This window comes from Flavobacterium sp., assembly GCF_040382755.1.
Classification (GTDB): Bacteria; Bacteroidota; Bacteroidia; order Flavobacteriales; family Flavobacteriaceae; genus Flavobacterium.
In genome coordinates this window covers 1-41,107 of record NZ_JBEIET010000005.1, presented here as the reverse complement: position 1 = coordinate 41,107, position 41,107 = coordinate 1, and the positions used below count along the sequence as shown (strand labels likewise).

31 protein-coding genes and 1 tRNA gene are annotated in these 41,107 nt (G+C 28.8%); 25 read left to right on the top strand and 7 right to left on the bottom strand.

Going from position 1 to position 41,107, the window contains the following annotated elements:
- Window positions 1-621, bottom strand: a 621-nt coding sequence (locus ABWO04_RS01290) for a TatD family hydrolase (RefSeq protein ID WP_353076650.1), incomplete at its 3' end; no start/stop codon positions are given.
- Window positions 622-671: 50 nt separating this feature from the next.
- Between ABWO04_RS01290 and ABWO04_RS01285 the strand changes: the two genes are divergently transcribed.
- The 4 genes from ABWO04_RS01285 (at window position 672) to ABWO04_RS01270 (ending at window position 5,283) form a co-directional block, all read left to right on the top strand.
- Complete coding sequence (locus tag ABWO04_RS01285) at window positions 672-1,904, top strand: MDR family MFS transporter (protein WP_353076647.1); 1,233 nt, start codon at window positions 672-674, stop codon at window positions 1,902-1,904.
- 66 nt (window positions 1,905-1,970) lie between these two features.
- On the top strand, window positions 1,971-2,330 hold the full coding sequence (locus ABWO04_RS01280; protein ID WP_353076646.1) for a BlaI/MecI/CopY family transcriptional regulator: 360 nt from the start codon (window positions 1,971-1,973) through the stop codon (window positions 2,328-2,330).
- Window positions 2,331-2,332: 2 nt separating this feature from the next.
- Complete coding sequence (locus ABWO04_RS01275; RefSeq protein WP_353076645.1) at window positions 2,333-4,153, top strand: M56 family metallopeptidase; 1,821 nt, start codon at window positions 2,333-2,335, stop codon at window positions 4,151-4,153.
- A 209-nt stretch (window positions 4,154-4,362) separates the two neighbouring features.
- The gene (locus ABWO04_RS01270) at window positions 4,363-5,283 is read left to right on the top strand and encodes a hypothetical protein (RefSeq protein WP_353076644.1); all 921 of its coding nucleotides are present in this window, start codon (window positions 4,363-4,365) and stop codon (window positions 5,281-5,283) included.
- Window positions 5,284-5,400: 117 nt separating this feature from the next.
- Here the strand turns inward: ABWO04_RS01270 and smpB are convergent, their stop codons facing one another.
- The gene (gene smpB, locus ABWO04_RS01265) at window positions 5,401-5,859 is read right to left on the bottom strand and encodes an SsrA-binding protein SmpB (RefSeq protein WP_166126420.1); all 459 of its coding nucleotides are present in this window, start codon (window positions 5,857-5,859) and stop codon (window positions 5,401-5,403) included.
- A gap of 147 nt (window positions 5,860-6,006) precedes the next feature.
- On the opposite strand from smpB, the gene ABWO04_RS01260 reads away from it, so the two are divergent.
- From ABWO04_RS01260 to ABWO04_RS01185, 15 genes are all read left to right on the top strand, one after another.
- Window positions 6,007-6,159 (top strand): SsrA-binding protein, encoded by a 153-nt coding sequence (locus ABWO04_RS01260; RefSeq protein WP_353076643.1) that lies wholly within the window; start codon window positions 6,007-6,009, stop codon window positions 6,157-6,159.
- A gap of 46 nt (window positions 6,160-6,205) precedes the next feature.
- Window positions 6,206-6,279, top strand: a tRNA-Arg gene (locus ABWO04_RS01255).
- A 171-nt stretch (window positions 6,280-6,450) separates the two neighbouring features.
- The gene (locus ABWO04_RS01250) at window positions 6,451-7,314 is read left to right on the top strand and encodes a hypothetical protein (protein WP_353076642.1); all 864 of its coding nucleotides are present in this window, start codon (window positions 6,451-6,453) and stop codon (window positions 7,312-7,314) included.
- A 150-nt stretch (window positions 7,315-7,464) separates the two neighbouring features.
- Window positions 7,465-7,662, top strand: coding sequence for an excisionase family DNA-binding protein (locus tag ABWO04_RS01245; RefSeq protein WP_353076641.1), 198 nt, complete (start codon window positions 7,465-7,467; stop codon window positions 7,660-7,662).
- Window positions 7,663-7,962: 300 nt separating this feature from the next.
- Complete coding sequence (locus tag ABWO04_RS01240) at window positions 7,963-8,328, top strand: hypothetical protein (protein ID WP_353076640.1); 366 nt, start codon at window positions 7,963-7,965, stop codon at window positions 8,326-8,328.
- Window positions 8,329-8,690: 362 nt separating this feature from the next.
- On the top strand, window positions 8,691-8,873 hold the full coding sequence (locus ABWO04_RS01235) for a hypothetical protein (RefSeq protein ID WP_353076639.1): 183 nt from the start codon (window positions 8,691-8,693) through the stop codon (window positions 8,871-8,873).
- Between the two features lie 329 nt (window positions 8,874-9,202).
- Window positions 9,203-11,938, top strand: coding sequence for a class I SAM-dependent DNA methyltransferase (locus tag ABWO04_RS01230; RefSeq protein WP_353076638.1), 2,736 nt, complete (start codon window positions 9,203-9,205; stop codon window positions 11,936-11,938).
- A 122-nt stretch (window positions 11,939-12,060) separates the two neighbouring features.
- The gene (locus ABWO04_RS01225) at window positions 12,061-15,759 is read left to right on the top strand and encodes a YobI family P-loop NTPase (protein WP_353076637.1); all 3,699 of its coding nucleotides are present in this window, start codon (window positions 12,061-12,063) and stop codon (window positions 15,757-15,759) included.
- 142 nt (window positions 15,760-15,901) lie between these two features.
- Complete coding sequence (locus ABWO04_RS01220) at window positions 15,902-16,099, top strand: hypothetical protein (protein ID WP_353076636.1); 198 nt, start codon at window positions 15,902-15,904, stop codon at window positions 16,097-16,099.
- A 38-nt stretch (window positions 16,100-16,137) separates the two neighbouring features.
- Window positions 16,138-16,338, top strand: coding sequence for a hypothetical protein (locus tag ABWO04_RS01215; RefSeq protein ID WP_353076635.1), 201 nt, complete (start codon window positions 16,138-16,140; stop codon window positions 16,336-16,338).
- Between the two features lie 778 nt (window positions 16,339-17,116).
- Window positions 17,117-18,739, top strand: a complete 1,623-nt coding sequence (locus ABWO04_RS01210; RefSeq protein WP_353076634.1) for a T9SS type A sorting domain-containing protein — start codon at window positions 17,117-17,119, stop codon at window positions 18,737-18,739.
- 71 nt (window positions 18,740-18,810) lie between these two features.
- The gene (locus tag ABWO04_RS01205; protein ID WP_353076633.1) at window positions 18,811-21,888 is read left to right on the top strand and encodes an RHS repeat domain-containing protein; all 3,078 of its coding nucleotides are present in this window, start codon (window positions 18,811-18,813) and stop codon (window positions 21,886-21,888) included.
- 6 nt (window positions 21,889-21,894) lie between these two features.
- Complete coding sequence (locus ABWO04_RS01200) at window positions 21,895-25,899, top strand: DUF6443 domain-containing protein (protein WP_353076632.1); 4,005 nt, start codon at window positions 21,895-21,897, stop codon at window positions 25,897-25,899.
- Between the two features lie 86 nt (window positions 25,900-25,985).
- Complete coding sequence (locus ABWO04_RS01195) at window positions 25,986-26,339, top strand: hypothetical protein (RefSeq protein ID WP_353076631.1); 354 nt, start codon at window positions 25,986-25,988, stop codon at window positions 26,337-26,339.
- Between the two features lie 354 nt (window positions 26,340-26,693).
- A protein-coding gene (locus ABWO04_RS01185) for an IS1 family transposase (RefSeq protein ID WP_502903957.1) occupies window positions 26,694-27,367 on the top strand; the annotation gives its coding sequence in 2 pieces (ribosomal slippage) (window positions 26,694-26,799 and window positions 26,799-27,367; 675 coding nt in all).
- A gap of 399 nt (window positions 27,368-27,766) precedes the next feature.
- Here ABWO04_RS01185 and ABWO04_RS01180 read toward each other — a convergent pair.
- The 4 genes from ABWO04_RS01180 to ABWO04_RS01165 are packed head-to-tail and all read right to left on the bottom strand — an operon-like array spanning window position 27,767 to window position 30,106.
- The gene (locus ABWO04_RS01180; protein WP_353076630.1) at window positions 27,767-28,423 is read right to left on the bottom strand and encodes a response regulator; all 657 of its coding nucleotides are present in this window, start codon (window positions 28,421-28,423) and stop codon (window positions 27,767-27,769) included.
- Window positions 28,420-29,181 carry a sensor histidine kinase gene (locus ABWO04_RS01175; protein ID WP_353076629.1) on the bottom strand — a complete coding sequence of 254 codons (762 nt, stop codon included), beginning with the start codon at window positions 29,179-29,181 and terminating at the stop codon, window positions 28,420-28,422. Before ABWO04_RS01175 ends, ABWO04_RS01180 begins: the two co-directional genes overlap by 4 nt.
- Window positions 29,160-29,792, bottom strand: a complete 633-nt coding sequence (locus ABWO04_RS01170) for a hypothetical protein (RefSeq protein ID WP_353076628.1) — start codon at window positions 29,790-29,792, stop codon at window positions 29,160-29,162. Before ABWO04_RS01170 ends, ABWO04_RS01175 begins: the two co-directional genes overlap by 22 nt.
- Before the next feature lie 2 nt (window positions 29,793-29,794).
- Window positions 29,795-30,106 (bottom strand): hypothetical protein, encoded by a 312-nt coding sequence (locus ABWO04_RS01165; protein ID WP_353076627.1) that lies wholly within the window; start codon window positions 30,104-30,106, stop codon window positions 29,795-29,797.
- Between the two features lie 117 nt (window positions 30,107-30,223).
- Here ABWO04_RS01165 and ABWO04_RS01160 point away from each other — a divergent pair, with 117 nt between their 5' ends.
- The 4 genes from ABWO04_RS01160 (at window position 30,224) to ABWO04_RS01145 (ending at window position 35,467) form a co-directional block, all read left to right on the top strand.
- A complete protein-coding gene (locus ABWO04_RS01160) occupies window positions 30,224-31,138 on the top strand; it encodes a patatin-like phospholipase domain-containing protein (protein ID WP_353076626.1) in 915 nt (304 codons plus the stop codon).
- Between the two features lie 300 nt (window positions 31,139-31,438).
- Window positions 31,439-32,362: a HamA C-terminal domain-containing protein gene (locus ABWO04_RS01155; RefSeq protein ID WP_353076625.1), complete on the top strand. Its 924-nt coding sequence runs from the start codon at window positions 31,439-31,441 to the stop codon at window positions 32,360-32,362.
- 2 nt (window positions 32,363-32,364) lie between these two features.
- Window positions 32,365-34,476, top strand: coding sequence for a DEAD/DEAH box helicase (locus ABWO04_RS01150; protein WP_353076624.1), 2,112 nt, complete (start codon window positions 32,365-32,367; stop codon window positions 34,474-34,476).
- A gap of 154 nt (window positions 34,477-34,630) precedes the next feature.
- A complete protein-coding gene (locus ABWO04_RS01145) occupies window positions 34,631-35,467 on the top strand; it encodes an abortive infection family protein (RefSeq protein WP_353076623.1) in 837 nt (278 codons plus the stop codon).
- Between the two features lie 408 nt (window positions 35,468-35,875).
- On the opposite strand, the gene ABWO04_RS01140 is transcribed toward ABWO04_RS01145, so the two are convergent.
- Window positions 35,876-37,183 carry a tyrosine-type recombinase/integrase gene (locus ABWO04_RS01140; protein ID WP_353076622.1) on the bottom strand — a complete coding sequence of 436 codons (1,308 nt, stop codon included), beginning with the start codon at window positions 37,181-37,183 and terminating at the stop codon, window positions 35,876-35,878.
- 514 nt (window positions 37,184-37,697) lie between these two features.
- Here ABWO04_RS01140 and ABWO04_RS01135 point away from each other — a divergent pair.
- Both ABWO04_RS01135 and ABWO04_RS01130 read left to right on the top strand, forming a co-directional pair.
- Complete coding sequence (locus tag ABWO04_RS01135) at window positions 37,698-38,249, top strand: hypothetical protein (RefSeq protein WP_353076621.1); 552 nt, start codon at window positions 37,698-37,700, stop codon at window positions 38,247-38,249.
- Window positions 38,246-41,107: beta strand repeat-containing protein (locus ABWO04_RS01130; RefSeq protein WP_353076620.1), on the top strand; the 2,862-nt coding region annotated here is incomplete at its 3' end. The genes ABWO04_RS01135 and ABWO04_RS01130, both read left to right, overlap by 4 nt.

Genomic DNA, 41,107 nt, shown 5'->3' with positions numbered 1-41,107 from the left:
TTCTTCTACAGAAATATTTTTACATTTTGCTGCAAAAGTATAAACTTCTTCTAAACTTTCCGAAATTGTATCGGTTTCTAAGAAAATTTTATCGTTTGGAACATATTTAAAAACCAATTCCATTTCTGGATTTCGAAGTAAGTATTTTCCAAATGACAAATAAAAATCTTGATTTAAAAGTTGTTTTGCCAAAGGAATATTTTTTGAAAATCCGTGAATAATAAATGGCGATTGAATACTACTGTTTTTTTTACAAGATATCACTTCATCAAATGCCGCAACACAATGTAAAATTACAGTTTTCGAAATTTCATTTAAAAGGGATAATTGCGATTCAAAAACGTCTATTTGCAAGTCCATTTTCTTTTCGATTCGTTTGTCTAAACCGCATTCTCCTAATGCAATACATTCGTTTAATTGAAGTTTATTTTTTATAAAATTTAAATCTTCACTTAAGCTTTCATCAGAAATATACCAAGGGTGAATCCCGATAGAATAGTGCGGAATATTTTCTATAAATTCATTTGGATATTGATTTACTATTTCCAATATCGAATCGGAATTGGTATAAAAATGAGTATGTAAATTTACAAATTTCATTAAATTTCTTTTTGCAAAAATACTACATTTTGGTAACTATTTTTGATTAATTTTGTCCCAGATACTTTATTATGATTCAAAAAGCGTTTCGCAATTACATTTCTAACTTTCAAGGTTTTTCACGAGAAGTATGGATTCTTACCCTCGTTACATTTATTAATAGGGCAGGAACAATGGTTTTGCCATTTTTATCTAAATATTTACACGAAGATTTACATTTTTCTTTAACGCAAGTTGGTACCATTATGGTCTTTTTTGGCTTCGGTTCTATGTTGGGTTCTTGGTTGGGCGGAAAATTATCAGACATTATAGGTTTTTATAAAATAATGATATTCAGCTTATTAGTAAGTGGGTTGATGTTTTTTGGACTGCAATATGTTACTTCTTTTTACGGATTGTGTTTGAGTGTGTTTTTAATTATGTCGGTTTCAGATATGTTCCGACCGGCTATGTTTGTTTCGTTAGGAGCCTATGCAAAACCAGAAAACAGAACAAGAGCTTTAACTTTAGTGCGATTAGCCATTAATCTTGGATTTGCTGCCGGACCTGCGTTAGGCGGATTAATCATTATGAGTATTGGCTACAAAGGATTGTTTTGGGTAGACGGATTAACTTGTATTATTGCTATTTTAATTTTCTGGATTAAAGTAAAAGAAAAGAAAAAATCGACCTATTTAGACAAAAATCAACCTGGCGAAGTATTGGTAGAATCTGTTTTTAAAGATAAAATTTATTGGTTGTTTTTAACGACTTCTTTAATTGTAGGAATTATGTTTTTTCAATTATTTACAACTATTCCAATTTATCACAGAGAACAATTCGGGTTAACCGAACTACAAACAGGTTTGCTATTAACATTTAATGGCGTTTTGGTCTTTTTCCTCGAAATGCCAATAGTAAATTATATTGAAAAGCATAAAAAAGACAAACTAAAGGTGATTATTTTAGGTTGTTTTTTAATGAGTATCAGTTTGTTTTTAATGTTAGTAAACAGTTGGGCAGGCATTTTATTAATTATGATGTTGTTTATGACGTTTGCAGAAATGTTTAATTTTCCTTTTTCAAATGCGTTTGCTTTAAGTCGCGCACCGAAACATCATCAAGGTCGTTATATGGCTATTTTTGCTATGAGTTATAGTTTGGCACATATTTTAAGTGCAAAAATAGGAATGGTTTTAATTGATACTTATGGATATCAAGCCAATTGGTTATTTATGGGATCACTTGGTATTATTGGTACTTTAATAGGTATTTATGTGTTTCGTTTGGTGGAAAAAGAAAAGCTAAACGTTAAAAATAGTTAAATAACTATAAAAATAGTTGCGTAACTAAAAATATAGTTATACATTTGCTTAACTAAAATATATGTTATGCAAAAATTAACCAACAAAGAAGAAGAAGTGATGCACATTTTATGGAAGCTAAAACGCGCTTTTGTAAAAGATGTTTTGGCTGAATTTAAAGAAGACAAGCCACACTACAACACACTTTCTACTATCATTAGAAATTTAGAAGAAAAAGGATACGTTTCTTATAATGCGTATGGAAACACGCATCAATATCATCCCATTGTAGATATTGAAGAATACAGAAAAACCTTTATGAAGACGGCTATTCAGAATTACTTTGGTAATTCATACAAAAATTTGGTTTCGTTTTTTGCCGAAGAAGAAAAAATTTCAGCAGACGAACTTCGTGAGATTTTAAATATCATCGAAAAAAAGAAGTAGTTATGGAAGCTGTTTTTACCTATATATTAAAAGTCAATGCTTTATTAATATTGTTTTATTTGGTGTATCGATTAGCACTCTCAAAAGAAACATTTTATAAGCAATCGAGATGGTTTCTGCTTTCAGGATTATTTGTTTCCCTCATCTTGCCATTTGTAACATTTACTAAAATAGAATACATTGAAGTAAAGCAAGTAATAGAAGAATCTTTAGGTGTAGTTAAAATTTCAAAAGAAGTAATACAAGAACCACTATTGACCAATCAAGAAATAGTATTTCTGATTTATGGAATCATTTGTTTTGGCTTTTTAATAAAAACCGTTTTTGATTTTATAAAATTGTTTAAAATCATTAACGTTTCCAACTCGGAGAAAAGAAATAAATTAGTTTATGTGAATACAAATTTAGTTCACACGCCATTTTCGTTTTTTAATTATATTATTTTTAATTCAGATGTCATTCATCCAACAGAGTTAGAAAATATAATCAAACACGAAGAAGTTCATTCTAATCAAAAACACAGCTTAGATACTTTAGCAGCTCAGTTTTTCATCATACTATTCTGGTTTAATCCAATAGTTTGGTTGTACCGAAAAAGTATGGTGCAAAATTTAGAATTTTTAGCTGATAATCTTGCTATTCAACACGTTTCAGATAAAGTATATTACCAAAGAACGATGTTGAAAGTATCTACTCAAGCTTCAAATATTTCAATAGTGAATACATTTAATCAATCATCAATCAAAAAAAGAATCATTATGTTAAACTCAAATCAATCAAACAGAAAAAACATTTGGAAATTTGGTATTATTCTTCCATTTGTAACCGCATTTATGTTATTGTTTCAAATTGAAACTATTGCACAAGAGAAATTTGTTGAAGAAGATACAAATAAATACAGTTTTTCTTCAGGTTTTTCATCAATCGTCAACAAAGACAAAACGGATAAAGACTTAGAAGTTTTAGAAAAAATGTTCTCAAATGAAGACCAAACATTAACTATTTCAAATGTACAACGAAATGAAAGTAATGAAATCATAGCTATAAAATTAGTTTTTGATAGTGGTAAAACGTATAATCAAGTTTTTGAAAGAAAATCAACTACACCAATTGATGACATAAAGATTTTTGCAAATACAGATAAAAATAAAGAAAAAACGTGTGGTTTTTTGGAAATAAGTACAACTTCCGAAAAGGGAAATAAAGATGAAGTTATTGAAGTTGATGGTTTTGAAACCAATGAAAATCCAAAGTATTTTAGCATCGATAATATGACAAAAAACGGAAAAGAAGTTGTGTTAATAGTAAATGGTAAAATAAAAGTACCTACCGAGAAAATGAAAATCCCTTACGATGAAGAATTGGGCGAAATGAAAGAAATCACACCAGCTGAATTTGAGAAGAAATATAATAAAAATTCGTATGATGATAAATACTATTATGAAGTAGAAACGGTAAAGATTAAATTAAATGAAAAAAATACAACCCTTGAAGTTCAACCAATAATTTCCGAGTCAGAAACACAGCCAGAACCACAAAATGGTATGCAAGAATTTCGTAAGCAAATTGCTATGAAATTTAGACTTCCAGAAGTAGAAAATGATGTTAATGTAACAATTGTCGCAAAATTTTTAGTTTCAAAAACGGGTCAAATTTTAAATATAACTATACCAAAAGAAGAACCTAAAAATTTAGGATTAGGTGAAGAGTTAAAAAGAATTTTAAAAGAGTCTCCAAATTGGAAACCAGGAACAATCAATGGAAAGCCAGTAGATGTGAATTTTGCACTACCAGTTTCAATAAAAATTACAGCAAATAAGTAGTTTAAATATTAATTAACTCAAAAATAGTTTGTCATTCTGAATTCATTTCAGAATCTCAAGCTATTTTTTTGTACTATTAAGAATCTGAAACAAGTTCAGATTGACAAATTACTTTGTTTTTTGTTAAAACGCGTTAATTAACAAAATTTTAAAATTTCATTTTTATAAAAATCCTATTTTTGACTTTTTAAAAATTAAAATCTAAAATTATGAATGTTAAAATGGTATTTCAAAGAATCGTATTGGCTACTGCAATCACTATTTTGCCAATCACAACTTTTGCTCAAAACAATCGTTTCAATCAAATGTCACAAACCAAAAACAATAGTTTCGAATTGCGAATTGACAACGCTATGACCGATGCGCAATTGAAACAAGATGAAACAGATGCTAAGAAATTTGATTTTGAAGTTTCGTTTTCAGGTGTAAAGCGTAACGATAAAAAGCAAATTACGGCGATTAAAATCGCTTATAAAGACCAAGATGGGAATTCAGGAAATTATAATTTAAGCGGGGAGACGCCGATTAAACCAATCTCAATTAAAAAGCAATTTGATGGCACAGGAAATGGTCTAATTAATATAGAATCTGGCGTTGCACAAAATGATATGTTTGCGAATGGTTTCGATATGAAAGGGTTTAACGGGATGTTTAATAACGATATGTTTATGAATTTAGACAATAACGTTTTTAGAGGTTTAGTAGATGGAAACACCATTGATTTAGATAAATTTAAAGAATTGCAAGGCGGATTTCAAACCGATTCTTTAGGTGGAAATTTTAAATCATTTACTTTTAAAGATGGTGAAATTATTGGCGACAATCCGGATATGCAATTAGAAGAAGAAAAAATAGACGAAAACGGTACGGTAACGAAAAAGTATTCAGATGGAAAAGGAAGTACTATGATTTTTTCAGAAAGAAATTTTTCTTCAAATGGCGAAAATATTGATGATTTAGAAAAGTTAAAAAAAGAAAACAAAATTCAAATTCAAAAAAACTTTCAATTAAAAGACGATTCTACTAAATCTGATTTAGAAAAACTAAAACAAGAATTGGAAAAAACCAAAACCGATTTAGAAAAGCTAAAAACGGACTTGCAAAAGGATAAATTAAAAAGTAAAAAGTAAAAAGGGAAAAGTGACAAAGTCTCATAGTTTCAAAGTTGCAAAGTAAAAAAAACCAGAATTTTCATATGAAAATTCTGGTTTTTTTAAATTCGTAAATCCAAAATCGTAATTCATAAATTATCTGAATTCTTTTTTAATTCGAGCAATATCTCGTTTGGTATCATTTTCTTTCATCGTTTCACGTTTATCGTAATTTTTCTTTCCACGGCACAACGCAATTTCAACTTTTGCAAATCCTTTTTCATTTGTATACAATTTCAACGGCACAATCGTTAACCCTTTATTATCCGAATCTTTATCGAGTTTTTTAAGTTCTTTTTTATTTAATAATAGTTTGCGCTCGCTTTTGGCTTTATGGTTGTAATGTGTTCCAAAAGCATATTCTTCTATTGTGGCGTTAATTAAAAACAATTCGGTTTGCTCGTTAAATTCGCAAAAACTTTCCGCAATAGAGGCTTTTCCTAATCGTATCGATTTAATTTCTGTTCCAGTAAGTACAATACCAGCGTCGTATTTGTCTATAATTTCATAGTCAAATCGAGCTCGTTTGTTTAATATGTTTATAATTTTTTGCATAGTTGCACAAAATTAAGATTTATTTTGAAAGAAATCAGTTTATTTTTTATGATTTTGAATGAATAGGAGAGTTAAATTAAAATTATGATTTTGAATGTCGAATGAAATCGCATATTTTTTTAGTAGTTTTGCACAAAATAAAAAATAATGTTTAAAATTTTAGCCAAAATTAATAAAGCGATTTTGCCAAGTTATTCCAAGCAACGTCTTGATTTAGCGAAAGCTACAAAATTTCAAAAGGCAATTATTGCTTGGCGATATTATGTTACAATTCACGCTTTAGAAAAAAAACAAAAATAATATTTTAAAATAACGAATATAGTTTTATATTTGCACCCACAAAAAAGGCCTCGTGGCGCAACTGAATAGCGCACTTGATTACGGCTCAAGAGGTTTCTGGTTTGAATCCAGACGAGGTCACTACTTACATCCCAAAACTATTGATTTTCAATGTTTTGGGATTTTTTATTATCTTTGTGTGGCCATTTTGTGGCTACATTTATAACTTACTGCAATGTAACAAAAGAATTTAATAAAATAAATAAACCTAAAAATAATTTTATTAATCTCTAAAAAGGAATATAAAACGATATGATTGACCTTCCAGAAGAAACTTTAAAAACATATCAAGATGGTAAAAACAACTTTGAAGAACAATTAGTTTCTATTCGTCAAAAGTGTGAATTAATTAAGAAAGATTTTCTGGCAAAAGATTTTAATATATATAATTCAAAAGCAGAAATTAGTGATTGTTATAGTTTCTTCTTGCAATTTGTTCCTTATTTAAATCATCTTATTTATTTTTCAAAAGATGAAGAAGTAATTACTAAATTAAAATCATGTGGTTTTACTTATGCTACATTAAAGTGGATGATTGACATAAATGAAATTGAATCTGAAATTAGAAGATTAGAAAAAATAGAGGGCTTACTTATTTTTCCAGATGCATACCTTTATTCTTGTATATTTTATGTTAGTTCAAAATTTCATTTAAATGCATTAGAATATTTTATAGGTAATGTTAGTTATAACGGTATAGTTACTAATAAAATTCATGTTGATTTTACTAAAAGAATTAGAAGAAGGAATTACAATTATAATAACAAATCGAAACTTTCCAAAGATGATTTTGAGAATGTAATGAATGAAAAAATAGATTTGTTAGAGAAAAAATCAATCGAAAATGGAGAAGATAAATCAAAATCAATAAAATCTCTTTTAAAATTATTACATGGTGATTGTGGAAGTATTTACGAATTATTCCAATTTTCAACAAAAGGTATTAGTAAAAGTAGCTTCTACTTCGAACTTTTTCCTTTACTAAAGATTATAGTTAAAGATAAAAAACTTAAAAGCGAAACAGAATTTTTTGATAACACCTCTGAACAAGTTTACAATAACGACTACCGATTATACAGAATATCAAAGGTAAAAGACATACTTAACCTAAAGTGATTTTAATATATAAATAATACTAGATATTTTTTAAAATGTTTAGTATCCTATAGAATAAGTTAGTATTTTTTTTTCGTAAAAACTCCGCTCATTTTCTAATTTTTACAATTTGTTCCTTTACGACGTTGAAAAATTTAAAAAAAGCACGTTATGGAAATACAAAATACACCTCCAGTTTATTGGAATAAAAATCAAGCTTCTAAGCATCTTTGCTGTTCTGTTAAAACAATTGACAGATTAATTAAAAACGGTAGAATAAAATCGTTTAAAATGGGTAGAAAAGTACTTATTTATGCAAATACCTGTATTGAGGAAAATATTAACTCAATTAAACCAAAGTTTATTTAATACTATAATAAAAAAATCATTTTCAAAGCATTTGAAAACATTTTGTATTTAATAAAGTATATAATGATTTTGCAAGAAATATTAATAAGATAATTATCAAAATTAATTAAATAGGTAACTTTTTAATAATTAATTGAAATATAGCATTTTCTCTTTTAAAAAATAGAAAAATAATAAATGTTATAATAAGAAAAATACATTTTTGATAATTATAATACTGATGATAATTAAACACAATAATTAAAGATAATTAATAAAGTTAATAACAACACGTTTTAACACGTATTAAAATGAATTACAATGCGAAAAAAACCAGAAATAAAAACATGTCCGTTTTCAAATGTAATATTTACACCAAAACGAAACAATCAAGTTTTTGCAACTTCAAAAGATAGAATAGCATATCATAATGAAAAGAATAATATTATTAGAAATAAAATAAGTGAAGTAAATAAGCAATTACTAAAATATTATAAAATTTTAGATTCATTATTAGAAGATTATCAATATGCATATGTTCACAAACAATATTTAAAGAAAGTTGGTTTCTCTTTTAAATTATTTACATATTACTCAGAATATAAAGGCAATGTTATTTATGGTATTTATGACATTAAATTGATGAAACATCATGATGAAAATTACTATTACATTAAACGAATTTAAATGAACAAACTAATTTGCTATTTAAAAAATAGTAATTGAATATTTTAAATTTCTTCCCTAATTTAATTGTTTAATTCGTTTTTCAATTAAACACCAGTTTTATACTTCTGTAGAAATCATTCTACATAAATAAATGTATCTCTTTATTATAAAAGCTTTACATTTGAGATTATCAATAAAGTCAATTGTTGATCTAGAAAATACATGGTTTTTTTAGAAATATAAAAATAATGCGAATTTTCGATAGGTAATGTTCATTTTCGTATACTAATTGTATAATAAAGTTGTTAATATTGTAGAATATTGAGTAATAATGCTCATTTTTTTTTAAATTTATCCAGCTAATTTTATAAAAAAATATCATGGAATTTAAATCATACAAACAAGCGGCTAATAAAACAATTCAAGACTATATTAAAGGAAAAGAATCAAATAAAATTTTTCCATTTCTTGGAATAATTGGTGAAGTAGATTCAGTAATAATAACCGAGTTAAAGAAGAATTTCCAGGATGGACCGCTTACACTAATTATAAAACCAATTTAAGAAGATATTGATGATATTCTTAGATATATAGCAACAATAGCCTCTTAAATTGATTTTAACTTAGATATAATTACATTAGACAATATGCCAAAAATAAAAGACAGGTTCGATTTAGAGCATTCAGACAAATTTATTATTTATAATGCCTCAATTTCAAACTTCAGTGTTCGAAAAATTCTCGAACCAACAAAATACCACTAAAATCATACCTGCTTATGCTGAATATTATGCTTGTTATAATAACAGCAGAATCCAGTATAAGATTTGCAATCATAAATATTTAAAATTTAATATCAATAAAAACCTTTACAGGTAAAATATATAGTACAATGGCATTAAGCTGGAACGAAATAAAAGACAGAGCAGTTAAATTTTCTAAAGAATGGAAAGATACTACCAATGAAGAAGCGGATGCTAAACCCTTTTTAGACGCTTTTTTTGAGGTTTTTGGAATTACCCGTAAAAAGATTGGAACGTTTGAACACCGTGTAAAGAAACTATCCGACGCCGATGGCTACATCGACCTACTTTGGAAAGGAACTATTTTAGTGGAAATGAAAAGTCGGGGTAAAAACCTGGACAAAGCCTTTCAACAAGCCATTGATTACACACACGGTTTAAAACAAAACGAATTACCAAAATATGTTTTGGTATGTGATTTTCATATTTTCAGGTTATACGATACCGAAGAACAAACCACGTTACAATTTACTTTAGAAGAATTAATTCATAACGTTCAAAGCTTCGGCTATCTTTTAGGGTATCAAAAGAAAACGTATAAAGAGCAAGACCCTGCTAACATCAAAGCAGCAGAATTAATGGGAAAACTCCACGACCGATTAGAAGAAATTGGTTATGAAGGACATCCATTAGAAGTCTATTTGGTTCGCATTTTATTCTGTTTGTTTGCAGAAGACACGACGATTTTTGAAAAGCAACAACTTCAAGACTATATTGAAAATAGAACTGCTGAAGATGGAAGTGATTTAGCTTCCAAACTACAAGAATTGTTTCAAGTATTAAATACGGCAAAAGACAAACGATTTAAGAATTTAGACGAGCAATTGAATGATTTCCCTTATGTAAATGGAAAATTATTTGAAGAAATTTTACCAATGGCTAGTTTTGACAGCAAAATGCGCCAAGCCTTGTTAGATTGTTGTTACATCGATTGGAGTAAAATTTCACCGGCTATATTTGGTTCCATGTTTCAAAGTGTCATGAATCCCAAAGAGCGTAGAAATTTAGGAGCGCATTACACCAGTGAAAGCAATATCTTAAAACTGATTAAACCCTTGTTTTTAGATGAATTATGGGTGGAATTTGAATCTATTAAAAGCAATAAAAATAAATTGCCCGAATTCCATAAAAAGATTAGCCAACTCAAATTCTTAGACCCCGCTTGTGGTTGTGGAAATTTCTTAGTGATTACCTACCGTGAATTACGTTTGTTAGAATTAGAAATTTTACGAGCAACATACAAATCTGGACAAGGAATTTTAGATGTTGGAGAAATAATGCTCCTGGATGTAGATATGATGTGCGGCATCGAATACGAAGAATTTCCAGCACGTATTGCTGAAGTAGCTATGTGGTTAATTGACCACCAAATGAACATGCAAATTAGCAATGAATTTGGGCAATACTTTGCCCGATTGCCGTTGAAAAAATCAGCTAAAATTGTACATGGAAATGCATTAAGAGTGGATTGGGAAGAAGTTGTTTCAAAAGACAAACTTTCATTTATCATTGGTAACCCACCATTTATTGGAAAAAAAGAACAAAATAGTAGTCAGAAAAGTGATGTGGAAATTATTTTTAAAGGAATTAAAGGCTTTGGAGTAATGGATTATGTAGCTTGTTGGTATGTTAAAGCGGCTCAAATAATTCAAAATACTAAAACCAAAGTTGCTTTCGTTTCAACAAATTCAATTTCACAGGGTGAGCAGGTAAATATTTTGTGGAGTTTATTATTTAATATTTATAAGATCAAAATACATTTTGCACATCAAACGTTTTCATGGAGTAATGAAGCCAAAGGAAATGCAGCAGTACATTGTGTTATTGTTGGTTTTGCAAACTTTGATTTAAATGATAAAAGAATTTTTGAATATGAAAATATAAAAGGTGAACCACATGAATTAAAAGTGAAAAATATTAATCCTTTTTTGGTTGAAAGCAAAGATATTACTGTTGAGAATAGAAAATCTCCAATTTGTAATGTGCCTGAAATTATTTATGGAAGTTTTGCCTTAGACGATGGTAATTATACTTTATCAGAATTAGACCGAAATGAAATTATTTTAGCTAATAAAAATTCAGAAAAATTAATTAAACCTTTTATCGGTGGTAGAGAATTACTTCATTCAGAAAAGCGTTTTTGTTTATGGTTAGCTGATGCCGAACCATCTGAAATTTTAAATAATTCACTAATTAGGGAAAGAGTAGAATTAGTAAGAAAGTGGCGTTCAAATAGTGAAAGAGGTAATACAAAAAAATTAGCTGAAACTCCAACTCTTTTTGCTGAAGTAAGACAACCAAAAACAAATTATTTAGCCTTTCCAACGGTATCTTCAGTGAACAGAAAATATATTCCAATAGCATTTCTTTCACCTGATATTGTGGCATCAAATCAATTATATGTTCTACCAAATGTTGAACTTTATCATTTTGGTGTTCTAACATCTATAATGCATATGGCATGGGTAAAATACATTTGTGGTAGATTAAAAAGTGATTATAGATATTCAGCAAGTATAGTTTACAACAACTATCCATGGCCAGAAAATCCGACCGAAAAGCAAATTAAAACTATTGAAGAAAAAGCAAAACAGGTTTTAGACTTTAGAGCTTCTTTTCCTACTAGTTCATTAGCCGATTTATACAATCCCTTAACCATGCCACCCGCTTTGGTAAAAGCCCATAACGAATTAGACAAAGCCGTTGATGCCGCCTACAGCAAACAAGCCTTCACAAGCGAAGCCAAACGTATGGAGTTTTTATTTGAGTTGTATGAGAAATATACAGCTGGGTTGTTTGTGAAGGAGAAGAAAGGGAAGAAATGATTAAAAACCATGTTATATACTAAGTGTAAAGAAAAATTAAAAAAATATTAGAAAGTTGTCATATCAATTTTCTAATTGGTTTATGTCATCCATTGAATATATTAATAATAAAAAAAAAGGAAATGATAATAAGTTTAACTAATAGAATGATTATAATAAAATTAATAATACAAAAAAAAATACTTCTTTTATTAAAATATACTATTAGCATTCTAAACAAATGGTGGGCTAAATTTAATATTCCAATAATTCAAAATGAAGATTATCAATCACTAACTCCAATTGATAATGCCGATGAAGATAGCACATACGAAAATGCTATACTTTGGGCATTAGAAAACAGAAATACAAAAAACATTAGGAACATAGCTTTAACTGGCTCTTATGGTTCAGGAAAAAGCAGTATAATTAAAACTTTCCAAAAAAAGTATGAAGAATCTGAGTATAAGTTTTTAAATATATCATTAGCAACATTTAAAGATGAAAATAATGATAATAACACCACTGATGATGGCTTACTAAGATTAATAGAGCTAAGTATTTTACAACAGATTTTTTATCATGTTGAAAACCACAAAATTCCAGATAGCAGATTTAAAAAAATTAACAGTATTGGAAATAAAAAATTAGAAGGCTATTCAGCAGCATTAATAATTTGGCTTATATCAATTTTTATTGTATTTGTTCCAATCTTATTTTATAATCTATTTAGACTTAAAATATGTGAAGTTGATGTAACAGTGTTAACCTGTACACATTACACGGCTTTAATTATTATGTTGATTGGAGTATATCAAATTATAAAAAAAAGTATTAGAATTTTTAATAATTCTAAAATAAACAAACTAAATATTCAAAGTGGAGAAATTGAAATTAACAAAGAAATTGATAAATCTATACTCAACAATCATCTAGATGAAATCCTTTATTTTTTTGAAGTAAACCCTTTTAATGTATTGGTAATTGAAGACTTAGACCGCTTTGGGCAAACTGAAATATTTACCAAACTTAGAGAATTAAATAACCTAATAAATAATTCAAAACAAGTCAATAAAGAAGTTGTTTTTATTTATGCTGTTAGAGATGATATGTTTAAAGATAAAGACAGAACAAAATTCTTTGATTTTATCATACCAATAATCCCAGTGATTAATTCATCAAATTCAAATGATATACTATTTAATAAACTTCAAGTCTCAAATACAAATTTGTCAACTGATTTAATTGATGACATATCACTTTTTATTGATGATATGAGATTATTGAACAATGTAATCAATGAATATATAATATACCAAAAAAAGCTAAGCAATAAACTAAGTGAAAATAAATTACTAGGTATGATTGTTTATAAAAATATTCATCCTGAAGACTTTGTAAACTTGCATAATAATGCCGGAAAAATTTATGAAGTCATAAATAAAAAACAAGAGTTTATTAAAAATGAAGTTTCTAAAGTAGAAAATGAAATAAGCGATTTAGAAGATAAAATAGATGATATAAATAATGAGCATTTTGATGATGTAAATGAATTGAGAAAATTATATATTCTTGAGTATATTAATGGTCTAACAGGCATAAAATCTTTCAGTATTAATGGAAACATAGTAGATTTTAGAGCAGCTTGTTCTGATGTCAACTTTGATTATTTCGTAAAAAACAATGTTAGTTATAATTATTTATCTCTTAATTATTCGAATTATTACAATGACCTTACAAACAAAGTTCAATTAAAGTTTTCTGATGTTGAATACATAGTAAATTCGGAATTTACTTATTTGGATAGATTAGAGTTTTTAGGCGATAAAAGAGAAGAAAACATTGTAAGATTTTCCAAAAAAATAAAAGAATTAAAGGACAAAATAAGTTCTATCAAATCTGCATCATTAAAGGATGTCTTAAATAATTCACAAACAACAATCATCGAAAGTGAAAAAGATAACCGATTAATAAATATATTATTACGAGGTGGTTATATTGATGAAGATTACTACGATTATATTTCACATTTCTATGAAGGAAGTTTGACTAGAGAAGACCGTGATTTTTTAATTAATGTGAAAAGCCAGTATGAAACCAATTACGATTTTAAATTAAACAAGATTGGAAACGTAGTAAAAAAATTAAAAGATGGTTTTTTTGAGAAGCCACAAATATTGAATTATGATTTGTTGGATTATCTATTGGAAAATTCAAATAATACGATTAAATTAGATATAATAATAAAACAATTGTCAAATGAAAGTAAAATTTCTTTAACTTTTATTGATGGCTTTATAGATATTTCCAAAAACAAAGCAATATTTATAAAAATACTTTGTAAGAATTGGAAAAATATTTGGGAATTTATAGAGTCTAAATCAAACTATCTCACTGAAAGAAAAGATTTATATTTCAAAAGCATTCTCGAATTTTCAGAACAAAATTGCTTAAAATCAATTGTGTTGAATTCAAAAATAACAGAATATACATCTAATAGAAGTGATATTTTAAGTTTTGATATTGAAGAAAAACAATTAAAAGAATGTATCAAAACAATTAATCCAAAGTTTAAAAACTTAGAAAACATTAATACAAATTTAAATTTATTTGATTTTATCTATAATGGAAATTTTTATGATATTAATGAAGTTATGATTAAGTTGATTTTAGCTTCAAAGTCTAAAGATTTAGAATTAAATATTGATGAATCAAATTATTCTTCAATTCAGAAATCTGGATGCACTGATTTAATAATTTACGTAGATAAAAATATTGAAAGTTATATCCAAAATGTATTCTTAAAATTGAGTGACAATAGCAAAGAGGAGGAAGCTTATCTACTAAATCTTTTGAATAATGAAAAATTATCAATCGAATTAAAAGAAAAAATAATTAGTTTTCAAGAATTAAAAATTTCAAATATCTATGACTTAAATGAAAATGAAGTTGCAGAGATGCTATTAGTAAATTCAAAATTGACTCCAACTTGGAAAAATGTTATTGATTACTATGAAAACATTGAGGAAAAAGTAGATGAAAGTATATTAGTATTTTTAAATAATATTGAAAATGTCACTGCATTAAAAAAGTCGAAAATACCATATATTAAAGAGAATCGAAAACTAATAGAAAATCTATCCTCTGGCATAATATTATCAGAAGAAATAGAAAACAAGAATTATAATCAATTAATAGATAGTATTCCTTTTATCTTCCCACAAACGCTCAATTTCATCAAACTTAGTCATGAAAAAGTTGAGATTTTAATTACAAACAAAAAGTTAATTTTTAAACAAGAAAATTACGATTTAATAAGAGATAATTTTGACAAATTACATATTAAATTTCTTGAAAATTATATTGAAGATTATTTAGAAAGCTTTGATGAATACACTATAGATGGAGTCGATTTAAGTGAATTGATTGTATCATCTGAATTTTCAGTAGATCAAAAAATTGAGTTATTAGAAAAATGTGACGAATCTTTAATTTCTACAATACAGAATAATATCAATTTAGTAAGTGATTTTGTTATTACTAATACTTTTTCAGTTATCAGCAATAGTTTATTAGAGTGTCTTGTAACTAAATCTACCAATAAGATTAATAGAATAAAGATTTTCAATAAATACAATAGCAAAATTAGTAATAATATTTTATCCGAATTTTTACAATCATTGGGGTATCCATATACAGATATTCTAATGTTAAAGAAAAGACCTGTCCTTACTTCAAATCAACATAATATTGAATTAGCAACTATTCTCAAAAGTAAAGGATTAATTTCAAAACATAAAGAAGAGAAAGATGGTATAAGAATTATTGCGGTTTACAAATGATGTAATTAATTCAATCAATCAAAATTAAAAAGACAATGAATCTTTGAAAAAGAAACTACAGCTGAATATTTAAAACAAAGAAAAACAATTCTTGTGCGCGAACACTTTCTCGTTCGGCATAAAATATTTGTAGAAAATAATTATGACCCAATCACAAAAAGAAACCATTGCCAACCTAAATAAAATAGGAATTCAGTTTGAATTCCCAAAAGAAAATCTAGTTATTGTACGGCAAAAAGAAGTGGTATATAATCAACTGTTTTCTAACAAACAATTGCACACTTTAGGAAGAGAACTATTTGAAGCTCCAATTATAATTAAACCTTTGTTTATTCTTTAGATTTAAGCACTATTACTTTAGAATGGGTAATTAGTCAAATGGAATTGTATCGCATTAATGCAAAAGACTTGCAACGCCAATTAGGTTTTAAGAGAGAAACTATATCTGATTTTTTAAAATTAGGAACTCAGCTTAAACCTGCAGAAAAATCGAGTTTGTTTTATTATTTCTTATCATTTAAAAACAATGTGGACTACTTGGACTATTTAAAATCAAAAAAAAATAATTTTATAGAATAGATTAAGAATCAATAAAGGGATTTATATCCATATCAAACTCTTTTGCTAATTCCATTTCCCGCGCTCGTGCGTGAAGCCTTTTCGCGTTCGGCATTAAAACTATTTGTAGTAAATATTAAATTCCTAATGCCAAATCACAAAAAGACACCATATTTATTAATGTCAAGCCAACCTTTTGCACTATTAATATAGGGTAAAAGTCTAAATTCAATTAATAATTTTAATTTTCAACTTCTAATTTTTTGTAGAAATCATTCTACATAAATAAATTTCATCCTTAATATTATTAGTTTTAAATTTGAGAGTATCAATAAATCAAATCATTAACCTTAAAAATTCAAGGTTTTTTCAACATATATGAAAATAATGTCAATATTCGATAGGTGATATCAATTTTCGTATAGTAGTTGTAAAACAAAGTATTTAATTTTATTGTCAATGCATAAAAATACGCAATGATGATAAAACAAACCAAATATATTGCCCTAATTTTTAATAGTAACCTATGGCTTGTTTCAAGATTCTATCGATGTGTGAAGTTGAATATTAATTCAAATTAGAAATAAAAGTAAAAAACAGACTAATAAACCAATAATTAACCTTAAAAATCAAAGTTTTCAAAAAATATGAAAATAATGTTGATTTTCAATACCTAATCACGTTTTTCGATATTTACTTTAGAAATTATATTTCTAATTTTATTTGCGTATTGCGTAAAATTACGCAACAATACTAAAATCAAACCCAATAAATTGCCTTAATTTTTTAATTGTAACCTATGAAACATCCCTCAAAAATCTTAATTTTTGGTTGTCTACTGACCACTTATTTTTCAAACGCCCAAGACATACTTTGGGAAAAATCCTATGGCGGTAAACATGCCGAATATTTATTTGATGCACAGCCCACAGCTGATTATGGTTTTATTTTAGCTGGAAGTTCCATTTCTGGAAAAACAGGTAATAAGGAAGATGCTAATAAAGGCGATTTAGATTATTGGCTTTGGAAAATGGATGAAAAAGGCGATTTGGATTGGCAAAAAAGCTTTGGTGGTTCAGGCGTTGATTTATTATATAGTATAAAACTGACTTCCGATGCCGGTTTTATACTAGCAGGTATATCAAATTCAAATAAAGGCTTGGATAAAAAAGAAGACGCTAAAGGACAAGATGATTTTTGGATAATAAAATTAGACGCCAAAGGAAATGAACTATGGCAACAAACCATTGGCGGAAGTGGACAAGAAAAACTACAAACCATTTGCCAAACTAAAGACGGAGGTTATGTAATTGGAGGTACTTCTGCTTCTTATAAAACTAGAAAAGATGACAAAGGCGTGATGGATGTTTTTGGCAAGTCGGAAGATACACGAGGCAATTTAGATTACTGGATTGTCAAATTAAAAAAAGACGGTAAAATAGAATGGCAAAAAACATTAGGCGGCAGCTATGTTGATGAATTAAAAGACCTAGTGGTTTTACCCAATGGAAACATCCTGGCAGGCGGCAATTCGAATTCGCCAGAATCTGGAGATAAATCGCAAGACAATTATGGTTTGGGCGATTTTTGGTTGGTGGAGCTTTCTACTGAAGGACAACTGTTATGGCAACAAACTATTGGAGCGGAAGCTGATGATAATTTATTTGCTATTGAGCTAACATCTGATGGTGGTTTTATGGTAGGGGGTAATTCTAATTCTGCTAGTTCTAATATGAAATCAAAAGCAAGCAAAAATGGGAGTGATTTTTGGATTTTGAAATTTGATACAGATAAAGTGCTGCAATGGCAAGAGACCTATGATTATGGCACTAAAGATGTACTAACCTCAATTGTAGAGAATAAAGACGGTTCGTTTTTAATAGGCGGGTATGCACAATCCGAACAAACAAAGGAAACGACTTCTAAATTTAAAAAAGGGGATAAGGAAGGCATAAACGATTATATCGCATTAAAAATCAAAGCCAACGGAGAAGAAATTTGGACACAAACGGCTGGAAGTAAAGGCGAAGAAGTATTAAAAAAACTATTTGAAACGCGCGATGGCGGTTATTTACTAACAGGAACATCCAATGGAACCGCGTCCAAAGATAAAAACAGCACGAAAGGTGGCGCAGATTTTTGGGTGGTAAAATTAAAGGACAACACCAAACTTGAAAATGAAAAAGCGCCTATTGAAGCCATCCCTAATCCAGCGGTAACCTTTACCAATGTGATTATAGGATTCGAGTATGAAAACGGCACCGCCAACTTGTACGACATCAGCGGAAGACTTTTGCAAACTTTCAAACTTGATGGCAGCAGAACCCTACCCGTTGAAATGAGCAGTTACCCAACAGGAATGTATATTGTAGAGCTGGTAACTGATAAAGAAAAAAATAGTGTTAAAATTTTAAAGAAGTAATAAAAGACTAAGTGTTTTTTTATTAATAAACATAAAATTAGTATTAATTATTTAACAAATAATCTAGACAAATGAAACATTCAATAAACATATATATTACATTTTTTTTATTGTGTAGTAGTAACTTATTTTCTCAAACCGCTAGTAGTATTAAATATCCAACAGCTGGTAATATTTATGAATTCTCTAAATATATTGAAACACCAGTGAATGAGTATAGAGGATTAATTAACATTGAAGTACCATTGCATAATATAGAAATTGATGGCATTAATTTTCCTTTAACTGCCAGAAATTATACTGGTGGAATAAAAGTTAATGAAGAAGCTGGATTAATTGGTTTAGGCTGGAGTATAGATATGCCAAAAATTGTACAAGAAATTAATGATATTAATGATTATGGCGCATCGACTATACATTCTAAGCTTCCACCCTTTCAAGGAAATCCTGCTGTACCAAGTATTGGTCCTTACAAGGTGGGATATTATGTACAATGGAATCAAAATATGTATGGTGTTTATCCATTATCAGGAATACAAAAGGAACCATTTTTTTATGATGTCATTGGAGATGTTTTATTAGACCATAATGGGATGTATAGTTTAAATAACAAATACTATTATCAAATTTATGAACAAGGTAGTAGTTTTGATACTGAGTCAGATATTTTTACTGTAAATTTATTTGGTGAAACTATCAAGTTTACCACTAAAAATAGCGAAAGAAACCCAGTAGGGATGAGTGGAACAACACCATTTGAATATAAAGAAATTGTAATAATAAATGGAAAGAAAGAGTATAAAATTGAGACTATTAACGAAAGCACAGCCTTACTAAAGATAAAAGGATTTTTGATAACAGACAATAAAGGAAATAAATTTTATTTTGATAAAGTAAATAAGCAGCTAATTTATCCAAGTCTATCAGATAGTAGAAATGTTATTTTTAGTTTAACAAAAATAATTACTTCAAAAGGAAATGAAGTAATATTAAGTTATTCAAAAATTGAAAACTATTTTGAAATGCCCTCGTATGTAAAGAAATACATAACATGTATTGGTGGCTCTGCTATACAATCTGACACGTCTAATCTAAACGCTACTAATTTTTATACTTTATTTGGTCAAGGGGATTCAAATTTGGCCGAATGTCAAACCAATCAACAAATTACTGACCCGTATGACCAACATTTAATTCATAATAACTCAGAAGATATTGTTACACAAATTAAAACTAGTAATGAAACCGTGAACTTTAATTATGACTCTAGAGTGGATGTTTTAAATTATAAAAAAATAGGTTCCATAACAGTAAGCAATAATACGAGCATAATAAAAAATATTGATTTCAATTATGATTATTTTGTTACAAATAATACCTCAAATTGTTTTCCCATAACAGCAAATAATTATATTTCAAATTATGTTCAAACATTAGAGGAAAGGAGGAATAAAAGATTGAAATTAATGGACATACAAATCAATGATGAAAAATATAGTTTTGAATATTTTGACAATGTAATTCCTGCAAAAAACTCTTTTTCTACTGATTTTTGGGGATATTTTAATGGTGTTAATAATGTCAGTTTTAATCCACCATTAAATTTAGTTCTGGCTGGCAATACCTATTTGAACAATAATTCGACAAATAATTTTAATTCAAATTTAGAATTTACCAAAACATTTACCCTTAAAAAAATTATTTATCCCACAAAAGGATATAGTGAGTTTGTTTACGAAAATAACGTGTTTGATCGGTTGTTTCTTCAAGATAATTTGCCAATTATTAATTCTGGCGCAGGTTTAAGAATTAAAGAAATTAATAAATATAATTTTGATGGTCAATTGTTAAAATCTACAAAATACAATTATGTAGGAGGTAAAACTATTTCTAAAAGAGTTTTATCAAAAAACCAACATACAAAAGTTGCAATATTGCAAGGAGGTTGTAGTGTATTGTTAAAAGAAGGGGAAGTACTAAAAGTTAGTTTAAATAATAATATAAATATTTCATCTATTAGTGAGCAAGATTATGTTGGATATGATAAAGTGGAGATTTCAGAATTAAATAATGGAAAAATTGTGAAAACATTTTCGAATAATGAAAATAAATATATTTCAGAAATGTTTTATTTTAATAATGATTTTTATAAAAACGGAACTTTGCTAAGTGAACAACTACACAACTCTTCCAATGAAAAACAATTTGAGAAGCTGTATTCTTATGAAAACATACATTCAACAGATATTATTTATAATATGAATGTAATGAGTAGTGGTGTTTGGGCTGCCCATAGATGTTCTAATGTCGTGATTGGAGAACCTAATTCAGGATTTTATCTTGATTATTATACTACCAATAAGTCGTTACTCACCTTTTACTCTATATATGATTTTCATACTAGGCTAAAAGAAACTAGAACAACTGAGTTTTTTAATAATTCATCTAAAACGATTTTGGAAAGATATAGTTATGATAGTTATAATAATCTCGCTAATAAAAGACAGGTTTTAGCACCGAACACCTTACTGAGTGAAGAGAGTGTAGAATTTACTTACTTAACTAATTCAATACATTTACAAAAAAATTATTTGTCATATCCAAAAAGTATTAAAGATTTCGAAAATAGTACTTTTAAAAGCAGAATGGATTTTGATTATAATTTAATTAATAATTCAATAAATAAAAGTAAAGAAACTATTCTATTTGAAGATAATGCCAACTCTGTACATAAAAAAACTATTTATTATGACTTGTATGATGATAAGAACAACGTAGTACAATATCACAACGAGCATGATATTTCCACAGCTATCATTTGGGGTTATAATAAATCAAATATTATCGCAAAAATTGAAAATATTCAATATACTTCCATTCCTGCTTCTATTATAACAAACCTACAAAATTTATCAAATACTGGAACAGAGGTAGATTTAATAACTGCTTTGAATATTCTAAGAGGTTCTATTTTGCCCAATGCTTTAGTTACTACCTATACGCACATTCCACTAATAGGGGTTAGCACCATTACCGACCCTAAAGGCGATACCCAAACCTATCATTATGATAGTTTTAACCGACTTGAATTTGTAAAAGACAGAAACGGAAACATTTTAAGTGAGAACAAATACCATTATAAAAACTAATTTGACATGAGAAAAATACTATATATACTATTGCTATTCCCTATACTAGCAATAGCCCAAAGCCCCGACCAAAACTGGGTGAAAACGAAAACGTATAAAGAACCTACCACAACTGCATTGGTATCACCCACCCCTACACAGGCGGTTATTCAGGTAAATTATTTTGATGGATTAGGACGTCCGATACAACAAGTGGCACATGCTCAATCCAACACGGGTAAAGACATTGTAACCCATATAGAATATGACGCTTTTGGCCGAGTGGAAAAGGAATTTTTACCTTATGCCAATCAAACGGCTAGTTTAAACTATAACGCTAGTGCTGGCTCTAATGTTTTTGGATTTTATAACACGAACGGCTATGAAAACACATCCAATCCTTTTAGTCAAAAACAATTTGAGGCGTCTCCGCTTAACAGGGTACTTAAACAAGCTGCCCCTGGCAATGCTTGGGCAATGGGGAGCGGTAAAGAAATTAAATTCGACTACAAACTTAATGAACAAAGTGATTTAGTATATAAATTTGTAGCAGATAGACAGTTTGATACCGCCAATATGGTTTTTAACTATACTTTAGTTTGCCAAGGCTATCATCCAAATAGCACACTCTATAAATCAATTGTTAAAGATGAAAATTGGTCCTCTAGTTCTGGAAAGAACAATACCATAGAAGAATATAAAGACAACTTTGATAGAGTAGTATTAAAAAGAACGTTTAATAATAATATTAAACATGATACTTATTATGTATATGATGCTATTGGGAACTTAATATATGTTTTACCTCCTACTTTGTCAGATGAAATAGTATCAATTTCTTCAAATCAGGTACCTTATGTTTTTAATAAAATGATTGGCTATAACGAGTTTTTATTATCGTGTGATGGTTCTAATGTTGTTGGAGGAGGAGGATTATATATAAATATTCAAAACAGCGTTTTTGAATGTCATTTTAATTCAAGTTTTACAACTGCAAAAATTGATTTAACTAAAACATTTTATTTAGAATTGCCAAGTTTAGTTCCAAATCAGGATTTAATTAATTTTTACGGATATACATTGTATATTGAAAGTAACACACTAAAATTTAGATTAAATACAGCTCAACAAAATTGTTTTATTGCTTTACCAAATAATTTAGCATTTGCATTTTCACTTAATCCATCTCAATTTGCCTATACCACAAATTATACTGCAACAGCTAATCAAGCATTATTACCGCATGCCGCTTACCAATACAAATATGATGCTCGCAACCGATTGGTAGAAAAGAAACTGCCAGGCAAACAGTGGGAATACATTGTGTATGACAAATTAGATAGAGTAGTGGCTACTGGTCCTGCGTATAATCCTTATGGCGGAAGTGATACCAATAAGGGTTGGCTACTTACCAAATACGATGTTTTTAACCGTCCTGTGTATACCGCTTGGTACAATGCCGCAGTGGCAAGCTCGGTTAACCGAAAAACACTACAGGACACCTATAACAATGCAACTATTTTTTCAGAAAGTAAAACCACTAGTGCTACTACCATAAACGGCATCGCTACCAAATACACTAACCAAGTAAGCCCAAGTGTGTTTGTTGTACTAACCGTAAATTATTACGACAGTTATGATTATCCTAATGCGCCAACTATTCCAGCACAAATAGAAGAACAAAACACACAAAGTACCAACCTTAAAGGTATGCCAACAGGTAGCTGGGTACGTGTTTTAGACGCTGTTGGCTCTACTTCAAATGAGTTAAGTTATACCGTATATGACACCAGATACAGACCTATAAGAAGTTACACCAAAAACTATTTGGGGGGTTTTACACAAGTAGATACCAAGCTCGATTGGCCAGGTAAAACACTATATACCGTAACCTCACATAAAAGAACTGCTTCAGGACAATTGTTTACTGTAAAAGAACGTTTTACCTATACCCAGCAAGACCGATTACTAAAACATACCCATGAAATTGTAGGGGCTTTACCCGAACAATTACTTACTTTAAATACTTATGATGAATTAGGGCAATTACTTGCTAAAAATGTAGGTGGTACAGATGTAACTGGAACACAAGCTATACAAAAAGTGAATTACAAGTATAATATTAGAGGCTGGCTTACGGCGATTAATGACGTAAATAATTTAATACCATCGGCAACGGATAGGGATTTATTTGCTTTTAAAATAAATTACAACAAAAAAGAAGATGACAATGAAGGACTGTATAATGGTAATATAACAGAAACCCTTTGGCGTACAAGTGCTGATAACACAAAACGAAAATACGCCTATAATTATGACGGTTTAAATCGGTTATTAGAAGCCAATTATAGCAAACCTGAAGACCCTAATACTTTAGATAATTACCTTGAAAAACTTAGTTATGACAAAGCTGGTAACATTTTAACTTTAGAGAGAAATGGAAATTTAGACCCAAGCGGTGGTGCTCCTGTAAATCAAATAGATAATTTAGAGTATAGCTATCACCCACAAAGCAAAAACCAATTACTAAAAGTAAACGATTTAAGCAACAGCCCACAAGGGTTTAAAGACAACTATACCTCTACTGCAAATGACTTTAGTTATGATAACAACGGTAACATGACAGCAGATATTAACAAAGATATCGAAAGTATAACCTACAACCATTTAAATTTACCTACAATTATTTATTTTGATGGCACTAACAATGGAAAAATTTCTTATATTTACAATGCGATAGGAGGAAAAATAAAAAAAGTAGTTATAGATAACGTAGCACATAGTACTACCGCTACGGATTATTTAACAGGTTTTCAATATAAAAATGCAGAACTCCAGTTTTTTCCACATGCCGAAGGGTACGTTCATTACACCAAACCATTGGCCGCACAAGGCGGAGCAAACAGTGCTTTAGGAAGTTTTAATTATGTATTTAATTACACCGACCATTTAGGAAACGTTAGGTTGTCTTACGCTAGAGACCCACTTGTAAGAAACAGGGTTAAAATATTAGAGGAAAACCATTATTATGCTTTTGGATTAAAACACAAAAACTATAATGTAGAACATTTAGATTTTGACCAATTTCCTGATACAGGTGTAGAGTTAGTGCCTATGCCAGCTGTAGCGAATGCAAGTTATAACTATAAATACAATGGCAAGGAGCTGCAAGAGGAGTTGGGGCTTAACATGTACGACTATGGAGCAAGGAATTATGACCCAGCGATTGGGCGTTGGATGAATATTGACCCGCTGGCGGAGAAAGCAACCGACTGGACGCCTTATCGTTATGCTTTCAATAATCCTTTATCATATACAGACCCTACAGGAATGTCTGAAGATTGGTATTTAAATAATGAATCTGGAGATATTGAATGGTTTGCAGGTTCTGAAGAAAAAGATGGATATATGAATATTGGAGATACTAGGACTGGTACAATAACAAGTGGTAATGATGTTTCTTTATTTGAATTAAAGAACGATGGTTCATTTGTTTTAAATAATGTTTCATACGAATTAGGTGAATCTGTTTCTTCAGGTTCTATTAATATAAATTCTCATTCTAATACAGAACTATTTTTCAATGGGTTAGCAAACACTTGTTTTGGCTTAATAGGAGCAATTGCTTCTGGGTCTTATGTTATAGGTACTGATGGAGCAGGTGCTGCTTTAGGTGGTGGCACGGCTTTTACTTTAAGTATAGGAGAAATGTCTTTAGGACTTACTCAAATGGCGGATTCATTTAACAAACAGCCGACACCTGTATTACATGAATATAGTACTATGCCTGGATTTCTTGCAGGACGAAATAATAACTCATATGCCCCATATATCGAAGGGGTGTCAGGGTTTATTCCTGGTGTAATGTCAGGAAGCTCTACTTTAAAAAGTTTTCAAGAATTAGCAAATCCAGATAACTATAAAACTATTTCTAAGGGAGCTTCAACACTATTAGGTACTTATGATGCATCAAGTGATGCAAAAGGTTTATATGATGGTACTGTAACAACAATTAAAAAAAATAAGAAATGATAAAATTATATACTATAAATTATTTTAGACTTTTTTTCAAATTTTTTATGTTTTATACTTTTTCTACTATCATTATCTGTGTTTTAATGAAAAAAATTTCTTATGTTAATTTTATAATTCCATTTATAATTTTAATTTTTTATTCTATTGTTAATAAAATATTGTTAAATATTGAAGTGATTATAGAAAATGAGAATAACTTATTAAAAGTTACGTATTTTAATTTTTTTTTAAAAAAAGTATCAAGAAGTTTTTTAATTAGTGAATTAAAATATTCATATAATAATGAGAAAACAGGTAGATTAGTATGGAATAATGTATTACGTGTTTTTCATGAAAATGAAGAAATTATTAATACATATAACAATCTAACAGAAGTAGAAAATTTATTTTTAATAATTGAATTTGAGAAATTGAAAATAAAAAAGATAGATGAATAAAAGAATAAAAATATTATTAATAGCATCAGTTTCAGGAATTTTATTTTCTTTTTATCTGCTTTTAAGGAGAAGAGGATTTTTGACGGCTAGTGATATTTTTTCATTAACTGTAATAACTATTGTGCTTTTTGTCTTTAATATAGTTATGTACAATAAAAAAAATAGATAAAATATGACTAATGGTAATGGGGGTAATGTATCAGATTTAGTGATGATACTATTTTTGATAATTAAAGCTTTGAAAATCAATAAAAAATTATAAATAAATAGTAAAAAGGAGTGCAATATTGCGCTCCTTTTTGTGTTATATAATTCTTTAAATCGAATAAAATGATGAAAAATGAAACCTAAAGTATCAAACTTAGTGATAGCAAAATTTGTCCAAGTTGTAATTCAAATAATGTTGTAAAAAATGGTTTTACAGCAAATAAAAAGCAACAGTTTATTTGTAAATCTTGTGAAATAGATTCATAGATTATTATACGTATAAGGCTTATAATCAATGGGTAAATAAGCGAATCATTCAATTTACTAAAGAAGGTTTAGGAATACGAAGTACAGCAAGAATATTAAAAATATCAACAACAACACTTTTAAGAAGAATAATTGCAATAGCTAAGAAAATTCCCAATCAGCCCATTTATAAATACAAATCCTATGAAGTAGATGAAATTAGAACGTTTATACGAAATAAAGAAAAACCAATTTGGATAGTTTATGCATTAGAAAGAGAAACTAAACAAGTTGTAAATTTTAGCATAGGCAGAAGAACCAAAAGTACCTTGCAATATGTTACTAATTCATTATTGTTATCTAACCCCAAAAAAGTATATACAGATAATTTAGTTCACTATAAGTCATTGTTGAATACAACGATTCACAACACAAAACCATTTATCACCAATCACATAGAAAGAAAAAACCTTTCGTTAAGAACGCATCTAAAACGATTAAACAGGAAAACAATTTGCTTTTCAAGAAGCTTTATACTACTAAATTGTGTTTTGAGAATTTATTTTTGGGGATGATTTTTTGGTTTCGATAGAATTATAAGGAAATATGATATTACGACGGTTTTATAGTATTCTAATTAGCGTAAAAATACGCAACGATTTTATATGATGGTCATTTACTTTTACATAATAAATATTTTAAAAATTAAGATTATGAAAAAGAGAATAGTTGTGTTGCTTATGTTAGTTGCTGTTGCAATCCTTAGTTTTACCATAAATACATATACCGCTGGTCGTAAATGCACAGGTTCTAATAAATGTACTGCTTGTAAAAATTGCAAGTATTGTAAATACTGTGCTAAAGAGGTTGGCAGCTGTGGGGTTTGTAAGTAATATATTATTAATTAAAGAGTTAAATAGGATTATTAAATATATTGATTTAACTTCAAATCGCTAATTGTGATGTTTATAAATTTATAATTCTTCTAGTTTAATAATTCTGTTTTTTAAAGTCAAGGTAACTACATCAGTAATGTTTTTTTGATTGGTTTTTTGTATGATTCGTCTTCTGTGATTTTCAACAGTTCTAGTACTAATATTAAGTATTTTTGCGATATATTCATTGTCTTTTTGTTGGGAAATTAAACGAATGATATCAATTTCTCTATCTGTGAGTTTAAATTGATTTAAAGTACTAGGTTTTATAATTGATTTGTATTCTAATAATTCAGGTAAAATAGCTCTTGTAGAGGAATCAAAATACGTTTCATTATCCATGATTTTTCTAATAGCAATTTCTATTTCGGAAGAATTAATTAACTTACTACAATAACCATTGGCTCCAGCTTTAATTAAATTAGAAACAGATAATTCACTTATCAATTGAGTGAGTACTAAAATTTTAATTTTTGGGAAGTGCAATTTAATATGTTTGCATATTTCTAGGCCACCCATTTTGTTCATTTGTAAATCTAAAATTAACAAATCAATTGGATAGTTTTTTAGATAATCAAAAAGGCTATTTCCATCATCTGTGTCAAACACCACTCGAACATCTTCAATTTTTTTGAATGTTTCTATAAAACCATGTCTCACCAAATGGTGGTCTTCAACTATAGCGATTTTTATCATAATTCAATTGTAATTTTAAAAATATTTAAGTTTTCAGAAACAATATGTTTAAGTTTTGCATTAGTAGACTTCAATCGTTCATTTAATCCAAGCAATCCCATTCCACCAGAATTGTTCAATGCCAATTTGTAATTAAAATGTTCACCGTCATCTTCAAAAGTTAATTTTAGCGTATTTTTATTAACTATAATAGAGAGTTTGCAATAACTAGCTCTATTGTGTTTAATGAGATTATTTGTAATTTCTTGAATGATGCGATAAACTTGATAAGCAATATTTTCATCAATAACCAATTCTTCATCTTCATAATCTAGTTCAAAGTAGGTTTGACTTCCCTTTGATAAAGTAGCAAATCGTTCACTAACAGCAGGAATTAATCCTTCCAACTTTAATTTGGAAGGCATAAGTGAATAGCTAATGTCTTTAATACTTTTGGTTGCTAAATCAATAGATTGCTCTAAATGTTTGATATAGTTAATTTTTTCTTGGTTTTGCTCGTCAAATGACAGTAAGTTGACATAGTTTTTAATTGCTACAAAATCATTTTGTAAACCATCATGCAAGTCGTGTGCTATTCTAGCTCTTTCATTTCTTTCTAAATCAAGTTTTTCTCTGAAGTTTTTTTCAGCATCTAAATGTTTAGAATTAATATAGTATTTATGATAAAAAACCGCCACACCAATTTGAAACATACCAAAAATAAAGATGACTAAACTAGCAATGATTATGACATTATTTAAACTTTCTTGGCTTTCCATATGGCAATGTAAAATGATAATCTGTAGATAAAAAGTAACAGCAAATTGATGTACCAAAAGTATAATAAAACAGGACTTTTAGTATATCTGAAAATAGTTTCTAATCCAAAAATAAAAAACGTACCTGAATAATACAAAATCATACCCGAAAGAATATAAAACACAGGAAAATGAAGTAAACTACTGGTTTCTAATTTTTCAAATTGCTGAATAGTCCATCTAGTAGAACCAGTAAATACTAAAAGGCAATGAGTGATTGGAATGAATAGCTCTAATGCGGTACTGCTAATTTTAAAATGATATAAATAGTACATATAAATAAACAATACGCTATAAATTCCAATAATAATATAAAAAACTGATTGGGAAAGCCCAATCAGTTTTCTGAAGAAATATAATAATGCGATAAATTCTAAAAAAGGATAAATTTTAAACCAGATTTCAGTATTGTAATTTAAAATCATTGAAAAAATCAATTCATAACAACCCCCAATTCCAAATAAGACAATAAGTAAGACTACACTTAAATCTTGTTCTTTATTTATGAAAAAATAAATTATAGGTAATAAAATCGATACTATAAGTAAAAAAAATACAATGATTTTAAACATAATTACATTAAATCACTATTTTTAGGACATGTAGCTGGACATGGTGTAGTTCTGTCTAAAATATACCCTTTTGTCATATCTTCGTTATTACTATTTACACCAACAATAACTAAATTAGTGCTGTCAGTTTCTTTATCATAACCGTTATATATTCTTAAACCAATACAATCCTCTTGTTGAAGTATTTTATCAAAATGATTCGCTCCTGCAAAATACCCTTTTTTTGAATCTGGATAACGTTTTCTAAATTCATTTACCATTTCTTGAGCTTGAGATAACGTAATTTGTTCTCCTGTGTTTTTGTTGATTTCCATTATAGTATAAATTAAAAATTAAGTTCGTAAAAATACTAGTTTAAACTATTTATATATTGCGTAATATTACGCAATATATAAATATTCAGACCTAATAACTTTGTTTTTTTATTTGGTATGAAAACAAAAATAAATATTTTATCTGTAGATTCAGGAGGTGTGAGAAATTTAATTTCGGCTTACATCTTACAAAAAATAGAAGAAGAACTTCAAAAAACGCAAAATAACTCAAAGTTAAAGATTGTAGACATTTTTGATACGTTTGTATCAGTTGGTTCTAGCTCACTTTTAAGTTATCTCTATCAAATTCCAGACAGCCGAGGTGATTTTTATTCTGCTCAACAAGTCATGGAACATTATAAGGCTATTGCTGCTAAGATATACAATCAAAAATGGACTTCGTATTTAAAACTTTCCAATACAATTTGTAGTCAACAGCAATTGAAACAGAGTGTTAGTAATTTGTTCAGTAATCTAGAAAATGTAAAAAACAGTAAAAATAATATTATACCCTTATACAATCTAACAAATGGAGAAATTGAAATTGTAAATGCGGTTACGAGTGATTTAACAGCGGAAGATTTGCTAAATGCCTCACTTGCAACTTCACCTTTTTTCAAAACAACTAAGATAAATGATACCGTGTTTTGTAGTGGAGAACATATATCTGCAAATCCAAAATATTGTTTGGAAGATAAAATATTTAAAAAAGCATTTTCCGAATATGAGGTGATAAATATTCTTTCAATAGGAGCGGGGAGTAATACAATACAGTCTACGAATAATACAATAAAAATAATTGCAAAAGATTGTGCAACTCAATTTGTTGAGCAACGTTTTTTTCCAAACCAAACCATAAATTATTATCGAATTGATGTACCCACTAAAGATTTTGATGTTTTCAAACCATTACATACAAATTCCTACATCGATTTTTCAAAACAAAACATATATGCTATGAATACAGCTGGTCAATTAGCTATGGGTGCATTGGATGATAAGGAATTTAAAAAGTTCATTCAAGCTTTGTAAATGACTAATAATATTCAAGTTTTTGTAAAAAAAAAACAGTATTTTCTAATTGAAAATTTTTATTTTGAAAATAATGCGAGTTTTCGATTGGTGATATCAATTTTCGTATAGTAGTTTTAAAACAAAGTATTTATTTTTATACTTATTGCGTAAAAATGCTCAATGTTTTTAAAATTCAATCGGCTAATTTTGAGCATATACATCAAAATGGGTATAGCTTTGCTCAACTAAACTTAATAAAACTGAGCATATAAACAAGTTAGCCGTCATTATACAAAACTCCCGATATAAAAAGAAACTATGATAAATTTTGAAATTTTAATTGACGATGCTTTTTCGGTAATAACTGCTGATTCTTCTCTTACTCCAATTGAAAATAAAAGGGTTTTTAGCTTAATAAATTCATTTGAAGATGGGTTTTGGCATCATTCTAAATTTAATAAATTTATATGGAATAATATAAAAGAAACTGCATTAAGTTATAGAGAAAGACAATCATTGGCACTTGAAGGAGAAGATTCTCTATTAACAGAAGCAGCGATAAATTTAAGACTTTCAGAAAGTGAAAATGATATTGGACGTGGAAGTGAAATATCAGAAATTTTACTTTATGGAATAATGAAAAAATATTACAATGCTTTACCAATTATTCCTAAAATTTTCTACAAACAAAACACACAAGACAACGCAAAAGGCGCAGACAGTGTGCATATTGTAATTGAAAATGAAAACGAATTTTCATTATGGTTTGGCGAGTCTAAATTTTACAATTCAATAGAAAATGCAAGATTAGATGTAATTATTGATTCAGTAAAAGACTCGTTAACGCTTCGAAAAATAAAGAAAGAAAATAAGTTAATTACTAATCTTTCAGATATAAATGATTTTGAGGAAATTTCTACAGAATTAAGAGCAAAAATAGTCGAAACTCTTTCACAAGAACAATCTATTGATACAATAAAACCAATTTTAAATATTCCAATTCTATTGTTATATGAATGTAGCATAACAAATGGAGCAACACATTTAACAGAAGAATACAAAACCCAAATTATAAGTCATCATAAAGAAAGGGCAACAGAATATTTTAAAAGACAAATAAATATGTGCAATAATGTTGATTTATATTCCGAAATTAAGTTTCATATAATCCTTTTTCCAGTTCCTGAAAAGAAACCAATTGTGGATAAATTTATTGAGAAAGCACAAGTATATAGAAGTTAATTATGGAAGATATAGTATTTGATAATTGTCACAAAATAAACGATTTGCTAATTTCTAACAAAGATAATGAAGCAAGGGAAGAACTAATCAAACTTTTAGATTATCATAAAACCCAAAAGTTAGAATACACTCCATTAGTAAATCATTTAATTAGAGAAACAGGCTTATTTCCATATTTGCAACAAGAAACTTCAAATTGGGAAGAAAGGTATATTTATGAAATCTTCAAAGTTAATATCGGAGAAGAAAAACCAATTACGTTACATCGTGAACAATCATTTCTCTTAAAAAAACTTCTTGAAGGTAGAAATATTGCGGTAAGCGCACCGACAAGTTTTGGCAAAAGCTTTGTCATAGATGCTTTTATAAAAATAAGAAAGCCAAAAAATGTAATAATTATTGTTCCAACTATTGCATTGACAGATGAAACAAGAAGACGATTATACAAAAAATTCGCAAATGAATACAAGATTATTACAACCACAGAAGTAGAAATAGCAGAAAAAAATATTTTTATTTTTCCACAAGAAAGAGCTATAAATTATTTAGATAAGGTTGAGTTCTTTGATATAATGATTATTGATGAATTCTATAAAGCAAGTAGTTTATTTGACAAAACTAGATCTCCAAGTCTTGTTAAAGCAATTATAAAAATTGGTAGCAAATCCAAACAAAAATATTTTTTAGCTCCAAATATATCCACTTTAGAAGACAATCCTTTTACAGCAGATATGGAATTCATACAGTTAGACTTTAATACAGTCTTTTTGGAGAAATTTGAACTATATAAACAAATAAATAAAGATTTAGAATTAAAAAGCAATTTTTTAATCGACATTTTAAACCAAAAACAAACAAAATCTTTAATATATGCGGGTACATACACAAATATTGAAAATGTATCTAACCTAATTCTTTCTAGATACAAGGAAAAAAATAATGTCCTTTTAGACCAATTTGCAAATTGGTTAGGCAAAAATTACGATTATAATTGGAGTTTAACAAATCTAATAAAAAGAGGAACTGGAATACATAATGGCAGATTGCATCGCTCTTTAAGTCAAATACAAGTTAAATTATTTGAAGACAAAAAAGGTATTAGCAATATAATTTCTACATCTTCAATTATTGAAGGTGTTAATACATCAGCAGAAAATGTAATCATTTGGATGAATAAAAATGGAAGTTCAAACCTAAATGACTTTACATATAGAAACATTATTGGTAGAAGTGGTAGGATGTTTCAGCATTTTATAGGTAAAGTATATATTTTAGATAAACCACCAGTTAATACGCAAACTGCATTGAATATCGAATTTCCAGAAGGAATATTAGGAGATTTAGACAGCCAAAAATATGATAAATTGTTAACTAAAGAGCAAGTAGCCAAACTTATTCTTTATCAAGATGAAATGGGTGGAATTCTTGGAGTAGAGGTATATAACAAGCTAAAAAATGAATCCGTTTTCCAGTCTAGCAATTCAGAATTAATTAAATCAATTGCAATTGATATGTTAATAAATCCTGAAAGTTGGAATGGCCTTTCATATTTAAATTCCACAACTAGAAGTCAATGGGATAAATCATTATACAAAATAATTAATTTACAACCTGGCAATTGGGAAACAAAAAATAGCACATTTGTTGAGTTTATTAAAATTTTAAGAAACAATTGGTTTAAATCTATTCCTGAATTATTAAAAGATTTAGAACCACACGACGTAGGTATTGATGAGTTTTTTAAACTTGAAAAAAACGTAACTTTTAAATTTGCTTCTCTTTTAAAAGATGTTAATGTGCTTCAAAAAGAATTGCTAAAAGGTAAAAATTATGATATATCAAAATTTATAGCATACATATCTCACGCATTTCTACCAACTGTAGTTTTTCAACTTGAGGAATATGGATTACCAAGAATGCTTTCAAAAAAAATTCATAATTCAAGAATCATAAATTTTTACAATCAAGACTTAACAATACATAATGTAATCGAAATCTTTAATTCAATTGGTATAAATGAAATTAAAAAGAATGTAAAATTAGATGAATTTGATTTATATATTTTAGAGTATTTTTATGACGGAATAAAAGTAAATAGAAATAACGACGCCTAACAGCGGTTTTAAGAAATTGGGGTTTTAGGCTAAATTTAAAGTTTGTTTTGTACTTTTGATTTTCGGTGTTCAATCGAAAGTTCGGGCTTACAAATCCCCAACTTCTTAAAGCCGCTAAACGTTAGTGGCAAGCGTCAACGAACCCAATCTTAAAATGGACATAATAAGTAAAAAAACAAGATCAGAATTTAAAGATTTCTTCGTTACAACAACATTGAGAGAAATTAGTAAATATTTCGACAATCATGATGTTCCATATACCGAACATCCAGAAAATACGGATTATGGAGGTCAAAGAAGAACTCTAGTCGAAAATTATTACACTGGAATTGATTGGACAAATCCAAATCAATGCAGAAAAATATTGAATGTTTATGAAGATATACTTATTGACTTAAGAGACAATAGAGATTCGTGGAATAGTGATGATAGAAGGAAATGGCTTGAAAATCTAACCAAATTTTTACTGCGAGATGGTTTTGCTTTTGAAAATGGAAAATTATCATCTGTTGGACAAATTGTAAACTTTGAAGATTTACAAAATGCAACTGACTTACTCGATAAAACTCATTTTCAAGAATATATAGAACGAATTAAAAAATCTATTACCGAAGACCCAAGCCTTGCAATAGGTTCAACAAAAGAATTGGTCGAATCAACGCTAAAAACTATCTTAAATCAAATGGAAATTCCGTTTGATAAAGTTGATGATGTTCCAAAACTTCTAAAAAGTGTACAGAAAGCATTAGAACTTGTGCCAGACAATGTAGATGATTCAAAAAAAGGAGCAGAAATAATAAAAATCTTATTGAGCAATTTGGGTCAAGTAGTTATAAAACTTACAGAATTACGTAACCTATACGGAACAGGACATGGAAAAGAAAAAGCAAGAAATGGATTAAGTGATAGACATGCTAAATTAGCTGTTGGTGCAGGAATTACTTTATCAACATTTTTGCTTGAGACATTTGAATTAAGAAGAAATAAATAAACGCCAGCCACTATCAGCCGTTTGGCAAGATTGCGAATTTTGCAGTAAATTCACTTATGCATTTTGCTAAAATTTTTATCTGTAATAGAATAAAAAAAGTCCCGTAGTTCCCAACCTAGAAAAGCCCCAAACCACTATCCCAAATTATTATCAAAACGCAAAATGAACACAATTTCTAAAAACATGTTTCAGTAGCACAAGGTATTTTTTACTTTCCTATTAAAGTTTTTTGTATGCTATTTAGTGGCTACAGTGCTGTAAATAATTTTATTTTTAATTAAATAAATCAAATTTTTAATTGTTTATTTAGTATAATAATCTCAAAAATAGCTATTTCTGCCACAATTTTTTTTACTAATTAAATATAAAAGGGCTAATTAAGCCCTTTTATATTTTATCTCAAGAAAATTACTGTAGAAAAGCATATTTTGAAATCCTCAAAGCATTTACTTCTTTTTCAACTTTGATATAATTAAAAAATATTTTTTCAGTTTTATGTCCAGAAATAGCCATAATATCGTGAGGTGGTATACCAGAATAATATGCATTAGTACAAAATGACCTTCTAGCGGTGTGTGTACAGATAAATTTATATTTTGGTTCTAAACGTTCTACTTGAGTGCCTCCCTCTGTTCTAATAAATTTGTAATTCTCTTTAATATCAGCTCTTTTACAAATTGATTTTATATGTTCGTTTATTGTGTTTTGGTGAAGATATTTTGGTAAGTTACCCTCTCTTTTATCTAAAATTCTTTTAATAACAGAATTGATTGGTATAACAACAAAATTTGAAGTTTTAGATTGTTTAATACGAATAAATTGAGTTTCATCTTGTGTAATTATTTCAGGTTTTTTCAAGAAGTTTAATAAATCGCCTATACGCAATCCTGTATTACATCCTATTAGAAAGATATCTCTTGTAATATTTAGTTCTTCATCATTTAAAACTAAATTTTCAATTCTCAATAATTCATCTTGATTTAAATAGGGGTGATTAATAACCTCAGTTACCTTTGAGAAATAATTTTTCTTAAATTCTAGATTAGTATGTTTATCTTCATCATATGCATATCCCATAACTGTTTTTAGTTTTTGAATCACTGTCCCAATATAGTTTTTGGTGTATTTTTTTTCATTGGTTAAATAGTCAATAAATTCATTGTAAAACCCTCTATTAATATCGTCAAAATTTAAGTTTTTTATTTTCTTATAAATCAAGAACTTTTTAACAACATTTAAAGAACTTTTTAGAGTATTTAATGTTCCTTTAGTAAGTATTTTTTTTGAAAATGGTGAATTGTTTTTTGAGTAAAATTCTAAAAACCATTCGTAATATTTTATGAAATCTTTGTTGGTATCTAAATCTTTTTGATTTTTGCTAAAAGGATTACTTTGAAATTTTGAAATTGGTTTTTCAAATATGTCAAATACTTTTGCAAACATACTTTTAATAGAATCTATTTCTATTTCCTTTTCATTTTCTTTGTAAAGAAAATCGTTTAACAAATTTTCAAATTCTGATAATTTACTATTAATAAGTTTTGCATTGAATGTTGAAGAGGGTAACTTCATTTTTTGTTTGTTACTATCCCAATCTTTATCGGAATTAATTACAAAATTGGTTGATGCTCTAAATCTTGAATTTTTTCCATGTCTAAATTCAAATTGGATAGTACTTTTTTCACTACCTTTACGAAGATAAAATTTCGTTTTCATACTTTAAAAAATTAAATTGTTACTTTTTTTAAAGTTATAAATGAGTTGTTTTTTATCCAATTCGTGTGACCATTTTTGTGTCCATTTAGGTCCTATTTTGGCAATTTGTGTCCACTTTTTTGAAAAACAACTTTTTCAAAGTATCAATAAAACCGCTACAAAGCCAATAAAACCATAAAAAACCTTCTAAGAACAACATTCAGACGAGGTCACAAATTATTCCCAAAACATTGAAATTTCATGTTTTGGGATTTTTTTTTGCCTTAATTTCCATTACTTTCCAAACAAAAACAACAATGAAATATGTATCTTATGAAGAGATCTATCCTAATATTTTATTGTTTTTGTAGAATAAACTCTACATTTTTAATTATCTTGCGCCCTTAATTTTGATAACTTTTTTTTATTTCAGAATTTAAGTAATTAACAATAAAATATTGACATGAAAAAATTTGTTTTTTTAATTCTTTTATTACTCTCGGGAAGCCTTTATTCTCAAGGTGTTTTCTTTAAAATGGGGAAAAATTATTCTTCATTTTCTTATAAAAATAATACGCCCTTTGCCGATAAAATTAAAATTAACGGAACGGGTAGTAGCTATGAGTTGGGTTATACAATGCCATTAAAATTTAAAGATTTTTCTTATTTGGGGAGTATAACTCTTAACGATTACAACGGAACAAGTGAATCGAAAACAAATAATTTAGATTATAAAACGTCGTATATTGGTTTACAAAATGCGGTTAATTACCAGTTTTTTGATTCTTTTTATTTTTTCATTAGCGCAAAAGCAGGTTTAAATATGTCAACCATCATTTATGGAAAACAACAAGTAAATAATTCGACTTTTAATCTAACCGACAACAAAGATTTTTCAGGTTTAATATTACAACCCGTTTTAGGTTTAGATGCCAAATATTATATTTCTAAATCAGGATATTTAAGCTTAGGGTGTAATGTAGCAAAAAGTATTTCATTAAATCCTACAGCAGATAAAGTTTCATTTAATACGTTCCAAATCCTTTTTGGAGGTTATTTCGAATTGAATAAAGACAAACATTTATGAGAAAAATAGTTTACTTAATTGCCTTATTTTGCACTTCGTTTTTCTATGCACAAACAAGTGGAATTACATATCAAGCCGTAATATATTATCCAAATGGACAAAATATTCCTGGAGTTGATATTCAAAAAAGTCCGATGGCTAATAAATCGGTTTGTTTGCAATTTTCATTAACAGATGATCTATCGCAGTTAGAATATCAAGAAGTAATTCAAACAACTACTGACGAATTTGGTATGGTTAATTTGATTATTGGATCTGGAAATCAAACAGGAGGATACGCAAGTTCGTTCAATGCAATCGTTTGGAATGCAAATATCAAAAAATTAAAAGTGCAATTAGATGTTAATGGTACTTGTCAGCAATTTGTTGTTTTAAGTGATAATCCGCTTTCGGCAGTTCCTTTTGCATATGCTGCTGTTACTGCAAATAGTGTTTCTGGAGTGGTTTCAATTCAAAATGGAGGTACAGGTGCATCAAATTTAGCAGGTGCAAAAATTAATTTACAAATTGATAATGTCGATAACACTTCAGATAGTAATAAGCCTATTTCAATTGCTACTCAAGCAGCTTTAGATACAAAAGAAAACTCAGCGAATAAATCGACAACTACTTCTTTAGGTACAAGTGATGTGTTTTTCCCAACACAAAATGCCGTAAAGACTTATGTTGATACGAATATTGCTACTGTAAATGCTTCAAATACAGCACTTCAAGCAACCATTACTGCCAACGCAACAGCTGCTTCAACCGCAATTGCAGCAGTACAAGCCGATGTTGATGCTAATGAAACAGCTGCAAATACGGCATTAGCTTTAAAAGAAAACTCAGCGAATAAATCTACTACTACTGCATTAGGAATTAGTGATGTGTTATTCCCAACACAAAATGCAGTAAAAACCTATGTAGATACCAATATTACTACAGTTAACGCAAATAATACAGCACTTCAAGCAACAGTTACTGCAAACGCAACAGCCGCAAATACGGCATTAGCTTTAAAAGAAAACTCTACAAATAAATCTACTACTACTGCATTAGGAACAAGTGATGTGTTATTCCCAACACAAAATGCGGTTAAAACCTATGTAGATACCAATATTACTTCAGTTAACGCAAATAACACAGCACTTCAAGCAACAGTTACTGCAAACGCAACAGCCGCAAATACGGCTTTAGCTCTAAAAGAAAACTCAGCGAATAAATCTACAACTACTGCATTAGGAACAAGTGATGTATTATTCCCAACTCAAAATGCTGTTAAAACTTATGTAGATGCACAAGTGGCTTCGGCAACCATTGCAGATGCAGATGCTTCTACAAAAGGTAAGATACAATTAACAGGTGATTTAGGTGGAACGGCAGGATCTCCTACAGTTCCAGGTTTATTAAATAAAGAAAACTCGGCAAATAAATCGACTATTACTACTTTAGGTACAAGTGATGTGTTATTCCCAACACAAAATGCGGTAAAAACGTATGTTGATACAAATATTACTACAGTAAACTCAAATAATACAGCATTACAAGCAACTGTTACTGCAAACGCAACAGCTGCTGCAACAGCAATTGCAGCAGTACAAGCGGATGTTGATGCAAATGAAACAGCTGCAAATACGGCATTAGCTTTAAAAGAAAACTCAGCGAATAAATCTACTACTACTACTTTAGGTACAAGTGATGTTTTATTTCCAACGCAGAATGCGGTTAAAACCTATGTTGATACGAATATTACTACAGTTAACTCAAGTATTACTTCACTTCAAGCAACTGTTACTTCAAATGCAACTTCAGCTACAACTGCAATTGCAACAGTTCAAGCCGATGTCGATGCTAATGAAACAGCTGCAAATACGTCCTTGGCATTAAAAGAAAATTCGGCAAATAAAACGCTCGATTTAACAACAGTTGATGGAACATCGGATATAAAATTTCCATCGGCAAAAGCAACAAAAGATTATGTTGATTCTCAAATATCAACAGGTGTTGTAGATGCAAGTACCACCGTGAAAGGGAAAGTGCAATTAGCAGGAGATTTAACAGGTATTGCAACAGCACCAGAAGTAGCAGCTGGCAAAATTACTACGATTAAGCTTGCTAATGATGCTGTTACAACCGCAAAAATTACAGATGCTAATGTTATATACTCTAAAATTCAAGATGTTACTAATGATAAAGTACTTGGTAATTTTTCTGGAAGTACCGGAGTTGTTCAAGAATTGGCTACAACTGGATCAGGCGATGTAGTAAGAGCGACTTCACCTACTTTAGTAACACCAGTTTTAGGAGTGGCTGCAGCTACAAGTGTAAACGGAACAACTATTCCGACTTCAAAGACTTTAGTGGTAACTACCGATAAATTAAATGTGATGGCAGCTACAACTTCAGCTGAATTAGCAGGAGTTATTTCAGACGAAACAGGAACAGGAGCCTTAGTTTTTGCAACTTCACCTACTTTAGTAACACCTGATTTAGGAACACCTTCAGCAATAGATTTATCAAACGCAACTGGGTTACCAATTGCAACTGCTGTAACTGGAATTTTACCAGGAGCTAATGGAGGAACAGGAGTTGATAATTCTGGAAAAACAATTACTTTAGGAGGGAATTTAACCACCTCAGGTGCTTTTATCACTACATTAACTGCTACAGCAGCTACCAACGTTACGTTGCCAACTACAGGTACATTAGCAACATTGGATGGCACAGAAACTTTAACCAATAAGACCTTAACCAGTCCAACCATGACTTCACCTGTATTGGGTACGCCAGTTTCAGGGACATTGACCAATGCAACAGGATTACCAATTTCAACTGGTGTAAGTGGATTAGGAACTGGAGTAGCTACAGCTTTAGCAACA

Excerpts from the sequence above, each read along its gene's own strand:
- ABWO04_RS01285 (WP_353076647.1), top strand. The coding sequence starts at position 672 with ATGATTCAAAAAGCGTTTCGCAATTACATTTCTAACTTTCAAGGTTTT.
- ABWO04_RS01280 (WP_353076646.1), top strand. The coding sequence starts at position 1,971 with ATGCAAAAATTAACCAACAAAGAAGAAGAAGTGATGCACATTTTATGG.
- ABWO04_RS01275 (WP_353076645.1), top strand. The coding sequence starts at position 2,333 with ATGGAAGCTGTTTTTACCTATATATTAAAAGTCAATGCTTTATTAATA.
- ABWO04_RS01270 (WP_353076644.1), top strand. The coding sequence starts at position 4,363 with ATGAATGTTAAAATGGTATTTCAAAGAATCGTATTGGCTACTGCAATC.
- smpB (WP_166126420.1), bottom strand. The coding sequence starts at position 5,859 with ATGCAAAAAATTATAAACATATTAAACAAACGAGCTCGATTTGACTAT.
- ABWO04_RS01260 (WP_353076643.1), top strand. The coding sequence starts at position 6,007 with ATGTTTAAAATTTTAGCCAAAATTAATAAAGCGATTTTGCCAAGTTAT.
- ABWO04_RS01250 (WP_353076642.1), top strand. The coding sequence starts at position 6,451 with ATGATTGACCTTCCAGAAGAAACTTTAAAAACATATCAAGATGGTAAA.
- ABWO04_RS01245 (WP_353076641.1), top strand. The coding sequence starts at position 7,465 with ATGGAAATACAAAATACACCTCCAGTTTATTGGAATAAAAATCAAGCT.
- ABWO04_RS01240 (WP_353076640.1), top strand. The coding sequence starts at position 7,963 with ATGCGAAAAAAACCAGAAATAAAAACATGTCCGTTTTCAAATGTAATA.
- ABWO04_RS01235 (WP_353076639.1), top strand. The coding sequence starts at position 8,691 with ATGGAATTTAAATCATACAAACAAGCGGCTAATAAAACAATTCAAGAC.
- ABWO04_RS01230 (WP_353076638.1), top strand. The coding sequence starts at position 9,203 with ATGGCATTAAGCTGGAACGAAATAAAAGACAGAGCAGTTAAATTTTCT.
- ABWO04_RS01225 (WP_353076637.1), top strand. The coding sequence starts at position 12,061 with ATGATAATAAGTTTAACTAATAGAATGATTATAATAAAATTAATAATA.
- ABWO04_RS01220 (WP_353076636.1), top strand. The coding sequence starts at position 15,902 with ATGACCCAATCACAAAAAGAAACCATTGCCAACCTAAATAAAATAGGA.
- ABWO04_RS01215 (WP_353076635.1), top strand. The coding sequence starts at position 16,138 with ATGGAATTGTATCGCATTAATGCAAAAGACTTGCAACGCCAATTAGGT.
- ABWO04_RS01210 (WP_353076634.1), top strand. The coding sequence starts at position 17,117 with ATGAAACATCCCTCAAAAATCTTAATTTTTGGTTGTCTACTGACCACT.
- ABWO04_RS01205 (WP_353076633.1), top strand. The coding sequence starts at position 18,811 with ATGAAACATTCAATAAACATATATATTACATTTTTTTTATTGTGTAGT.
- ABWO04_RS01200 (WP_353076632.1), top strand. The coding sequence starts at position 21,895 with ATGAGAAAAATACTATATATACTATTGCTATTCCCTATACTAGCAATA.
- ABWO04_RS01195 (WP_353076631.1), top strand. The coding sequence starts at position 25,986 with ATGAAAAAAATTTCTTATGTTAATTTTATAATTCCATTTATAATTTTA.
- ABWO04_RS01180 (WP_353076630.1), bottom strand. The coding sequence starts at position 28,423 with ATGATAAAAATCGCTATAGTTGAAGACCACCATTTGGTGAGACATGGT.
- ABWO04_RS01175 (WP_353076629.1), bottom strand. The coding sequence starts at position 29,181 with ATGGAAAGCCAAGAAAGTTTAAATAATGTCATAATCATTGCTAGTTTA.
- ABWO04_RS01170 (WP_353076628.1), bottom strand. The coding sequence starts at position 29,792 with ATGTTTAAAATCATTGTATTTTTTTTACTTATAGTATCGATTTTATTA.
- ABWO04_RS01165 (WP_353076627.1), bottom strand. The coding sequence starts at position 30,106 with ATGGAAATCAACAAAAACACAGGAGAACAAATTACGTTATCTCAAGCT.
- ABWO04_RS01160 (WP_353076626.1), top strand. The coding sequence starts at position 30,224 with ATGAAAACAAAAATAAATATTTTATCTGTAGATTCAGGAGGTGTGAGA.
- ABWO04_RS01155 (WP_353076625.1), top strand. The coding sequence starts at position 31,439 with ATGATAAATTTTGAAATTTTAATTGACGATGCTTTTTCGGTAATAACT.
- ABWO04_RS01150 (WP_353076624.1), top strand. The coding sequence starts at position 32,365 with ATGGAAGATATAGTATTTGATAATTGTCACAAAATAAACGATTTGCTA.
- ABWO04_RS01145 (WP_353076623.1), top strand. The coding sequence starts at position 34,631 with ATGGACATAATAAGTAAAAAAACAAGATCAGAATTTAAAGATTTCTTC.
- ABWO04_RS01140 (WP_353076622.1), bottom strand. The coding sequence starts at position 37,183 with ATGAAAACGAAATTTTATCTTCGTAAAGGTAGTGAAAAAAGTACTATC.
- ABWO04_RS01135 (WP_353076621.1), top strand. The coding sequence starts at position 37,698 with ATGGGGAAAAATTATTCTTCATTTTCTTATAAAAATAATACGCCCTTT.